The sequence below is a fragment of the Pseudomonas sp. 2835 genome, from assembly GCF_050435905.1.
Taxonomy (GTDB): Bacteria; Pseudomonadota; Gammaproteobacteria; order Pseudomonadales; family Pseudomonadaceae; genus Aquipseudomonas.
The window spans coordinates 1-57,671 of record NZ_JBNDLE010000005.1 but is presented as its reverse complement, the minus strand read 5'-3'; the positions used below and the strand labels follow the sequence as shown (position 1 = coordinate 57,671).

48 protein-coding genes (1 of these 48 running past the window's edge) are annotated in these 57,671 nt (G+C 64.4%); 20 read left to right on the top strand and 28 right to left on the bottom strand.

The annotated features are described in order from the left end of the window. On the bottom strand, window positions 1-3,522 hold the 5' portion of the coding sequence (locus ABIE20_RS08545; protein WP_429504356.1) for an RHS repeat-associated core domain-containing protein. It extends 801 nt beyond the left edge of the window; the window shows 3,522 of its 4,323 coding nt (coding positions 1-3,522); its start codon is at window positions 3,520-3,522; the stop codon falls past the left edge of the window. Between the two features lie 105 nt (window positions 3,523-3,627). Continuing rightward, complete coding sequence (gene xerD / locus ABIE20_RS08540) at window positions 3,628-4,524, bottom strand: site-specific tyrosine recombinase XerD (protein ID WP_429504354.1); 897 nt, start codon at window positions 4,522-4,524, stop codon at window positions 3,628-3,630. A 76-nt stretch (window positions 4,525-4,600) separates the two neighbouring features. Here xerD and ABIE20_RS08535 point away from each other — a divergent pair, with 76 nt between their 5' ends. Continuing rightward, window positions 4,601-6,397: a cation:proton antiporter gene (locus tag ABIE20_RS08535; protein ID WP_429504352.1), complete on the top strand. Its 1,797-nt coding sequence runs from the start codon at window positions 4,601-4,603 to the stop codon at window positions 6,395-6,397. 4 nt (window positions 6,398-6,401) lie between these two features. Here the strand turns inward: ABIE20_RS08535 and ABIE20_RS08530 are convergent, their stop codons facing one another. From ABIE20_RS08530 to ffh, 6 genes are all read right to left on the bottom strand, one after another. Next, window positions 6,402-6,809, bottom strand: a complete 408-nt coding sequence (locus tag ABIE20_RS08530) for an acyl-CoA thioesterase (protein WP_010220243.1) — start codon at window positions 6,807-6,809, stop codon at window positions 6,402-6,404. Window positions 6,810-6,904: 95 nt separating this feature from the next. Next, window positions 6,905-7,255 carry a 50S ribosomal protein L19 gene (gene rplS, locus ABIE20_RS08525; RefSeq protein ID WP_130263381.1) on the bottom strand — a complete coding sequence of 117 codons (351 nt, stop codon included), beginning with the start codon at window positions 7,253-7,255 and terminating at the stop codon, window positions 6,905-6,907. A gap of 43 nt (window positions 7,256-7,298) precedes the next feature. Then, the gene (trmD, locus tag ABIE20_RS08520; RefSeq protein WP_045196554.1) at window positions 7,299-8,051 is read right to left on the bottom strand and encodes a tRNA (guanosine(37)-N1)-methyltransferase TrmD; all 753 of its coding nucleotides are present in this window, start codon (window positions 8,049-8,051) and stop codon (window positions 7,299-7,301) included. 3 nt (window positions 8,052-8,054) lie between these two features. After that, on the bottom strand, window positions 8,055-8,591 hold the full coding sequence (gene rimM, locus ABIE20_RS08515) for a ribosome maturation factor RimM (RefSeq protein ID WP_429504349.1): 537 nt from the start codon (window positions 8,589-8,591) through the stop codon (window positions 8,055-8,057). Between the two features lie 5 nt (window positions 8,592-8,596). Beyond that, window positions 8,597-8,848, bottom strand: coding sequence for a 30S ribosomal protein S16 (rpsP, locus tag ABIE20_RS08510; RefSeq protein WP_028942918.1), 252 nt, complete (start codon window positions 8,846-8,848; stop codon window positions 8,597-8,599). A 238-nt stretch (window positions 8,849-9,086) separates the two neighbouring features. Then, entirely contained in the window at window positions 9,087-10,463 is a 1,377-nt protein-coding gene (gene ffh, locus ABIE20_RS08505) for a signal recognition particle protein (RefSeq protein WP_038996825.1), read from the bottom strand. Between the two features lie 196 nt (window positions 10,464-10,659). Between ffh and ABIE20_RS08500 the strand changes: the two genes are divergently transcribed. From ABIE20_RS08500 to ABIE20_RS08490, 3 genes are all read left to right on the top strand, one after another. After that, window positions 10,660-11,472, top strand: coding sequence for a cytochrome C assembly family protein (locus tag ABIE20_RS08500; RefSeq protein WP_045196549.1), 813 nt, complete (start codon window positions 10,660-10,662; stop codon window positions 11,470-11,472). A gap of 13 nt (window positions 11,473-11,485) precedes the next feature. Further along, window positions 11,486-12,700 carry a transporter associated domain-containing protein gene (locus ABIE20_RS08495; RefSeq protein WP_429504346.1) on the top strand — a complete coding sequence of 405 codons (1,215 nt, stop codon included), beginning with the start codon at window positions 11,486-11,488 and terminating at the stop codon, window positions 12,698-12,700. A 267-nt stretch (window positions 12,701-12,967) separates the two neighbouring features. Then, window positions 12,968-14,272, top strand: a complete 1,305-nt coding sequence (locus tag ABIE20_RS08490) for an MFS transporter (RefSeq protein WP_429504344.1) — start codon at window positions 12,968-12,970, stop codon at window positions 14,270-14,272. A 59-nt stretch (window positions 14,273-14,331) separates the two neighbouring features. Here ABIE20_RS08490 and purT read toward each other — a convergent pair whose 3' ends face one another. The 5 genes from purT to ABIE20_RS08465 form a co-directional block, all read right to left on the bottom strand. Continuing rightward, window positions 14,332-15,513 carry a formate-dependent phosphoribosylglycinamide formyltransferase gene (gene purT / locus ABIE20_RS08485; protein WP_045196543.1) on the bottom strand — a complete coding sequence of 394 codons (1,182 nt, stop codon included), beginning with the start codon at window positions 15,511-15,513 and terminating at the stop codon, window positions 14,332-14,334. Window positions 15,514-15,601: 88 nt separating this feature from the next. Then, complete coding sequence (locus ABIE20_RS08480; RefSeq protein WP_045196541.1) at window positions 15,602-16,069, bottom strand: VUT family protein; 468 nt, start codon at window positions 16,067-16,069, stop codon at window positions 15,602-15,604. Window positions 16,070-16,132: 63 nt separating this feature from the next. Then, window positions 16,133-16,336 carry a DUF1289 domain-containing protein gene (locus tag ABIE20_RS08475; RefSeq protein ID WP_429504342.1) on the bottom strand — a complete coding sequence of 68 codons (204 nt, stop codon included), beginning with the start codon at window positions 16,334-16,336 and terminating at the stop codon, window positions 16,133-16,135. Next, the gene (locus tag ABIE20_RS08470; RefSeq protein WP_429504340.1) at window positions 16,336-16,860 is read right to left on the bottom strand and encodes a gamma carbonic anhydrase family protein; all 525 of its coding nucleotides are present in this window, start codon (window positions 16,858-16,860) and stop codon (window positions 16,336-16,338) included. Before ABIE20_RS08470 ends, ABIE20_RS08475 begins: the two co-directional genes overlap by 1 nt. 43 nt (window positions 16,861-16,903) lie before the next feature. Continuing rightward, on the bottom strand, window positions 16,904-17,503 hold the full coding sequence (locus ABIE20_RS08465; RefSeq protein WP_010220257.1) for a CoA pyrophosphatase: 600 nt from the start codon (window positions 17,501-17,503) through the stop codon (window positions 16,904-16,906). A gap of 134 nt (window positions 17,504-17,637) precedes the next feature. Here ABIE20_RS08465 and ABIE20_RS08460 point away from each other — a divergent pair, with 134 nt between their 5' ends. The 4 genes from ABIE20_RS08460 to ABIE20_RS08445 all read left to right on the top strand — a co-directional run bounded on the left by ABIE20_RS08460 (window position 17,638) and on the right by ABIE20_RS08445 (window position 25,121). Further along, complete coding sequence (locus tag ABIE20_RS08460; RefSeq protein ID WP_429504337.1) at window positions 17,638-18,192, top strand: NUDIX hydrolase; 555 nt, start codon at window positions 17,638-17,640, stop codon at window positions 18,190-18,192. 21 nt (window positions 18,193-18,213) lie between these two features. Beyond that, entirely contained in the window at window positions 18,214-18,771 is a 558-nt protein-coding gene (locus ABIE20_RS08455; protein WP_429504336.1) for a L,D-transpeptidase family protein, read from the top strand. A gap of 151 nt (window positions 18,772-18,922) precedes the next feature. Continuing rightward, entirely contained in the window at window positions 18,923-20,620 is a 1,698-nt protein-coding gene (locus ABIE20_RS08450; protein ID WP_429504334.1) for a ShlB/FhaC/HecB family hemolysin secretion/activation protein, read from the top strand. Window positions 20,621-20,648: 28 nt separating this feature from the next. Then, the gene (locus ABIE20_RS08445) at window positions 20,649-25,121 is read left to right on the top strand and encodes a hemagglutinin repeat-containing protein (protein WP_429504332.1); all 4,473 of its coding nucleotides are present in this window, start codon (window positions 20,649-20,651) and stop codon (window positions 25,119-25,121) included. Between the two features lie 13 nt (window positions 25,122-25,134). Here ABIE20_RS08445 and gspN read toward each other — a convergent pair whose 3' ends face one another. From gspN to ABIE20_RS08385, 12 genes are read right to left on the bottom strand one after another with little or no spacing between them, the layout of a single operon-like run. Then, the gene (gene gspN / locus ABIE20_RS08440) at window positions 25,135-25,782 is read right to left on the bottom strand and encodes a type II secretion system protein N (RefSeq protein ID WP_429504330.1); all 648 of its coding nucleotides are present in this window, start codon (window positions 25,780-25,782) and stop codon (window positions 25,135-25,137) included. Further along, window positions 25,779-26,165 carry a type II secretion system protein GspM gene (gene gspM / locus ABIE20_RS08435; protein WP_429504328.1) on the bottom strand — a complete coding sequence of 129 codons (387 nt, stop codon included), beginning with the start codon at window positions 26,163-26,165 and terminating at the stop codon, window positions 25,779-25,781. The genes gspN and gspM overlap by 4 nt, the downstream gene beginning before the upstream one ends. Then, a complete protein-coding gene (locus ABIE20_RS08430) occupies window positions 26,162-27,271 on the bottom strand; it encodes a GspL/Epsl periplasmic domain-containing protein (RefSeq protein ID WP_429504326.1) in 1,110 nt (369 codons plus the stop codon). Before ABIE20_RS08430 ends, gspM begins: the two co-directional genes overlap by 4 nt. After that, the gene (locus tag ABIE20_RS08425) at window positions 27,271-27,858 is read right to left on the bottom strand and encodes a prepilin-type N-terminal cleavage/methylation domain-containing protein (RefSeq protein WP_429504324.1); all 588 of its coding nucleotides are present in this window, start codon (window positions 27,856-27,858) and stop codon (window positions 27,271-27,273) included. Before ABIE20_RS08425 ends, ABIE20_RS08430 begins: the two co-directional genes overlap by 1 nt. After that, the gene (locus ABIE20_RS08420) at window positions 27,855-28,223 is read right to left on the bottom strand and encodes a type II secretion system protein GspI (protein ID WP_429504322.1); all 369 of its coding nucleotides are present in this window, start codon (window positions 28,221-28,223) and stop codon (window positions 27,855-27,857) included. The genes ABIE20_RS08425 and ABIE20_RS08420 overlap by 4 nt, the downstream gene beginning before the upstream one ends. Beyond that, window positions 28,220-28,654, bottom strand: coding sequence for a prepilin-type N-terminal cleavage/methylation domain-containing protein (locus tag ABIE20_RS08415; RefSeq protein WP_429504320.1), 435 nt, complete (start codon window positions 28,652-28,654; stop codon window positions 28,220-28,222). The genes ABIE20_RS08420 and ABIE20_RS08415 overlap by 4 nt, the downstream gene beginning before the upstream one ends. 2 nt (window positions 28,655-28,656) lie before the next feature. Continuing rightward, window positions 28,657-29,091 (bottom strand): type II secretion system major pseudopilin GspG, encoded by a 435-nt coding sequence (gspG, locus tag ABIE20_RS08410; protein ID WP_195885781.1) that lies wholly within the window; start codon window positions 29,089-29,091, stop codon window positions 28,657-28,659. Window positions 29,092-29,105: 14 nt separating this feature from the next. Next, the gene (gspF, locus tag ABIE20_RS08405) at window positions 29,106-30,308 is read right to left on the bottom strand and encodes a type II secretion system inner membrane protein GspF (protein WP_429504318.1); all 1,203 of its coding nucleotides are present in this window, start codon (window positions 30,306-30,308) and stop codon (window positions 29,106-29,108) included. A gap of 3 nt (window positions 30,309-30,311) precedes the next feature. Then, window positions 30,312-31,760, bottom strand: a complete 1,449-nt coding sequence (locus ABIE20_RS08400; protein ID WP_429504819.1) for a GspE/PulE family protein — start codon at window positions 31,758-31,760, stop codon at window positions 30,312-30,314. A gap of 5 nt (window positions 31,761-31,765) precedes the next feature. Next, window positions 31,766-33,718, bottom strand: a complete 1,953-nt coding sequence (gene gspD / locus ABIE20_RS08395) for a type II secretion system secretin GspD (protein WP_429504316.1) — start codon at window positions 33,716-33,718, stop codon at window positions 31,766-31,768. A 3-nt stretch (window positions 33,719-33,721) separates the two neighbouring features. Continuing rightward, window positions 33,722-34,147, bottom strand: a complete 426-nt coding sequence (locus tag ABIE20_RS08390) for a pilus assembly protein PilZ (protein WP_429504315.1) — start codon at window positions 34,145-34,147, stop codon at window positions 33,722-33,724. Then, on the bottom strand, window positions 34,144-35,775 hold the full coding sequence (locus tag ABIE20_RS08385) for a lipoprotein UxpA (protein ID WP_429504313.1): 1,632 nt from the start codon (window positions 35,773-35,775) through the stop codon (window positions 34,144-34,146). Before ABIE20_RS08385 ends, ABIE20_RS08390 begins: the two co-directional genes overlap by 4 nt. A gap of 237 nt (window positions 35,776-36,012) precedes the next feature. Here ABIE20_RS08385 and ABIE20_RS08380 point away from each other — a divergent pair, with 237 nt between their 5' ends. Continuing rightward, a complete protein-coding gene (locus ABIE20_RS08380) occupies window positions 36,013-38,061 on the top strand; it encodes a PhoX family protein (RefSeq protein ID WP_429504311.1) in 2,049 nt (682 codons plus the stop codon). 24 nt (window positions 38,062-38,085) lie between these two features. On the opposite strand, the gene gspK is transcribed toward ABIE20_RS08380, so the two are convergent. Further along, entirely contained in the window at window positions 38,086-39,051 is a 966-nt protein-coding gene (gspK, locus tag ABIE20_RS08375; protein WP_429504310.1) for a type II secretion system minor pseudopilin GspK, read from the bottom strand. 143 nt (window positions 39,052-39,194) lie between these two features. Between gspK and tatA the strand changes: the two genes are divergently transcribed. From tatA to ABIE20_RS08325, 10 genes are all read left to right on the top strand, one after another. Next, complete coding sequence (gene tatA, locus ABIE20_RS08370) at window positions 39,195-39,419, top strand: twin-arginine translocase TatA/TatE family subunit (protein WP_429504308.1); 225 nt, start codon at window positions 39,195-39,197, stop codon at window positions 39,417-39,419. Further along, window positions 39,419-39,697, top strand: a complete 279-nt coding sequence (gene tatB / locus ABIE20_RS08365) for a Sec-independent protein translocase protein TatB (RefSeq protein ID WP_429504306.1) — start codon at window positions 39,419-39,421, stop codon at window positions 39,695-39,697. Before tatA ends, tatB begins: the two co-directional genes overlap by 1 nt. Further along, a complete protein-coding gene (gene tatC / locus ABIE20_RS08360; RefSeq protein ID WP_429504304.1) occupies window positions 39,697-40,476 on the top strand; it encodes a twin-arginine translocase subunit TatC in 780 nt (259 codons plus the stop codon). Before tatB ends, tatC begins: the two co-directional genes overlap by 1 nt. A gap of 92 nt (window positions 40,477-40,568) precedes the next feature. Continuing rightward, window positions 40,569-42,080: a Fic family protein gene (locus tag ABIE20_RS08355; protein WP_429504302.1), complete on the top strand. Its 1,512-nt coding sequence runs from the start codon at window positions 40,569-40,571 to the stop codon at window positions 42,078-42,080. An 80-nt stretch (window positions 42,081-42,160) separates the two neighbouring features. Next, on the top strand, window positions 42,161-42,892 hold the full coding sequence (locus tag ABIE20_RS08350; protein ID WP_429504300.1) for a GntR family transcriptional regulator: 732 nt from the start codon (window positions 42,161-42,163) through the stop codon (window positions 42,890-42,892). A gap of 10 nt (window positions 42,893-42,902) precedes the next feature. Then, complete coding sequence (nagA, locus tag ABIE20_RS08345; RefSeq protein WP_429504299.1) at window positions 42,903-44,000, top strand: N-acetylglucosamine-6-phosphate deacetylase; 1,098 nt, start codon at window positions 42,903-42,905, stop codon at window positions 43,998-44,000. Beyond that, window positions 43,990-45,012 carry an SIS domain-containing protein gene (locus tag ABIE20_RS08340; protein WP_429504297.1) on the top strand — a complete coding sequence of 341 codons (1,023 nt, stop codon included), beginning with the start codon at window positions 43,990-43,992 and terminating at the stop codon, window positions 45,010-45,012. The genes nagA and ABIE20_RS08340 overlap by 11 nt, the downstream gene beginning before the upstream one ends. Window positions 45,013-45,031: 19 nt before the next feature. Beyond that, a complete protein-coding gene (gene ptsP, locus ABIE20_RS08335; protein ID WP_429504296.1) occupies window positions 45,032-47,572 on the top strand; it encodes a phosphoenolpyruvate--protein phosphotransferase in 2,541 nt (846 codons plus the stop codon). 12 nt (window positions 47,573-47,584) lie between these two features. Then, the gene (gene nagE, locus ABIE20_RS08330; RefSeq protein ID WP_429504294.1) at window positions 47,585-49,252 is read left to right on the top strand and encodes an N-acetylglucosamine-specific PTS transporter subunit IIBC; all 1,668 of its coding nucleotides are present in this window, start codon (window positions 47,585-47,587) and stop codon (window positions 49,250-49,252) included. Between the two features lie 190 nt (window positions 49,253-49,442). After that, on the top strand, window positions 49,443-51,467 hold the full coding sequence (locus ABIE20_RS08325; RefSeq protein WP_429504293.1) for an HET-C-related protein: 2,025 nt from the start codon (window positions 49,443-49,445) through the stop codon (window positions 51,465-51,467). A gap of 76 nt (window positions 51,468-51,543) precedes the next feature. Here the strand turns inward: ABIE20_RS08325 and ABIE20_RS08320 are convergent, their stop codons facing one another. Both ABIE20_RS08320 and purL read right to left on the bottom strand, forming a co-directional pair. Then, window positions 51,544-51,855, bottom strand: a complete 312-nt coding sequence (locus ABIE20_RS08320) for an NGG1p interacting factor NIF3 (RefSeq protein WP_429504291.1) — start codon at window positions 51,853-51,855, stop codon at window positions 51,544-51,546. Between the two features lie 3 nt (window positions 51,856-51,858). Then, window positions 51,859-55,758 (bottom strand): phosphoribosylformylglycinamidine synthase, encoded by a 3,900-nt coding sequence (purL, locus tag ABIE20_RS08315; protein WP_429504289.1) that lies wholly within the window; start codon window positions 55,756-55,758, stop codon window positions 51,859-51,861. 246 nt (window positions 55,759-56,004) lie between these two features. Between purL and mltF the strand changes: the two genes are divergently transcribed. Next, window positions 56,005-57,465 carry a membrane-bound lytic murein transglycosylase MltF gene (gene mltF, locus ABIE20_RS08310; RefSeq protein ID WP_429504287.1) on the top strand — a complete coding sequence of 487 codons (1,461 nt, stop codon included), beginning with the start codon at window positions 56,005-56,007 and terminating at the stop codon, window positions 57,463-57,465. Window positions 57,466-57,671: the final 206 nt, after the last annotated feature.

The following is a 57,671-nucleotide window of genomic DNA, read 5'->3' as shown; positions in this document are numbered from 1 at the left end:
TTCGCTCTTTTCGACACGCCGCCCGAGCGGGTCGTAGCGCATGTTCAGCACTCGCTCGCGACCGCCGTGCTGGCTGCGCACCTGGATCAGGCGGTGCTCGGCGTCGTAGCTGAAGTGCTGGATGCCACGCCGGCTGCTGCGTTTCTCGATCAGGCGGCCGAAGCCGTCATAGCGATAGCGTTTGTCCTGGTAGGTGAGCAAGCGGTTATGGCGCACCAGGCCGATGCCGGCTTGCGGCCCATCGAGCAGGTTGGCGGCGGCGTCGTAGGCGAAGGCTTCGCTTTGGCCCTGGCCGGCGTCCTGGCTGGCCATGATCCGCCCGCTGGCATCGTAGTGCAGCAGTTGCTGGTGCTGGCCGCCGGGCTGCTGGTTGTAGCGGCTGATCAGGTTGTCTGCCGGATCGAAGTCAAAGCGTTGCTGCACCGCAGCCGGCAGTTGCGGCGGTTGGAGGTTGGGGCGGCGCAGCCGTGAACGCAGACGACCGCTGCGGTCGTACTCGCTGCGGGTACTGATTCGGCCTTGGGTGCGCAGCACTTCGCGGTGCAGGCGATCGCGCTCGAAATCGCTGATCACCTTGCCGTCGAGGTTGAGCTGGTGCAGATGACCGCTGCCGTAATACAGGCGGTTGAGCCAGCGGCCATCGGGCAGCTGAGTCTGGATCAGGTTGCCGAGTTCGTCGTAGTGATGCTGCAGCACTCCGCTGGCACTGTGTTCCTCCAGCAGTTGGCCAAGGGCGTCGTAAGCGAACGCCAGCTGTTCGGTGTTGCCCGCATTGTCGGTGAAGCTGATGGCCGTCAGTTGATCGAGAGGATCGTAGCTGTACAGGGTTTCGCCATCATCGGTGTGCTTTTTGATCAAGCGCCCGACGGCGTCCCGGTGCAATTGATGGATGATCGCTTCAGCACCGCCTCGCGGGGTGGGGAGGTACTCAACGCAACTGAGGTTATCCAGCCGGTCGTAGTGATAGCGGCTTGCGCTACCGTCCAGGTCCTGCTGTTCAGCCAGGCGATCAGCCAGGTCCCAGCTGAACCTGTAGCTCTCGCCATTTTCATTGGTCAGCGCCAGTAGCCGACCGTAGGCGTCGTAACTGAACTGCACCCGCCGACCCTGCGGGTCGATACGCTGTTGTACCTGGCCGCGCCGGGTATAGCGGTACTGGGTAGTGTGCCCGGCGGGGTCGGTATAGCTGCTGAGCTGGCCGTTGCGATCATGCTGATAGTGCTGGTTGCGCCCGTCCGGCAGTTGCGAACCGAGCAGGCGGCCCTTGGCGTCGTGCTGGTACTCGGTGCGCTCGCCCAGGGCGTCGGTGACCGCCTGCAGATGGCCGCGCCGGTCATAGCTGAAACGGGTCGGATACCCGGAGCAATCGACCTGTTCAATGAGCAGCCCCTGTTCGCTCCAGCGCAAGTGCTTGTGCGTGCCGGCCGCATCGATGATTTCCACCACCTGCCCGCGCTCGTCATAACGGTAGCGGGTGGTGCGGCCCAGTGGATCGGTTTCGCTGCTGCAGTTGCCGCGTTGATCGTAGCGGTAGCTCCAGCGCTTGCCGGCCTTGTCGGTCTGTACCCGGGGCAGCGACCAGTGTTCCAGCCACAGGGTTGACTCGCTGCGGCCCAGTGGGTCGATGCTTTCGCAGAGGTTGCCGGACTCATCGTACAGGTACTGCCATTGCCCGCCCTGCGGATCGGTGGCCGCCAGCAGCTGGCGCTCGTCGTTCCACTCGAAATGCCAGGTGTGGCCGAGGGCGTCGGTGTATCGGGTGATCTGGTACTGCGTGTTCCAGTGGCGGCTGCTAACCCGTTGCAGGCCGTCGGTGACCCGGGTGATACCCGCCTCGATGTCGTAGTCGAAGCGGTACTCGTCGCCGTCGTCGGTCCAGTGCCGGGCCACGCGCCAGTCGTCTGCAGCACGAGTCCATTCGTAGAAGCAGCGCAGGCCGCTGGGCAACTGGTGCTCGACCATGCGCCGGCCCTGGTCGTAGGCGAAGCGCCGTTGCAGCTGGCCGCTGGCGTCGCGCACTTCCGCCAGGTCGCCGTTACCGTCGTAGGCATAGCTGACCAGCAGCTCGTTCGACTCGTCGCTGTACCATCGCTCGATATGGCTGACCCGGGCTGGCCATTGGCTGCTGTAAACCAACTGCACCTGGACCACATCGAAGGTATCGCGCAGCCTGAGCAAGCGGCCGTTGGTGTCGTAGTCCAGGTAGATGCGGTTGTCGTTGCGGTCACCCAGTTGCGCCAGGCGCAGGCGCTGCGGGTCGCCCGGGGTTGGCTGGAACAGGCGATAGAGGCCGTCGACGCCTTCGATCAGCAACTCGCCATTGTGCGCGCGCCGCACGCTCAGGCCTTCGCCGGCACTGAATACCGCATCACCCCGGGGAATGTTGCCCATGTCGACGACCCGCGCCTGTTCGTCGGTGAACAGCAGGCGCTCGCCGCCTTCAGGATGCGCTTCGATGGCGACGAAGACTTCGTAATCGACGCTCCAGCCAGCACCGAACAGGCCGTCGCGGCGCTCATCCCGGTTGTTGTAGTAGCGTTGCCAGTCCAACGGGATCAGCCCCGGCAGGCTGAAATCGAGTTCTTCCTCGCCGCTGAGAATCTTCGCCCCGGTGGGTACATGCACCGGGTTGGGTGAGCCGGCAATAGCGCTGGTGATCGCGCCGGTCACCTGGCTGGTGACGGCGCTGGCAATGCCGCCAATCGCCATGCAGCCGAACTTGCTGTAGAACTTGCCGCCGCGACCGCGCAGCATCATCAAGGCGGTAATCGCCAGGCCGATGCCCGGGGTCTTGCCGCTGCGAATCTCGCGGACCACGATCGAGCCGCCGCCGATGCGCACGTTATCGGAGACCAGCCCGGCGTCGACGATCACCGCCTCGCAGGTGCTGCGATCACCGCTGCGACAGGCCGGATGGCCGTTGATAGTGACCTTGCTCGAGCCTTCGGCCAGGTACTGCGGCGGCATCGGCGGATGCTTGCTGCAGAGGATCTTGTCGTCGTCGGCAGGCTCGGTGTTCGGCGCCGGGCTGGCGACCGTAGGCCGCCACATCTGCGAGAAAAAGCCCTTGGCCATGTCGAGGAAGCTTTCTTCCTCCTCCTCGGCCGGCGGCTGAGCCGCGTCGCTGCCAGCGGGCGCCGCGGCGGCAACGATGACACCTGCAGCGCGGGCGGCCGGTTTGCCATTGGTGTGGGTGTTCTTCGAGCCGGTGAGGATGTTGGCCTGCACCGAGGGCGGGAACAGGAAGTTGCCGATGCCCTCGCATAAACTGCTTAAGCCCTTGTCGGCCCCGGTCTTGCTCATGGCCACGCCAACCACAATGCCCACCACTGCGCCGAGCACGAAGCAGCCGAGGCCGCCGGTAACCACGGTAAGCCCCAGCGCCGCGGTTACCGCCGCGGTGGCCAGCACGCCGATGGCGACGTTGGCGGCGACTTCCAGCACACCGCTGACGATGTCAGCCATCATCGAGGTGTGCATCAGCGCATCGCCCTGGCGGGCGGCCCACAGGGCGTCAGACATTACTGACCGGCAACGGCACGGCTGCAGGGCACTTGAACCTGGGCATGCTTGATTTCCATATCGAGCGTTTGAGGTGTCGGAATCTGCTGGAAGAGCGCCCGAGCGTCAACCCCGAGGGTGATGCAAAGCGTGTAGTTCCTGCAGCCGCGCGCGGGCCACATGGGTGTAGATCTGGGTGGTCGACAGGTCGCTGTGGCCGAGCAGCATCTGCACCACGCGCAGGTCGGCGCCGTGGTTGAGCAGGTGGGTGGCGAAGGCATGGCGCAGGGTGTGCGGCGACAGGCTCTTGTCGATACCGGCCACCAGCGCCTGGTGCTTGATGCGGTGCCAGAAGGTCTGGCGGGTCATCTGCTCGCCGCGCAGGCTGGGGAACAGCACATCGCTGGGGCGCCCGCCGAGCAGTTCGTTGCGGCCGTCACGCAGGTAGCGCTCGATCCACACCACCGCCTCTTCACCCATCGGCACCAAGCGTTCCTTGCTACCCTTGCCCATCACCCGCAGCACGCCCTGGCGCAAGTTGACCTGATCGAGGGTCAGGCTGACCAGTTCGGTGACGCGCAAGCCACAGGCGTACAGCACTTCGAGCATGGCGCGGTCGCGCTGGCCGATCGGCTCGCTCAGGTCAGGCGCCTGCAACAAGGCTTCGACGTCGGCTTCCGACAGGGATTTGGGCAATGGCCGCCCCAGTTGCGGCATTTCCACTTGCAGGGTCGGGTCGACGCCGATCAGTTTTTCCCGCAGCAGGTAGCGATAAAAGCCTCGCACCCCGGAGAGAAAACGCGCTGTCGAGCGTGGCTTGTAGCCCTGCTCCAGGCGCCAGGCCAGGTGATCGAGGATCAGTTCGCGCCCGGCATCGGGCAACTCGACGCCCTGCTCCGTGAGCCAGCCGTTGAACAGCGCCAGGTCGCTGCGGTAGGAATCGCGGGTGTTGTCGGCCAGGCCCTTTTCCAGCCACAGGGCATCAAGGAACTGATCGATAAGCGGATGTTCAATAGCGGGCATGACAACTCTGCGGCAAGCGACGAAAACGACGAATTGCCGCTAGTCTTCCATAACACTGCCGGCATAGGGAGCCCGAATGAACGAACAACAGATATTGCTGGCATTTGGCGGGATAGGTCTGGCAGCGCTGTGCTGCCAATGGCTGGCCTGGCGCCTGAAGCTTCCCGCGATCCTTTTCCTGCTGCTCAGCGGCATCCTCGCCGGCCCCGTGCTCGGCTGGCTCGACCCACAAGAACTGTTCGGCCCATTGCTGATGCCGCTGGTGTCATTGGCGGTAGCGCTGATCCTGTTCGAAGGCAGCCTGACCCTGCACCTGTCGCAATGGAAAGACATCGGCAGCGTAGTGCAGCGCATGGTCACGCTCGGCGCGCTGTCGACCTGGCTGGTGATCACCCTGGCCACCCACTGGTTGCTGGGCTTCGACTGGCTGCTGGCAACCTTGTTCGGCACCCTGACCCTGGTGACCGGGCCGACGGTGATCGTACCGATGCTGCGCGTGGTGCGGCCCAAAGCGACCATCGCCAACATCCTGCGCTGGGAAGGCATCGTCATCGACCCGATTGGCGCGCTGCTGGCGGTGGTGGTCTACAGCTTCATCATCGCCAGCGCCGCCGGCGACGGCCTGAGCCATAGCCTGGTGACCTTTGCCGGGGTGATTGTCTGCGGCAGCGCTTTCGGCGCGGCCGGCGGCTGGCTGCTTGGGCAGGTGATGCGTCACCAGTGGCTGCCGGAGTATTTGCATAACCTGGCGTCGCTGGCAGCGGTCCTGGGGATTTTCATTGGCGCCAACCAGGTGATGCATGAGTCGGGGCTGCTGGCGGTCACCCTCATGGGCATGTGGCTGGCCAACATGAAGGGTGTGGATGTCCGGCAAATCCTGCACTTCAAGGAGAATCTCAGCGTGCTGCTGATCTCCGGGCTGTTCATCCTCCTGGCCGCGCGCCTGGACCTCAATGCCCTGATCGGCCTGGGCCCGGCGGTGCTGGCCCTGCTGCTGATCATTCAGTTCGTGGCCCGGCCGCTGAACGTCGCGCTGTCGACCTTTGGCTCGCAATTGAACTGGCGCGAACGCGCCCTGCTGGCCTGGATCGCCCCGCGCGGCATCGTTGCCGCCGCAGTGTCGGCGATCTTCGCCATCCGCCTGGATGAAGCCGGGCATGAAGGCGCGCTGCTGCTAGTGCCGCTGACCTTCGCCGTGATCATCGGCACCGTGGTGCTGCAGAGCGCCACCTCGCGGCCCCTGGCGCGCCTGCTCAAGGTCGCCGAACCCGCCCCCAGCGGCTTTCTGATCGTCGGCGCCAACCCGCCGGCCCGCGCCGTGGCCAAGGCCCTGCAGCAGCTCGATTGCCGAGTGCTGCTGGCCGATTCCAGCTGGGAAAACATCCGCGCCGCGCGCATGGAGGGCTTGCCGACTTACTTTGGCCACCCTGCCTCGCAGCATGCCGATGCGCACCTGGACCTGGTGGGCCTGGGCCATCTGCTCGGGCTGTCGCCGGCGGGCGAGCTCAATACCCTGGCCTGCACCCGTTTTCGCCATGACTTTGGCCCGCAGCGGCTGTTTGTCCTGGCCAGCGGCCTGGAGGCCAAGCGCAGCGACAAGCACCGGGCCAGCGACGAGCATCGCGGGCAGACGCTGGGGAGCCAGCCGCTGACCTACGGGCAATTGGCCGGCTTGCTGAGCAATGGCGCCGAGCTGTACAGCACGCACCTGACCGAAGCGTTCGGCTGGGCGGATTACCAGGCGCTGCACGGCGAGCGGGCCAACCCGCTGTTTGCCCGCGATGGCAGTGGCTGGGTGCATGTGTTCGGGCCGGACAGCGTGCTCAAGCCTGGGCCTGGGTGGACGCTGGTGGCGTTGATTCAGCCGCAGTAGGAGCTCAGAATCCAGGCAACACTGGCACCGGGCGCTTGTCTTCGTCAATGGCGACAAAGCTGAACAGGCCATGGATGGCCTTCTCGCGGCTGTCGCAGCTCATGCTCTCGACGAACACTTCAACCTCGACCTTGAGGCTGGTGTTGCCCACCGTCGCCACCCGCCCAACCAGCTCGACGATGGAGCCGGCGGCAATCGGGTGCTTGAAGTCGATGCGGTCGGTCGACACCGTTACCAGCGGCAAGCGGCAGAAACGCGTGGCGGCAATGAACGAGACTTCGTCCATCCAGGCCAGCGCGGTGCCGCCGAACAGGGTGTTGTGGTGGTTGGTGGTGGACGGGAATACCGCCTTGGTCACGCGGGTCACCGACAGTTCGGTGCGGCGTTCGATTTCTTGCTCTCTGGGGCTCATGGGCTTCACATAGGACGACAAATTTCAGACAACAAAAAAGCAGCCCGAAGGCTGCTTTTTTCGCATGGTGGCCGCAGCCACCGGTCAAGCTGTCCTCAGGACAGTTTTTCCTTGATGCGAGCGGCTTTACCGGACAGGTCGCGCAGGTAGTACAGCTTGGCTTTACGCACGTCACCACGACGTTTCACGGCCAGGCTGTCGATTTGCGGGCTGTAGGTCTGAAAAGTACGCTCAACGCCAACACCGTTGGAAATCTTGCGAACGGTGAAAGCACTGTTCACACCACGGTTACGCTTGGCGATTACAACGCCTTCGAAAGCCTGCAGACGCGAACGATCGCCTTCCTTCACTTTCACCTGAACGACAACGGTGTCGCCCGGGGCAAAGGTCGGGATCTCTTTGGTCATCTGCTCTGCTTCGAGTGCAAGAATGATTTTGTTGGTCATGCTGTGCTCCTAAGGTAAATCAGCTGGATTTACCATCGATACGTTAACTATCGTCCCGCTCACGGAGGTATTCCGCCAGCAGCTTCTTCTCTTCTCCAGAAAGTGAGCGACTTTCCAGAAGATCGACGCGTCGTTCATAGGTCCGCCCAAGGGACTGCTGTAAACGCCATCGCCGGATGTGTGCATGGTTGCCACTAAGCAACACGTCGGGAACACGCTGATCCGCATACACCTCAGGTCGGGTGTAATGCGGGCAATCAAGCAGACCATCGGTGAAGGAGTCTTCCTGCGCCGAGTCCGCATGCCCTAAAGCTCCAGGCAGCAGTCGTGTAACCGCATCGATCAGGACCATCGCCGGCAGCTCGCCGCCAGACAGGACATAGTCTCCAATCGACCACTCTTCATCGACATGAGCTTCAATAAAGCGCTCGTCGATGCCTTCATATCGACCGGCTATCAGAATCAACGATTCGTGCTTCGCCAGGTCTTTGACCGCCGACTGAGTCAGCTTGCGGCCTTGTGGGCTCAGGTAAATCACCTTTGCCGCCTCTCCGGTTGCCTGCCTGGCATTCACCAGGGCGTCTTCCAGAGGCTTGATCTTCATCACCATGCCCGGACCACCGCCAAAAGGCCGATCATCTACCGTATGGTGACGATCTGTGGTGTAGTCCCGCGGGTTCCAGCAGGTCAGTTGCAACAACCCCTGTTTTACCGCGCGGCTGGTAATGCCGTACTCACTGATGGCCGAGAACATCTCGGGGAACAGCGTGATGACGTCTACGCGCAGGCTGGCCATTGCTTAGAAGTCCGCGTCCCATTCGACCCTCATTTCGCCTGCATCCAGGTCGATCTTCAACACGCATTGCCCGGTATAGGGCAACAGGCGTTCTCGATCATCCAGGCTGCCCGCGCAGGGCTTGACCACCATTACATCGTTCGCGCCGGTCTCCAACAGGTGATCAATCGTGCCGAACAGCTGTTCGTCCTGATTGATGACTTTCAGACCCACCAACTGGTACCAGTAGTACTCGTCGGCAGACAGGTTGGGCAAAAGGCTACGCGAGATACAAATCTCATAACCGCTCAGAAGACGGGCTTCATCACGATCGTCGAGGCCTTTGAGCTTGGCGACCAGGTCCTTTTGAGTGGAACGGCCACTGACCAGCTCGACCTGCTTTACCTTCCCTTCGTGCCGAAGCGTCCAGTTAGGGTAATCCAACAGGTTTTCAATCGGATCGGTAAAGGAAAAGACCTTCACCTCGCCGCGAACGCCGTGAACCGAAAAAATCTTGCCAACGACGATCAGGTCATCAGCTTTTTCTGGCGTCGCGCTCATACTATTCAGGCAGCAGCCTTAGCAGCATCTTTCAGCAGTTTTGCAACGCGCTCGGATGGCTGTGCGCCAACGCTCAGCCAGTGAGCAACGCGGTCTTGTTTAACGGACAGGCGAACTTCCTGGCCACGAGCGATAGGGTTGAAGAAACCAACCTGCTCGATGTGCGAACCGGTAACCGGGTTACGCGAGTCGGTCACGGTCAGGGTGTAGAATGGGCGCTTTTTAGAGCCACCACGGGCAAGACGGATGGTTAGCATTGAACATCGTTCCTGTAGTCGGTGCTGCAAATCATAATGCACAGCGGGCACACGGGTGCCCGAAAGGCCGCATATTCTCAAGGAATACACGGACTTTTGCAAATGCCTTTTTACACCAGGTAAAAAGGCCAGCCTGCAGATCTGCGGTTTGTGCAGCCTCTATATAAAGGCCGCGTTGTTCCCGCCGAGGCGGGGTTCCGATCGTCGGCCCGTTTCCAGGCCGCCGATGCGAATGAGGTTACAGCTTGGGCATGCCGCCGCCGGGCATCATGCCACCCAGGCCGCGCATCATCTTGGCCATGCCGCCTTTGGCAGAAAACTTCTTCATCATCTTCTGCATTTGCTTGTGCTGCTTGATCAGACGGCCGATGTCCTGCACCTGGGTGCCGGAACCGAGGGCAATACGGCGTTTGCGCGAACCGCTGATCAGCTCAGGGTCGCGGCGCTCGGCCGGGGTCATCGAGTTGATGATCGCTTCCATCTGCTTGAATTGCTTCTCGGCGGCGCCCTGGGCGCTGCCCATCTGGGCCAGGTTGACGCCGCCAATGCTCGGCAGCTTGTCCATCAGGCCGCCCAGGCCACCCATGTTCTTCATTTGTTGCAGCTGGTCGCGGAAGTCTTCGAGGTCGAAGCCCTTGCCCTTTTTCAGCTTCTTGGCCAGTTTGTCGGCCTTGTCCTTGTCGAGGGTCTGTTCGGCCTGTTCGATCAGGCTGAGCACGTCGCCCATGCCGAGGATGCGCGAGGCGATACGATCGGGGTGGAACGGCTCGAGCGCGTCGCTCTTCTCGCCCATACCGATGAACTTGATCGGCTTGCCGGTAATGGCGCGCACCGACAATGCGGCACCGCCACGGGCGTCACCGTCGACCTTGGTGAGGATCACACCGGTCAACGGCAGCGCATCGCCGAACGCCTTGGCCGTATTGGCGGCGTCCTGGCCGGTCATGGCATCGACCACGAACAGCGTCTCGATCGGCTTGACCGCGGCGTGCAGGTCCTTGATCTCGGTCATCATTTCGGCGTCGATGTGCAGACGGCCGGCGGTGTCGACGATGACCACGTCGATAAACTTGAGCTTGGCTTCGCGGATTGCCGCCTCAGCGATGGCCACTGGCTTCTGGCTGATATCGGACGGGAAGAAGGTTACGCCGATGTCGCCCGCCAGGGTTTCCAGCTGCTTGATCGCCGCCGGACGGTAGACGTCGGCCGAGACCACCATCACGGTCTTCTTCTTGCGCTCTTTAAGGAAGCGCGCCAGCTTGCCGGCGGTGGTGGTCTTGCCCGCGCCCTGCAGACCGGCCATCAGCACCACCGCAGGCGGCGCGGCGTTGAGCGCCAGATCTTCGTTGGCAGCGCCCATCAGGCCTTCGAGCTCGGCCTGGACGATCTTCACGAACGCCTGGCCCGGGGTCAGGCTGCGCGACACCTCGGTGCCGACCGCACGTTCCTTGACCTTGTTGACGAAATCCTTGACCACCGGCAGGGCGACGTCAGCCTCGAGCAACGCCATGCGCACTTCACGCAGGGTGTCTTTGATGTTGTCTTCGGTCAGCTTGGCCTTGCCGGTGACATGGCGCAGCGTCTGTGACAGACGGTCGGTCAGGTTTTCAAACATGGTGATCCTTTCGGGCTCTGTAGAACCGAGGTTTATCAGCTGCCTCTGGCGTATTCGGCCGGCCTTGGGCAGGGGCAGGCCGGCGATTATAACGAAGACTTGGCCCAGCGCACACCATGCCGTCGGCTGGCAGTCTTCCTAGGCGGGCGCGATCTATGCCAAACTCAGTCCCTTTCGGGCTTGCCTAACAGGACTTATGCTCCCCTTGTCACCCAGCTTGCTACCCAATCTCATCGCCGCCTGCCTGTATGCCGCCGCGACCTTCTATCAAGGCTCGCGCCTGGCCCAGGGCACCAAGGCCGACAAACGCCTGCTCGGCCTGCTTGGCGCGCTGGCGGTCATTGCCCAGGGCACCGCGCTGTTCTGGCAACTGCTCACGCCTTTGGGCCTGAGCCTGGACTTCTTCAGCGCCGCCAGCCTGATCGCCACTGCGGTGATAGCCCTGACCCTGCTGGCCTGCCTGCGCATCCCGGTGGAGAACCTGCTGCTGTTGCTGTTCCCGCTGGGCATGGCCACGGCGTTGATCGCCCAGTTCGCGCCGTCCGGCACGGTACCGCTGATCAACGAAGAGCCGGGCATCCTCGCGCATATCCTGCTATCGATCCTGGCCTATGGCATGTTCACCATCGCCGTGGTCCAGTCGTTACTGCTGCTGCTGCAGGATCACCAGCTCAAGCACAAGCACCCGTCCGGGCTGATCAAGAACTTCCCGCCGCTGCAAACCATGGAAAGCCTGCTGTTCGGCTTCCTTTGGGCTGGCTGGGGCCTGCTGTCGCTGTCGCTGCTCTCCGGCTGGCTGTTCCTGGACAACCTGTTCGCCCAGCACCTGGTGCATAAAACCCTGCTGGCGTGCCTGGCCTGGATCGTCTTCAGCGTGCTGCTGTGGGGCCGCACCCGCCTCGGCTGGCGCGGGCACAAGGCGATCCGCTGGACCCTGGCCGGCTTCTGCCTGCTGATGCTGGCCTATTTCGGCAGCAAGCTGGTACGCGAATTCATCCTGCATATCTGACGGGCACAGGTAAATGGACGCTCTGCCGTTAGGACCGCTACTCGGCGTATTGGCACTGGCACTGCTCTGGTCGGCGCTGTTCACTGCGGTGGACGCCGCCCAGCAGCAACTCAACGGTGGCCGGCGCAACCCGCAGACCGGCGAGCACCCCGAACTTGCCGTAACCCCTCAAGCCCTGGTGCTGTGCTCGACCCTGGGCAAGCTGCTGGTGCTGGCCCTGGCCTGCCTGATGGGCCAGCGCTACAGTGGCGAACACGGCTTCTGGCTGGCTGGCCTGGGCGCCGCCGCCGTGCTTTTGATCGTTGCCGAATATCTGCCGCGACAACTGGCCAGGCGCAACCCGCAGGCCTTCATCGGCCTGGGCAACAGCTTGCTCAAGGTGCCGCTCAAGCTGTTGCAGCCCCTGGCCTGGCTGCTCGATGGCTGCGCACGGGTGCTGTTGCGCCCGTTCCGGGTGCAAAGCCACGCGGTAGCGGTGCACGACAACGACGACAGCGACAGCTACGCCGCCGACGAGCCGGATGTCGACCAGCGCCTGAACCTGCCGGAAAGCCTGCTGGCGCTGGACAAGGTCACCGTCAACGACATCCTCGTGCCACGCAACGATGTCGACGGCATCAACCTCGATGAGCCGATCGAGGCGATCATCGAACAGTTGATCATCAGCCGCCACACCCGCCTGCCGGTCTACCACAGCGACATCAACCAGGTGGAGGCGATCCTCAACACCAAGCTGATCAGCCACCTGCTGCCCAAGGCCGAACTGACCCGCGAAACGCTGCAAGCGGCCTGCTACGAACCCTACTTCGTGCCAGAAAGCACGCCGTTGCAGCTGCAATTGCTGAATTTCCACAAGCAGCAGCGGCGTCTGGGCGTGGTGGTCGACGAGTACGGCGAAGTACTCGGCATCGTCACCCTGGAAGACATCCTCGAAGAAATCGTCGGCGAGTTCGAAGACGAACATAGCCACGACAATCCGCATATCCACCCCCAGGCCGACGGGCGCTTCGTCATTGAAGGCAACGTGTCGATCCGCGAGCTCAACCGCACGCTGGGCTGGCACCTGCCCAGCGACGGGCCGAAAACCCTCAACGGCCTGGTCACCGAAGCCCTGGAAAGCATCCCGGCAAGCGCCGTGTGCCTGAAAATCGGCCGTTATCGCCTGGAAATTCTCGAAACCGAGGACAATTGTGCCAGCCGCATACTGGTCTGGACGCTCAAGCGCTAGCTATACTGGCTTCACGCTTACCCAGCCCCAGCCGTCTCGCCCGCTACCCGCACCGGCGTCACACGGCCAGTCAGCCTGACTGAACATTGCGCGCAATAGCGGTACTGGTTCACACCCCGAGCCTTACCCGCGCCCGCCCCCATCCCCAACGGGCGTATGTTTCGTCACGCGACCATAACAATTCGCTTCGGCGCACGCCCGTGCCTGCCTGTTCGTACCCGGCCGGCGGCGATGCCCATGGAGCTCTCGACTGACAGGGATAATCGCATGACCACCAGCAGCACCTACCCCGAAACCGCCCAGGCCAGCCCCGGCAACTCGCCGGCGCGAGTTGCCACCGCCAGCTTCATCGGCACCGCCATCGAGTTCTACGACTTCTACGTGTACGCCACTGCGGCGGCGCTGGTGATCGGCCCGGTGTTCTTTCCGCAGACCTCCGGCACCGCGCAGATGCTCTCGGCGTTCCTCACCTTTGGCATCGCCTTTCTGGCCCGCCCCCTGGGCTCGGCGCTGTTCGGCCACTTTGGCGACCGTATCGGCCGTAAATCGACCCTGGTAGCCTCGCTACTGCTGATGGGTGTGTGTACCACCCTGATCGGCGTGCTGCCCGGCTACGACAGCATTGGCGCCTGGGCGCCGATCCTGCTTTGCGTGCTGCGCTTTGGCCAGGGCCTGGGCTTGGGCGGCGAATGGGGCGGCGCAGCGCTGCTGGCTACCGAGAATGCGCCGAAGGGCAAGCGCGCCTGGTTCGGCATGTTCCCACAGTTAGGCCCTTCGATCGGTTTTCTGGCGGCCAACGGCCTGTTCCTGACCCTGGCCATGCTGCTGACCGATGAGCAGTTCCGCAGTTGGGGCTGGCGCATTCCGTTCCTGCTTAGTGCCGCTCTGGTCATGGTTGGCCTGTACGTGCGCCTGAAGCTGGAAGAAACGCCGGTGTTCGCCAAGGCCGTGGCTCGTCACGAGCGGGTGAAAATGCCGGTGGTCGAGCTGTTTGCCCAATACTGGGCCCCTACCCTGCTGGGCGCTGGGGCCATGGTGGTGTGCTATGCGCTGTTCTATATCTCGACGGTGTTTTCGCTCAGCTATGGCGTTTCGACCCTGGGCTACAGCCGTGAGACCTTCCTCGGCCTGCTGTGCTTCGCGGTGCTGTTCATGGCCCTGGCCACGCCACTGTCGGCCTGGCTCAGCGATCGTTACGGGCGCAAGCCGGTGCTGATTGGCGGCGGGGTGCTGGCGATCGCTTCGGGCTTTACCATGGAGCCGCTGCTGACCTCGGGTTCGACCACGGGCGTGGCGCTGTTCCTGGCCATCGAGCTGTTTTTGATGGGCGTGACCTTTGCGCCGATGGGCGCCTTGCTGCCTGAGCTGTTCCCCACTCACGTGCGTTACACCGGGGCGTCGGCAGCCTACAACCTGGGCGGGATCGTCGGCGCCTCGGCGGCACCGTTCTTTGCCCAGAAGCTGGTGGCCATGGGCGGTTTGAGCTGGGTCGGCGGCTATGTGTCGGCGGCGGCTGTGCTGAGCCTGATTGCGGTGTTGTGCCTGAAAGAGACGCGCCACTCGGAGCTGTAAAATCATCGCGGGGCAAGCCCGCTCCTACCGGTGTAGGAGCGGGCTTGCCCCGCGATTGCTTAGAACTCTACCTTGACCGCCTGCGAAGCACGGGTGGCCTTGGCCCGGGCGGCTTCGATCGACTCGTCGCGAGCCAGGCACACGCCCATACGCCGCTGGCCGTTGACCTCAGGCTTGCCGAACAGGCGAATGGCGGTATCCGGCTCGCTCAGGGCAGCGCCGAGGTTGGCGAAGGCGGTCTGCTGCGACTGGCCTTCCACCAGGATCACCGCCGACGCCGACGGGCCGAACTGACGGATCAGCGGGATCGGCAAGCCCAGGATCGCCCGCGCATGCAGGGCGAACTGCGACAGGTCCTGGGAAATCAGGGTCACCAGACCCGTGTCGTGCGGGCGCGGCGAAACTTCGCTGAACCACACCTGGTCGCCTTTGACGAACAGCTCGACACCGAACAGGCCACGGCCGCCCAGCGCCTCGGTCACCGCCTTGGCGACCCGCTCGGATTCAGCCAGGGCCACCGGGCTCATCGCCTGCGGCTGCCAGGACTCCTGGTAATCGCCCTTCTCCTGACGGTGGCCGACCGGCGCGCAGAAAGTGGTGCCGCCGACATGACGAACGGTCAACAAGGTGATTTCGTAGTCGAAATCGATGAAGCCTTCGATGATCACCCGGCCCTTGCCGGCACGCCCGCCTTCCTGGGCATAGTCCCAGGCCTTTTGCACGTCGTCAGCGCTGCGCAGCAGGCTCTGGCCCTTGCCCGACGAACTCATCACCGGCTTGACCACGCACGGAAAGCCGAGGTCGTCGACGGCCTTGGCGTATTCCTCGAAGGTGTCGGCGAAATGGTACGGCGAGGTCGGCAGGTCGAGCTCTTCGGCGGCCAGGCGACGGATGCCTTCGCGGTTCATGGTCAATTGCGCGGCGCGGGCGGTCGGCACCACGGTGAAACCTTCGTTTTCCAGCTCGACCAGGGTTGCGGTGGCGATGGCTTCGATTTCCGGGACGATGTAGTGCGGTTTCTCGGCCTCGATCACTGCCCGCAGGGCGGCGCCGTCGAGCATGTTGATCACGTGGCTGCGATGGGCCACCTGCATGGCCGGGGCGTTGGCGTAACGGTCCACGGCAATCACTTCAACGCCCAGGCGTTGCAGCTCGATCACCACTTCCTTGCCCAGCTCGCCGCAGCCACAGAGCAGTACGCGGGTCGCGGTCGGCGACAATGGGGTTCCGATACGGGTCATTTCAGGTCCTCAGAGGGAAGAACATCCTGGGCCGCCCCGTACTCGGTGCAACCCGGTGAAAAGGAGCGCCATTTTACATGAACCGCCCTCAGCCGGTGACCACCCGCTTGCGCGCGCGCCAGGCCATGGCCAGCCACACCACGGTAACCCCGGCGAATTTCGAGGCCATGGCGGTACCGACCACGGCCGGGGTCAGGGCGCCGATCATGCCGAAGAAGATAAAGGTATCGATCGGGATGCTCAGCGCCGAACTCAGCCACAGGCGATCGTGCAACGGCCGTTTGGTGATGGTGAACACCAGCCAGTCGATCAGCTCGGACACCGCAAAGGCGGTGGCACTGGCCAGGGCGATGGCCGGTTCCGAGGTAATATAAGAAAGCACCAGAGCCGCCAGCATGGCCACCAGCGCGCCGTGGCCGAAGCGGGTCTGGACCATGTCGCGCAGGATGAACACCAGCCCACCCCAGGCGGACCAGATGACGTCCAGGTGCGGGGCACTGGAGAAGGCGTAGTTGATCAGCACTACGCTGCTGATATAGGCAATCAGAAAGAACATGGGATCGACCGCTGGGCAAGCGCTACAGGGTACTGCAGCGCTTGCCGGCGGCCAAGAGGCGGATCATGCACCGACGCTGAAGATCAGCCCGGCCGCGACTGCGCGCTCGTGGCACAGCTTGAGCACCTGGCGGCGCTCGCTGTTGTCCATCCGCCCCCAGCGAGTGATTTCAGCGGCGGTGCGCTGGCAGCCGGTGCAGATATCGGCGTCGTCCAGCGCGCAGATCTGCACGCAGGGCGAGGCGACCGGGCGTTCAGGCGTGCTCATCATTCCTCCTGCGGGGCCAGGTCGCGTGCATAACGCTCGGCGTTGTGCACGTAGTGGGCAGCACTGGCTTCAAGCATCTTTTTTTGCGCCTCGGTCAGTTCGCGCACCACCTTGCCCGGCGAGCCCATCACCAGCGAGCCGTCAGGGATCTCTTTGCCTTCGGGGATCAGCGCATTGGCGCCGATGATGCAGTACTTGCCGATCCGCGCACCGTTGAGGATCACCGCGTTGATGCCGACCAGGCTGTGGTCGCCGACCGTGCAGCCGTGCAGCATGGCGTTGTGGCCGACGGTCACGCCCTTGCCCAGGGTCAGCGGCGAGCCCATGTCGGTGTGCATCACCGTGCCGTCCTGGACGTTGCTGTTCTCGCCGATGTCGATCAGCTCGTTATCGCCGCGCAACACCGCGCCGAACCAGACGTTGGCGCCGGCCTGCAGGCGCACCTTGCCGATCAGCGTGGCAGTCGGCGCAACCCAGCTGCGCGGATGGGTTTCGACCCGCAGGTCGCCCAGACGGTATTTCATGCGTGGATCCTCACGGTGCGGCGTGGCTGGCGGGTGGTCCCGCTCAAATGGGGGTAAAGCGTTCAGGCGGCTGATGCAGGCTGATGTTGGCATCGTAAAGCAAGTTGACCAGCTCGACGATCATGATCGCCGACAGCCCCCAGATCTTGTACTCGCCATAGCGGTAGCTGGGCACGTACCAGCTGCGGCCCTGGTAATCGATTCGGTGGGTATGGTCGCGCGGGTCCTGGCGGAAGAACTCCAGCGGCACGGTAAACACCGCGGCGATCTCGGCGTCATTGGCCTGGTACTCGACGAAGTCCGGGATCAGGCCGACGAAAGGCGTCACTTTCAGCCCATGCAGGGAAATCAGCGGGCTCAGCGGGCCGATGATTTCCACCAGGCCCGGCGGCAGACCGATTTCTTCTTCGGCTTCACGCAGGGCGGTGAAGATCAGGTCGGGGTCTTCCGGGTCGCGGCGACCACCGGGGAAGGCCACCTCGCCGCCGTGGGTCGACAAACCCTTGGCGCGCAGGGTCAACACCAGTTCCGGCTCTTCGCTGCGGGTGATGGGCAATAACACAGCGGCCTCGGGAAAACGTCGGTCCGTCTCCAGGGTACTCGGCGTATGACTGCTCACGCGGCGAAGTAGCTCGTCCAGCATTGCTCTCTCTCGATTCCAAAGCCTGTCGTGCATGATGCACCAAAGCCGCGGGCCGCCCAAGTCCCGGCGACGATCCGGCTTGCGGCCCCGGTGACAGTGGCGCCAAGATAGGCGCACCTAACAGGAATAAAAGCATGAAATTCTGCAGCGCGTGCGGCAATCAGGTGATTCAGCGCATTCCCGAGGGCGATACCCGCCTGCGCTATGTCTGCGATCACTGCCAGACCATTCATTACCAGAACCCCAATATTGTCGCCGGGGTGCTGCCGACCTGGGGCAGCCAGGTGTTGCTGTGCCGCCGCGCCATCGAACCGCGCCGGGGTTACTGGACCTTGCCGGCCGGGTTCATGGAGAACGGCGAGACGGTGGAACAGGCCGCGCGCCGGGAAACCGTCGAGGAAGCCTGCGCCCGTGTCGGCGCAGCCAGCCTGTACCAGCTGTTTGACCTGCCGCACATCAACCAGGTGCACGTGTTCTTTCGCGCAGAACTGGCCGACCTGGACTTTGCCGTCGGCGTCGAGAGCCTGGAAGTGCGGCTTTTCGACGAAAGTGAAATCCCGTGGGACGAGCTGGCTTTCCGCACCGTCAGTCGTACCCTAGAATGCTATTATCGTGACCGCACCGAGCAGCGCTTCCCGATCGGCAATGAATGCCTGTCTCCCATGCTCGTCTCGTCACCCAACACCTAGTTTCTTCAGGGATATCGTTTCATGCGCTGGTTGCTTGCCCTTTTCTGCCTCAGTGTGGCTTCGATGTCCCAGGCGGGTTTCACCGAAACCATCATCACCCGGCCGGTCAACCAGACCGCGCCTTCGCCACTGCAACCGCAAGCACCCAAGCCTGCGATGATCGACAAGATCCTGGTAATCAAGTCCGAACGCCGCCTGCAGCTGATCAGCGGTGGCACGCCGCTGAAAACCTACCGCATCTCCCTGGGTAAGCAACCCAAGGGCGCCAAGCTGCGCGAAGGCGACAAGCGCACCCCCGAAGGTTTCTACTGGATCGACTGGCGCAAGCAGAGCGACCGCTACAACCTGGCCATGCACGTGTCCTACCCGAACATCACCGATGCCGCCCGCGCCCGTCGTGAGGGCGTCCCACCGGGGGGGATGATCATGATCCACGGCACACCGCTCAGCGAGGAATACCCCGAAGAGGTGTTCCACACCCTGGACTGGACCGAAGGCTGCATCGCCATGACCAACCGCGACATGCGCGAGGTGTGGAACATGGTCCCGGACGGCACCATGATCGAGATCCGTCCCTGATCGCCCCTTAAGGTGCTTCCGACAAGCACGTCGGAAGCTTCCCTCGCAACTCAGGCTTCGGCCCTATACGTCTACCGGCTCGGTAGCGCATCCATTCGAATAGTAGCGTCCATAAAATCCACGCATCTGGATACCACCTGGACGCTACTGCATGCCCTGTTCACTCAGCATTGTCGCTGCACGCCTTGTCATCCGGCCTTCGGCCCTCTTTGTTGTGCTGTTGATGGTGCGCCCCGCCAGCGCTCATGAACATCTGGGTGTGCAGCCGCTGCGCGATCAGCGCCTGCACCTTGAACAACTCGAACAACGGCAACGGCTGCGCAAGCTGCAACGTGCCGAGGAGCTACCCGAGCCCGCCAGCGATGTGCCGACAGCCGCCGATGCCACGCCCTGCTGGCCGCTGAGCGGCGTGCGCCTGGCCGGCAACCGGGCACTGACGTCTGCAGCGCTGGGCGCCAGTGTGCAACCGCTGCTGACGCCGTGCATGAACGTAGCGCAAATCAACCTGATCCTCAAAACCATCACCCAGCAATACGTGCAAGCGGGCTATCCGACCAGCCGCCCCTACCTCGTCACCCGACCGCAAGCGGACGCGCCCCTGGACATCGAGATCGTCGAGGGCTTTGTAGAGTCGATCGAGCTGGCCGACCCCGACTTGCCGCTGTCATTGAACAGCGCATTCCCGACCCTGCTCGGCCAGCCCCTGCGCCTGAGCGAACTGGAACAGGGCATGGATCAGTTGAACCGGCTGCGAGCCTTCGACCTGGGCGCCGACCTGCTGCCGGGAGAGCTTGAAGGTGGTACCCGGATCCTGATCACGCCACGGCAGATCAACCCGCGCTGGCGCCTGGTTAGCAGCTTCGACAATCGCGGCAGCGAGCTGACCGGGCGAGAACGTGCCGGCGCCAGCCTGACCCTGGACAGCCCCTTGCAGCTCAATGACTACACCCAGCTGTCGATCACCTCGACGCTGGGTTCCGGCGCCAGCTACAGCCGCGGCTACGGCCTGTACTACAGCATCCCCTACGGCCCCTGGACCTACGCGCTCAACCTCAACCAGTTGCAGTACCAGGCGCAATTGCCAGGCAGGCGCGAACGCAGCAGTGGCCAGAGCGGGTTTTACGGCCTGAGCCTTGAACGCAATTTGTGGCGCAATCAGCATGGGCTGCTCAGCGCCAGCCTGCGCCTGGACCAGAAGCGCCTGGACAACCGCCTGGCCGGGCAACGCCTGCAGGTGCAAAGCCCGACCCTCACCAGCCTGGAAGCAGGTCTGAACCTGTTGTGGCTCGACGCCAACCTGTGGAGTGCCTACCTGGGCATTGCCCAGGGCCTGGACTGGTTTGGCGCCGATACTGCGCCGCTGGCCAGCAACGCGCCGCAGCCTCAGTTTCGCAAGTACCGCGCAAGCGCCCTGCACCTGCGCCAGGGCCGTGACCCGGCCTGGCCCTGGCGTTGGCAGAGCGAACTGAACCTGCAGTACAGCGCCGATGCCCTGCCGGCAGTCGAGCAATTGCTGCTCAGCGACAACAGTGCCGTGCGCGGCTTTCGCCAACAGGTGGCGGCGGGTGCTAGCGGCGCCGCGTGGCGCAACACCCTGAGCCAGCCGTTGACCCTGGACCTGCCCGCCGGGCTGCTGATCCGCCCGCAACTGGGCGTAGACCTGGGCTGGAGCAAATTCGACCACGGCCGCACCGTACAACGACTGGCCGGCGCCCATGCCGGCCTTGAGCTGAGCCTGCCCAACAGCCTGCTCAAGCTTGACTACCAACGCGCCCTGTATGCCAGCGACACCCGCCGGCGGGACCTGGAGCCCGGTTACTGGCTGCTGGAGTGGGTACTGAACATCTGAAGTCCACAACAAAAAAGAGAAGACCGTGATGCCCAAGACGCCCTCCACCGCTGTACAAAAGCGCAAGCTCAATCGCCTGCGCTGGATGATCGCACTTAGCCTGATGAGCCCGGGCATTGGCCTGGCCGCCAACGGCCTGCAAGCGGCAAGCGGCAGTGCCGGTACAGCACTGATTACCGATCGCCACGGTGTGCCGGTGATCGATATCGTCGCGCCCAACACCAGTGGCCTGTCGCACAACCAGTTTCTCGATTACAACGTCAACAAATCCGGGCTGGTGTTGAACAACGCCCTGCAATCCGGGCAATCGCAACTGGCCGGCGCCCTGGCCGCCAACCCGCAGTTCCAGGGTCAGGCCGCCTCGACCATTCTCAATGAAGTGATCAGCCGCAACGCCTCGCGAATTGAAGGCCCCCAGGAAATCTTCGGGCGGCCTGCCGACTACATCCTGGCCAATCCCAATGGCATCACCCTCAACGGTGGCAGCTTCATCAACACCACCCGCGCGGGCTTTCTGGTCGGTACGGTCGAGCTTGAAGACCAGCGTCTCAAGTACCTCGATACCCGCACCGCCACTGGCACCCTGGAGGTCCTCGGCACCGGCCAGAGCAACCACTACGGAGCCCTCGAACTGATCGCCCCACGCATCGACAGCCGCGGCGCGCTCGGGGCTCGCGACGACCTGAGCCTGGTGGTCGGGCGCAACCGCATCGACGCCACTGATGGCCAGGTCATCGAGCACCTTGCGGCGCCGGCCGGCAGCATCGATGCCAGCCTGTTCGGCGCCATGCAGGCCGGGCGCATCCGCATTCTCAGCACCGCAGCGGGCGCCGGCGTGCGCATGGCCAGCAGCCAGCTGCAGGCCCGCGACGGGATCGACATAAACGCTGCTGGCACCCTGGAGATCAGCGCCGTACGCGCCGAGGCGCAACAGGTAAATATCAAGGCCGGCAAGAACCTCACCCTCGATGCCCAGGCCCGGGAGAGCATCAGCCGCGAACAGCAGAACCGCAAAGAAAAGTGGGGGCTCATCACCACCGAAACCTACGAGCGCGAAAGCACCCGCACCGAGCGTCAACAGGTCGGCAGCCAGATCAAGGCCAGCCAGGACATCAACCTGCAGGCGGGCGGCGACCTGCGCATGGTCGCCGCTAGCGTCGAGGCCGGTGGCGACCTGGCGGTCAAGGCGGGCCAGAACCTGACCATCAGCGCCGGCGTCGACAGCCTGCAGGTCGATGAAAAGATCCGCCACCGCAAGCACCTGTGGCGCGGAGACAAGGACAGCAGCAGTTACCAGCAAAGCGCCAAGGCCAGTGTTCTGTCCGGCCAGCAGCTTTCCCTGGCGTCCAAAGGCAACACGCAGATACTGGGCAGCACGCTCAATAGCGCCGGTGACATGAGCCTCAAAGCCGGCACCCTGGAGGTGACCAGCATCGCGCTGAACAACGACGAAAGCACTCGCAACTACAATGGCGACCTGGTCTCCGGCAGCTTCTTCGGCAAGAACGGCCAGACCGAAGCCAAGGGCCAACAGGGTAGTGCCAGTAACCTTCAGGCTGAAGGTGCATTGACCGTGGTGGCTGACCAGGTGCAAATCAAAGGCTCAAAGGTTCAGGCCAGAGGCGATGCGCTGTTGCTCAGCGAAAAAGCCCGGTTGTCGGTAGAAGCCACACACAACCAGGCCAGCGTCGACCAACGTGACAGCGACAGCAAACTGTTCGGCCTGATCGCCGAAAACAGCCAGCGCCAGGAACACCGCCAGCAGGTGCTCAGCAGCGACCTGGCCTCTGCAAGCAACCTGCGCCTGGCCAGCGCCGATGACCTGCAGGTGATCGGTTCAAGGCTTCAGGCCGGCAAACAACTGCACCTGCAGGCACAGAACGGCATCAGTGTCAGCAGCGCCGAACAACTGCAGACCGTCAGCGAACAAAAGCAGCAACAGGGCTTCACTGCCAGCGCCAGCCAGACCCAGGACGCCATCGACGGCAAACCCGACTCGCGCCAGTACACAGCTTCGGTGGGTTACGCCGTGGTCAACACCGACACGCATGCATCCAACCTCAAGCAGGTTGCCAGCGAGCTCAAGGGCGCAGGCGTTGCACTCGAAAGTGCTGAAGACATCGACATCACGGGCTCCAGCATTGAGGCGCTCGCCGGTGACCTTGAGTTGGATGGTCGCACTGTTACCGTGAGAGCAGCCCGCGAACGACAGTCGCAGCAGACCACCACCAGCGAAAGTGGCGGCGGCCTGCGGGTCAGTGGCGGCATCGATGCTGTTGGCAGCGCCTTCGAAGGCTACTACAAGCGCCAGGAGGTCGATGAACGCGCAAGCCAGGCGCAACGCAGCAACCTGAGCGCCACTGGCGACCTGCGGGTGACAGCCGACAAGCTGGTCAACGAAGCTGCCCGCCTGACAGCTGGCCGGTCGCTGGAACTACAGGCCGGCAGCGTGAACAATCGCGCCGTCGACGATACCCGCGAATCGACCCAGACCCAGACCCACTGGCAAGCCAGCCTCGGCGCCAGCCTGGTGTACAAGGACCTGACCCGCCCGGTGGAGAATCTGGTCACCGGTAACGAAGCCAGTCGCTTCCAGCAAGCATCAATCGAAGACGCCCTGGCCCCGCCTACGCTGGGCGCTGATCTTGAGTTCAAACACCTCAATCGCGAGCAAACCACGCGCAGCAGCACCGCGCAGGTCACCGAACTCACGGGCCAGCGTATCAACCTCAAGGCCGGCAGCCTCGACGATACTGGCACCCAGTACCGGGCCAGCCAGGGGCCTTTGTCGATCCAGGCGCAAAACCATCGCTTCGTCGCCGCCCAGGACAGCACCAGCACACGTGTCGAGCGCCTGGATGTGGACGCTGCGGTGCGTGGTGAAACCAGCACCGGCAGCGATATCAACCTGCGTCTGTCCGGCAAGGGTGGCTCGCTGCTGACCGACAACAGCACGCAAACCGCACGCCCTGGCAGCCTCTACGGACAAACCGGCATCCAGGTGCAACTGGGCAGTGACGGCCTGTACGAAGGCACGCGCTTGAATGCCGGCGACGGCTCGCTCGCAATAGCCGCCAAAGGTGACCTGAGCCTTGCCCAGGCCAACGATCAACAGCGCCAACAGTTGAACAAACTCGAAGGCAATGGCTGGTTCAAAGCAGGCAACGCGCCTGCGAGCAGTGCCCTGGAATTTCGCGGCTACCTTGACCAGACCAAGCTGGACAGTCTCGATACCCAGGCCCGCGCGGTAGAGATAGACGCCAAGGGCAAAGTGCAGTTGCAGGCCGGTGGTGCCCTCGAGCTGGTCGGTGGGCGCATCGGCAGCAGCGCGGCCAAGGTCGCCGATATCGAACTGCAAAGCGCAGGTGCGCTGAACGTCAGCGCTGCCACTGATACCCACAAGGCGCAAGGCAACAGTATCGGCGGCGGCCTGGAATTGCTCGGTAAAAGCACCAGCAATGGCAAGGGCGGTGGCCTGGGTGGCCATTTCAGCGCTGGGCGGGTCGATGAAGCCAGTTTCACGGCCAGCGGGGCCAACTGGTTTGCCAGGGAGCAACTGCTGTTGAGCAGCACCGCCAGTCAGGACGATGCGCTGACGCTGCAAGGCGTCAAGGCCTCGGCCAAGCAGATTGCCATTACCGCCAGCGAGGGCGGCGTACTGATTGAGGCCGCTGCCAGCAGCGAACGGCGCAACAACCTCGACATCACCGCCGGTGCCGGCCTCAACGCCGCGCCGGGGGCGACCTCGCAACAGGCCAAACGCGGGCTGTATGGCCGCGGGCAGGTGAACATCGATCGGGCTGACAATCTCACTTTCGCCAACAGCCAATGGCGCGCCGACCAGATCAGCCTGGCCAGCCTGAGCGACACGCGCCTTGAGGGCGTTCGCCTGGATGCCGGACGCATCGACGGGCAAGTTGGCGGCGACCTGCACGTCGCCAGCCGCCAGGACCGCGTCGACATGCTGAAAGTGGGCGTGGATGCGCGGCTGAGCCAGGAAAAGAGCCCGCAGGGCTATATCAACGCCGCCAATGCGGTGGCCGGCCCACTGGCCGGCAAGGTCGAGAAGCAGGTCGGCAGCGCGGTGCAAAAAGTCGATCCGAAGACTTCACCAACCCTAACCCTCAAAGTCGAACATACCCAGCGCAACAATGTCGCCAGTCAAAGCGCGCTCAATGCCCGCGAAGGCATCGACCTGGCGGTGGGCGGTGAGGTGCTGCTCTCCGGCGCCAGCCTGCAGGCGAACAGAGGCACGGTGCAACTGGGCGCAGCAGCCGTCACCCAGCAAACCCTGCAGGGTCGTGATTATTACCGCGAAGTCGGGGTCAATGCCTCCAACGCACCGGTAGACCTGGTCAGCGGCCTGATCAATGTGTACGGCTCCGGCGGCAATGCCAACGGCGGTGAACAGCCGGTTGACCTTGGCCTGCTGCGCACCAGCGGACATAACCGCAGTAGCGTTCTGGCCTCGAGCATCAAGGAAGGTGGCAAGCAGCGCTGAGGCCGCCTGCCCGTCACCACTTGAGGTTGCGGCTCATGCGGGGTGTATCCGTCTTGAGCCAACCGGCAGCCAGCAACAGCGGGTACAGGGCCGTACCCGTTGTTACCTCGCCTTGCAGCTTCCCGCGCCGGGCCAGCAGGTCGGCATCCAGCTCACCCTCGTGCTGCCCCTGCAGCTGCAACCGGGCCAGCAGATGCATACCTGCCGAGCAATCAATACGCACCAGGCCAGCCCCCAGCGGCACCGACCAGGGCGCGTCCAGGGCCAGACCGTTGACGCCGATCTCACCCTGGCTGCCTTGGCACTGTCGACCGCTGCCCTGCACGTCGATCCGCCCGCTCCACTCGCCCGTCAACCGATAGGCCGAAGGCGCCGTCAGCGTGCGCTTCATCGGCTCGACAGCCGCGCGCCAGTTCCACGGCCAGCCAGCGACCTGTACCTGCCAGCTTTGCCCCTGGAACCCAAGCTCGACCTGGGCCTGCAGACGCCAGGGTTGCCAATGCCAAACGACCGGCCCCACCGGCCCCAACCGTTGCGCCTGGCCTTGCCAGAGGCTGCCGGAGACACCTTCGGCGGCAACGGGCGCGAGCAGCCAGTTGGCTGGCAAAGCGGCCAACAGGCTCAACACGAACACCAGGCCGAACCAGGCCGCGCGCTTCACTGATGCAACTCCAGCTCGAAGCTCATACCTGACTCGCCCTGCTCCAGCAACCAGCGCAGCGGGCGCACGCCTTCGCGTTGCACGGCCAGTAGCCAGCGCTGCACGCCTTGGTCATCGGCGGCACGGCCCTTGATCTGCCAGCTGTGGTTTTCTGCCAGCACTTCATCGAGGACGATGCTGTGTGCCTGGGCCGATTGCTGCAGTTGCTCGACACTGAACCGCGTCTGCACCTGCAAGCTGGCCGCCGAACGGGCCAGGGCCTGCCACTGCTGCGCGGCCTGCCAGCGGGCCGTACCTTCACGCAGCATCAGGGTCAGCAGCAACAGTGCCACGATTGCCCAGGCTGCCGGCACCAGCCAGCGGCGCTGCATCCATTCACTCATGAGGCCGCTCCCAGGTCGAACACCAGTTGCAGTTGATCTTCGTCACCCGCCACTGCAACCGGCACACCGACCCGCTGGGCGATGGCCTCCCAGGTCGCGGCCTCGGGCGGTTGATCGCCGCGCAGCTGCAATGTCCAACGCAGCCCATCGAAACTGCTGGCGCTGATGTGCCAGGCGGGCTGCGCTTGCAGCCATTGCTGCATTGCCGTCTGCAACTGTTCGATCTGGCGCAGGCGCAACTGGCGATCTTCTTCGGCCTGGCGCTGACGCTTGAGTAGCTGCGCCGCCTGCCGAGGTGAAGCGGCCGGCCCGGTCAGCGCCACCACTTGCGCTTTGTAGACCTCGCTCTGGCGCCATTGCTGGGTTAACCAAAGGCCGCTCCACAGCAAGCCCAGCAGCACGCACGCGGCAATCAGGCGCCATTGCCCGGGGGCGCTAGGCAGGCACAGCCGCATCTGCCGCGCCGGGCGCAGATCAAACAGGCTGGGCAAAAGCTCCAGCGCGGCCAATCGGGCTGGCCAGGCGCCGCCAAACGTTTCGGATTGCAGGCTGGGCCAGGGAGCCGGCAGGTTCGATCCAAGCAGCGTCGGCCAGGCCAGCCAATGCGGACGTGAGAGCTCGGTTACGCCCTTGAGCAACAGCAGATCAGGGCTGCGCTGCCAGCACAGGGCGGTGCCCGCTGGTGTGTCCGCCAGCAACTGAAACTCGGCCCAGCAGCGCTCGACGCTCAAGCCCCAGTCGGCGCACTGGCTCAACCACTGGCTGAGCAGCGCCTGATCGACGCTGACCAGCTCCAACTGATTGCCCTGGCGCGAAATGCAGCCGCAACGGATCGACTCGGCGGGCTGCAGCAAACGCTCCTCAAGCAACAGCGGCCACTCGTCACGCTTGAGCCCCGGCGGCGCCGCAAGCTGGCTATGACTGCAGTGGTTTCCCGGCAGAATCAGCGCCACACGCGCACCACCTGGGCTGGGCGGCGCACCCTCCCCGGCTTCGCGCCTGCCGTCGGCCAGATGCAGCCAGTTCCACGCTGCTTGCCCATGGCCCGGTCGCAGCAGCAACCAGGTGCTGCTGCGCGGCGCTTGCCAGCGTTCAAGCCAGTTCATCAGGGTGCCTCCGGCAGGGCGAAGGTACAGACATAAGGTGCTCCATCACGTTTGAACTCAAGCCGCACGCCGCGATCCGGGGCGGACCGCTCGGCAGAAGGAAAGGCCAGCCAGCGGCCCGATTGAAAAAACGCAAAACTCGGCGCCGTGACCTGATCGAGCTGATCACGTTCACGCCATTGCGGCTTACCCACCGCATACAGGTCGGCCGAGGTTTCCAGCAGCAGGCGTTGCTCGCGCGGGTCGTAACTCAGGCGCTGGCGCTGCAAGCGCGAACCGCCTTCAACCTGCGGCCAGGCGCCACGGGCCACCCATTGCAGTTGCAAGGCGGCGGGTTGCCAGTCGAGCCAGTTGATCGCCAGGGGCAGGCGCTGCTCGTAGAGTTGGCGCAACACCGTGGAGTCGAAACGCCGCTCCAGGGCCAGGCAAAAATCCAGCACCGGCGAGCCCTGGGCAGGTTGCTGCAAGCGCTCGCGCACACCGGACCAGGCATTCACCAGCGCTGCCAGCAAGACTCCCAGCACCGCGGTCAGGGCCAGGGCCACCAACAGTTCAAGCAGGGTCAGGCCCTGCTGGCGGCGCTTCATGGGCGAACCAGGAAGATACGGTACTGGCCGAGCGGATCGCGTCCGTCACGGTCGGCAAACAGGCGCAACTCCCCTCGGCGCAGGTTGCGCACGCCGGTCGAGGTCAACTGCAGTTGCCAGTGACACTGGCCATCGCCTTGCTGCAATTGCCCGGCGGCGCTGCTTTGCAGCGGCCAGAACCGCTCGACAGCAAACCGCGCCTGCAGCTCGCGCGCGCAGAACACACCGAGGCGGTGTTGCTGCACGCTCTGCTGCACCGCCAGGCGCTGGCGCAATACCTGGCTGGTCATGATTGCCAGGGCGGCGGCAATCCCCAGGGCCACAGTCACCTCAAGCAGGGTGAAACCGCGTTGTGCGCGCTTCACAGCGGCGCCCTGTGCAACTGGCCGGCGCTGCTCCATTGCCAACGCTGGGTGCCTTCGGGCCAATGCCAGTTCAAGGTGGCGCTACGGGCAACGCCGGAGGGCGTGAACACCAGGCGTGGCTCGCGGCTGGCAGGCCAGTCGGCTTGCAGCGTTGCCGGCCAGTCGGCGAAATCGACGGGTTCAACCTGCCAGCGCTGCGCGACCCGGCGGACAAATTCGGGTCGGCTGCCATTCCAGCGCAAACCACGAATCTCGCCGCCATGCAGCGCCAGCTCGGCCTGCTGGCGGCTGGCTCCGGCCAGGCGCTCAAGGGCCTGCTGCACCGGCGCCTTGCCGCTGTCGAGCCAGGCAATGCTCAAGGTGCTCATCAGCCCGGCGATCAGCAGCACCACAAGCATCTCCAGCAGGGTAAAACCACGCTCGCTGTGCATCCTTAAAGGTTCCAGTTACCCAGGTCGGCATCAATGCCTTCGCCGCCCTCGACGCCGTCGGCGCCCAACGAGTAGATATCGATGCGCCCGTGCTGGCCGGGGGCGCGGTACTGATAGGCAGTGCCCCAGGGGTCCTGCGGCAGGCGACGGATGTAACCGTCGGCACGCCAGGCGCGCGGCAACGGCTCTGCCGTCGGCTTGCTGACCAGCGCCGCCAGGCCTTGCTCGGCCGAGGGGAAGCGCAGGTTGTCGAGACGGTACATGTCCAGCGCCTGCTCCAGGGTCGACAGGTCGGCCATGACCTTCTGCTTCATGGCCTTGTCCTGGCTGCCGAGCACGCTCGGGGCGACCACGGCGATCAACAAACCGATGATGAAGATCACCACCATGATTTCCATCAGGGTAAAACCGCGCTGACGCGCGCGTGGGCTGTGCATGGTCTTGCTCCTTTTCAAAGTGTCAGGCCCTGGTTGAGCTGCATGATCGGCAACAGCACGGCGAGGACGATGAACAGCACCACCGCGCCCATTACCAGGATCATCAGCGGCTCGAACAGGGCCATGGTGCTGTCGACCTGGCGGGCGAAGCCGCGCTCCTGGTTGTCGGCGACCCGTTCGAGCATGTCCGGCAAGGTGCCGCTGGCCTCGCCACTGGCAACCATGTTCAGCAGCAACGGCGGGAAATGGCCGCTGGCATCCAGCGCCCGGTGCAGGCTGACCCCGCCCTGCACATCGGTGCTGACCCGTTGCAGGGCCAGGTGAATGCGCCGGTTGTTGACCGTGGCAGTAGCCACTTGCAAGGCTTCGAGCAGCGGCACGCCGCTGCCGCAAAGAATCGCCAGGCTGCGCGACAGGCGTGCGCTCTCCAGCACCGCCAGCAAGTTGCCGATCCGCGGCAGGCGCAGCAACAGGTCGTCGCGGCGCAAACGCCAGTGCGGGCGGCGCAACAGCCAGGCGTCGAGCACCGAGGCCGACACAGCGCCGAGCAGCAACCAGGGCCCGAGCAACACCAGCAGGTCACTGATGCCGATCAGCAGCGAAGTGATCCACGGCAGGCTCTGTCCGGAGTGAGCAAACTGTTCGGTAAGCTTGGGCACCACGAAAGTCATCAGGCCGACCACCACCGCCAGCGACACTCCCATCAACACGCAGGGGTAGATCAACGCCGTGCGCGCCTTGTGCTGCTGGCGTTGAACCTGTTCAAGGTGCTCGGCCAGGCGCTCCAGCACCTGGGCCAGGCGCCCGGAACGTTCACCGGCCTCGACCAGCGCGCAGTACAAACCGGAGAACAGGCCGCCCTGGCGCGCCAGGCTGCGGGCCAGGCTCAGGCCTTCGGCAAGCGATCCGCGCACCGCCACCAGCAGGTTGCGCAGGGCCGGTTCCACCAGTTGCCGCTCCAGGGTGGCCAGGGCATCCACCAAGGGAATGCCGGCGCCGGTCAGGGTCGCCAGTTGCCGGGTCAGCTCGCACAACTGGGCGCGGTTGACGCGCTGGCGGCGCGGCTGTTGAGTGTCCGCGTGGTGGCGTTGCAACTGCCGGGTGAACAGCCCTTGCTCACGCAACAGCTGGCGGGCATGGCGCTCGCTGTCGGCCTGGATGCTGGCCTTGCGTGCGCGGCCGCTGAGGTCGACCGCTTGGTAACGAAAGGTCGGCATGCGTTAGCCCTGCACCGCGCGCAGCACTTCGGCGAGGCTGGTATCGCCCCGGCGCAGGCACTCGCTAGCCATGCCGGCAAGGCTCTGGCGGCGGCCGGTCAGGTGTTCCTGCATGGCCACTTCACTGGCACCGTCGTAAAGCAGGGCAATCAGCCCGGCGTCCAGTTCGATGAACTCGTAGAGACCGAGCCGGCCACGATAGCCGCTGCCCTGGCACTGCTCGCAACCGACGGCATGGAATGTCTCGCTAAGTTCTGCCAGCTCCGGCCACAGCTGCCGCTCGGCCGCCTGCAACGGTTGCGGCCGCGCACAGCTGCACAGGCGCCGCACCAGGCGCTGGGCCATGACCCCGCGCAGGCACGAGGCAATCAGGAACGGTTCGATACCCATGTCACGCAGGCGCGTCACCGCCCCCACGGCGCTGTTGGTATGCAGGGTCGAGAGCACCAGGTGGCCGGTGAGGCTGGCCTGCACGGCGATCTGCGCGGTCTCGCGGTCGCGGATCTCGCCGAGCATGATCACGTCCGGGTCCTGACGCAGGATCGCCCGCAGGCCGGTGGCAAAAGTCAGGCCGGCGCGCGGGTTGATCGCGGTCTGGCCGATGCCGGCGATGGCGTATTCGACCGGGTCTTCGACGGTGAGGATGTTGCGGCTGCCATCGTTGAGGCTATTGAGGCTGGCGTACAGCGTGGTGGTCTTGCCCGAGCCGGTCGGCCCGGTGCTCAGGACGATACCATTGGGCCGCGCCAGGCAGCTGCGCAAGCCCTGCTCCACCACCGCCGGCATGCCGAGATTGGCCAGCGCCAGCAGGCTGGCCTGCTTGTCGAGCACGCGCATCACCACCCGCTCGCCGTGGATGCCGGGCAAGGTCGAGACCCGTACGTCCACCTCACGCCCGGCTGCGCGCAGGGTGATGCGCCCGTCCTGGGGCTGGCGCTTCTCGGCGATGTCCAGGCGGGCCATGACCTTGATCCGCGATACCAGCATCGCCGACAGCGCGCGCGGCGGGCGCAGCACTTCGCGTAAATGGCCGTCGACGCGCAGGCGTACTACCAGGCTCTGCTCGAAGGTCTCGATATGAATGTCCGAGGCCTGCAGGCGCAAAGCCTGGGCGAACAGGCCGTTGATCAGGCGAATCACCGGCGCTTCGTCGTCGCTTTCGAGCAGGTCTTCGATGCGCGGCATTTCGCTCATCAGGCCGTCGAGGTCGACCTGCTCGCCGATGCCCTCGATCAACGCGGCGGTGGCGCCTTCGCCGGCCTGGTACAACTGGCCCAGGCGGCTGTCGAAACTGGCGCTGTCGAGGTGGCAGACTTCATCCGGCTGGCCCTGCACGCGCAGCAGTTCCTGCAACTGGTCGCTGTCGGCATCGCTGCGCAGCCACAGGCTCCAGCCCGTCGTCATAGGCGCCACGGCAAGGCCGGCCTGGCGGGCCAGGCGATAGGGCAACAGCTCCATCACCAGACACCCTCGTCCAGGCGTTGACGGCTGGCCGGAAAGGCTTGCAGCAGCTTGCCGTCATCGCTGATGGCCGGCAGCTTCAGCGCCGTGTCCTGCTGCAGGTTGCGGTATTTCTCGGTGCTCAGGCTGGCCAGGCTCGGGCCGTCGCGCAGGATCCGCGGGCGAATGAACACCATCAGGTTCTGCTTCACGCCCTGATGCCCGGAGGAACTGAACAGCCGCCCCAGCCAGGGAATATCACCGAGCAACGGCACTTTCTGATTACTTGAGGTGACCTGGTCGCTGATCAACCCGCCAAGGATCACCAGGCCGTTGTCCTCGACCATGACCTTGGTCTTGATCTCGCGCTTGTTGGTGATCACGTCGCTGGCCGAAGCATTGTCGGCAATCGAGGAAACCTCCTGGACGATGTCCAGGCGCACGGTGTTGTCGATGTTGATCTGCGGCTTGATACGCAGCTTGACCCCGACTTCCTTGCGCTCGATGGTCTGGTAGGGGTTGGTGTTGTCCTGAGTCACGGAGCCGGTGACGAAGGGCACTTCCTGGCCGACCAGAATCGATGCTTCGGCGTTGTCCAGGGTCAGCAGGGTTGGCGTCGACAGTAAGTTGAAGCCACTTTTGCTCTTCAGCGCATTGACCAGCACGGCGAAGTTGAAGCCGCCACCAAAGTTGCCAAACCCTGCGGTCAGGCCGTTGGTGCCGGACAGCAGCTTGGCCAGCGCGGCGTTGTCCTTGCCCGCTGCGGCCCCGGCAATGGCGGCGATGCTCGGGCCGCTGCTGCCGAAGTTGACCGTGCCGGCGCCGAACTTCTCATCGGCGAACAGCCACTGCACGCCCAGCTCTTCGGCGCGTGAATCGGAGACCTCGGCAATGATCGCCTCGACCACCACCTGCGCGCGGCGTACGTCCAGTTGCTCGACGATGTTGCGATAAGCCGCCAGCTCGCTGTCGGGGCCAACCATGACCACGGCGTTGGTGCCTTCTTCGTATTCCAGGCGAATCCCCGAGCTGCTTACCGGTGTCGGCGCCTTGTCATCCTGGCCGCCCTCGCGGTTGGCAGCTGGCAGGGTGTCCTGGCTGAGGCTGCGCAGCACCTTGACCACTTCGCTGGCATTGGCGTGGCGCAGGTAGATCACCTGGGTGTTGGAGCTGCGCAGGTTATCGCCGGGGCGGTCCAGTTGCGCCAGCAAGGCGCGCACCCGCTCGCGGCTGTCGGCACTGCCGCGCACCAGCAGCGCATTGCTGCGCGGGTCGGCCACCACCTGGGCGCTGTCGGCGCCCTGCTCGCGGGCCAGCAACTGGCTGATCAACTTGCTGGTGTCGTTGGCGCTGGCATGTTGCAGCGGCATCACCTGCATCGGTTCGTCACTGACCTGATCAAGCTGCAGCAACAGGCTGTCGATGCGCTCCAGGTTGCTGCGCCAGTCGGTGATCACCAGCAGGTTGGCCGCAGGATACGGGGTGATCACCCCGACCCGTGGATCGATCAGCGGCTTGAGGATGCCCAGCAATTGTTCGCTGGCGGCGTTGCGCACATTGAACACGCGGGTGGCGACACCGTCGCTGCCTTGGGCCGATTTGCCCGCCGTCTCCACCGGCACCGGCTCAAGCCGCGCAGCCTGGTCGGGAACGATCTTGACACTGCCGTTGGGCAGGTCGACGGCGGCGAATCCCTGGGCGCGCAACTGGGCCAGAAAGATGTCGTAGATCGCTTCACTGTCGTGGCGGTCAACGGTGCGCACGGTGACCTTGCCCTTGACCCGTGGGTCGACGATGAAGGTGGTACCGGTAATTTGCGAGACGCTGTCGATGAACTCGCTCAGTTCAGTGTCGACGAAATTGACTTCGTACAACGGCGTCTCGTTGTCATCCAGCGCCACCGGCTCTTCGGCCCAGGCCAGGTTGAGGCCCAGGCTCAGCACGCTGGCCAGGCAGAGTCTTGCGATCATCATTCATCCTTGGCGCTTGAAGCCGGTCACGGCAGGCCGTGGCGGCCAGGGCAGGCGTTCGCGCCGCCCCTGGTTGTCGAAAATCAGGCCCTGGTCATCAATGCTCTCCAGCACGATGCCCGGCGCCAGGCGCTGACCACGACGCAAACTGCGCGTGGCCTGGCCGTAACGCAGCACCACTACCGTGGCACTCAGCGGCACGGCCCGCAGGCCGCCCAGGTATTCCAGCGGTAAGCGCGTCAGCGGCACCTCACCGCTGTCGGCCCGGGCCTGCCAGTGGCCGACCATCAGCCCCGGTAACGGTGTCACCTCCTGCACCTGGGCCACGGCTGGCAGCGGCGTGCGGCTGAGCTGCAAAACACACTGGGCGCCAAGCCAGGCGGCCAGGGTCAGCAGCGCGCCGCTGAACAGGCGCGAGGCGCTGATCACGCGCTCAACTCACGGGGATGCCAACCGGGATGGCCCTGGACATAACGCAACTGCGGCAATTGCAACGGCGGCAGTTGCCAGTCGGCCGGTTGCTGCGCCAGCCAGGCTTCGACCCGTTGCCACAGCGGCTCACCGCTGCTGGAGGCGTACTGCAGACCGAAGGTGCGGCACTGCCCCTGGGTTTCGCTGAAGCCCGAGACGCGCTTGCCGCTTGGGCTGTAGCTCAGCTGCCAAGGCTGGCCCAGCCAGCGCGGCAGGTCCTGGCTGTTGTCGAGCAATAGCGGGTCGCCGAACAACTGCTCGGCGGCGTTTTCCAGCACCTGCTCGACTTGCCGGGCAGGCGCTTCGACCACCGGCGCCGGGTAGCTGCCGGTCAGGCTGATGAGGTGTTCGCGGGTGATGGCCTGGCCAGCAGCCAGTGGGCTGTCGTAACGCAGGCCCGGGAGCAACACCGGGTAGCCGCTGTCGGCGACCAGGGCCTGGTGCAGCAGGCGGTCCCAACTGCCACCGCGGGTATCACGGCGCCACAGCGCCTGCGGGGCCCGGGCCAGGGGTTGATCGAGCCAGGACGCGTGACCGGCGCGTTGCTGCGCCAGCACACCACGGATCTGCGCGGCGCGGGCCTGGGCGCCAGGGGTAAGGCTGCTTTCGAAGGCCGGATGAAAATGCGCACTGAACTGCCATTGCCCGGCCGTGCGCTGGCAGCGCACCTCAAAGGCGCCACTGGCACGATTGCCAGCGAACAGCACCGGCACGCGCTTGCCACTGGCTTGCAGCACGGTTACCGGCTCGGGCCAGAAGTCCTGGCCACGGGCGCACAGCAGCAAGTCGGCATCGCTCAAGCGCTCGGCCAGCCACAGGCCGGGGCCGGTGCCGACATCGGCCAGGGCGATCACCAGGTCCGCCTGCCCGCGAGCCTGCTCGAAGGCCGGCAACAGCGACTGGTACCACTGCTTGAGCGAGGCTTTCTGGTCCTGGGCATAGGGGTCGGTGATGCCGACCACGGCGACCCGCACACCACCACGGCGAATCACTGTAAAGGGTGCAACACCCAGCGCGGTGGCCTGCTCCGCAGCCAGGCCGGCGCCCAAAACGGGCTTGCCATATTGCCGGTAAAGGCCGGTGCAACGCTGCGGCCAGAGCACTCGCTCATCGCTGCTGACCCGCACATCGCTGGCCAGCAACTGGCTGCCTTCAACGCCACTGCCACCCTGGGTCAGGTAGGCCAGGCCGCTGCCATTCCAGCCCTGGCCGTTCTCCAGAGTCAGGCAATTATCGATGCCGGCGCCTTGGCGCAGTTGCTCGAGCAAAGCCGCCAACACCGCGTAGCCGCCGGTGCGCACGCCATCGGCGAGGCTGGCGTCGAGCAGCGGGTTGAGTTCGGCACGAGCCTGGCGTGCGCTGGCGCCGGTCATCCAGGGCGCCTGGCCCAAGTGGGTGACTGGCCCCAGGCGCGTGGCCGGGACCACCGGTTTACCGGCCTGGCGGGCATCGAGGGTATCGGCGACATACAGCACATCGAGCGCCGCGTCGTTGCCGGCCGACGTCCCGCCCAGGCCCGCGCAGGCCGTGAGCAGCGGCGCCGCAGCGCCAACGCCGATCCAGTTCAACACTTCCCGTCTGTGCATGTTCAGCCTGTCCCGTCGCCTTCGCGCTTGATGGTTGTCGGGCCGGGATATTGGGGCGCCTGGATTACAGTTTGATGGCAGTTAATCGACAGCCAGGGCAAAACCTCAGGCAAATCAGGTGGTAACGATTTATTTCCTTCAACGCCTTTTAACAAAACTGCCAATCAATCATCACACTTGCTCACTAAAGTCCCGGTTTCTTTCACGCCGCATCATTGAACAAAAGGAACTGAACTGATGAGTCGAGACACCGGCGACAACCTGAACCGCAACCAAAGTGGCAACCTGCCCATGGACAGCGTTCTGGAGTCTTACCTGAGCCGCCGCAGCGTGGTACGCGGTGGCCTGGGCGCCGCGATCGCGATGATTGCCGGGACTGGCCTGACGGGCTGCTTTGACAGCAGTGACTCGGATGACGATGAACCCGTGGTCGAGCCGCCAACCCCGCCGAAACTGAAACTGGGCTTTACCTCCATCCCTGGCTCGCGCACCGACGCCTGCGTGGTCGCCGCCGGTTATACCGCCTACGTCCTGGCGCCCTGGGGCACGCCGCTGAACAGCAGCGCCAACCCGTGGAAAGCCGATGGCAGCAACACCGCCGCCGACCAGGCCAACTCGGTGGGCATGCACCATGACGGCATGCATTTCTTCCCTATCAACGGCAGCTCGGAAGACGGCCTGCTGGCGATCAACCACGAATACATCGACGCCGACGCCTTGCACCCCAACGGCCCGACCAGCGACAGCAGCGGCAAGCGTCCGGTCGAGGAAGTACGCAAGGAGATCAACGCCCATGGCGCCGGCGTGATCCGCCTGAAGAAAGTCAGCGGCCGCTGGCAGGTGGTCGACAACGACCCGCTCAACCGCCGCTTCACCACCGCCACGGTAATGAACATCGCCGGCCCCCTGCGCGGCAGCGAGCACGTCAAGACGCGCTTCTCGAAGAACGGCACCCAGGCCCGCGGCACCAACAACAACTGCGGCAACGGCTACACCCCGTGGGGCACCTACCTGACCTGCGAAGAGAACTGGCCGGGGATTTTCGTCAACACCAGCGCCACCCTGCCGGCCGACCAGAAGCGCATTGGCGTCGGCACCAAGGCCGGTAACTACAAGTGGGAAAGCGTGGCCGGTGACCCGAGCGAAGTGGATGGCGAATTCAGCCGCTTCAACGTCACCCCGAGCGGCGCCAGCGCCACCGACGACTTCCGTAACGAAGCCAGCACCTATGGCTACATCGTCGAGATCGATCCGTACACGGCCAATACCCTGGCAGTCAAACGCACCGCGCTGGGGCGCTTCCGCCACGAAGGCTGCTGCCCGGGCTTGCCGGTGGTGGGCAAGCCGCTGGTCTGGTACATGGGCGACGACTCAAACAACGAATACCTGTACAAGTTCGTTTCCACCGCACTGTGGGAAGCGGCCGATGCCAACCCGGCCGACCGCCTGGCCACCGGCAACAAGTACATGGACCAGGGCAAGCTGTACGTCGCCCGCTTCAATGCCGACGGCAGCGGCGTGTGGCTGCTGCTCGACGTCAACACCCCGACCAGCAGCGGCAAGACCCTGGGGTCGATCTACGGTGACCTGCCGGGGATCATCCTCAACACCCGTGGCGCTGCCGACGCCCTCGGCGCGACGCCGATGGACCGCCCGGAATGGACCACGGTCAACCCGCTCAATGGCGACGTGTACCTGACCCTGACCAACAACAGCGCACGCACCGCGGCCAAGGTCGACGCCGCCAACCCGCGCGGGCCGAACCGTCACGGCCACATCATCCGCTGGCACGACAGCGACGATCAGTTGAGCTTCAGCTGGGACATCTTCGTGTTTGGCGCCAACGCCGCCGGCACTGCCGACATCAACCGCTCGGGCCTGACCGAACTCAACCAGTTCGCCAGCCCCGACGGCATGAGCTTCGATAGCCGCGGCATCCTCTGGTTCCAGACCGACAACGGCGAGAAAACCCTGACCGACTACACCAACGACCAGATGCTGGCGGTGATCCCCACCGACCTGGTCGACGCTGCGGGCAAGCAGGTGCCGGTCAACGCCAAGAACCAGGTCGACCTGCGCCGCTTCTTCGTCGGCCCCAACGGCTGCGAAGTCACCGGCATTGCCTTCACGCCCGACAACAAGTCGATCTTCGTCAACATCCAGCACCCGGACAACTGGCCGTCTACCGACGTCGCCACTGCCGTTACCCCGGCCGGCACCAAGGTGCGCCCACGGGCCTCGACCGTGGTGATCCAGCGTGCCGATGGCGGTGAAATCGGCGTTTAACCCAAGCGTGGCGCGCCGCAGCCCTTACCAGGGTTGCGGCGAGCGGCTGATCACCTGCACCTGCTGGGCCGGCACCAGCGCGTGCCACTGCACGATCCCGCGTGCCCGCAGCTGAAACTCGCTGCGCATCTTCTGCCCGTCCTGTTCGAACTCCAGTTGCAAGGCAAAATCACCGCTGTTGAGCAGCAATCCCTCGCTCAGCCGGGCGAACATCGCGTCGTCCATCGCCCCCAACGCCTGTCGTAACACGCCCGCATCGTGATAACCGCCAGCAGGCCGGCCGGTGATGATCCGGGTCAGCAGCGAACGTGACACCTCCCCTTCGTACAGCGCTTCAAGCAACGGTAGCTGCTCCAGGCTCAAGGCATTGGCATTCAGTCGCCAGCCGCTCGTCTGCGGCAACGCGCACAACTGTGGATAGCGTTGCTGGCGCTGGGCATCGGGCTCGAGCAGCAGGTTCAGCTCACTCATGTCGACCATCATCTGGTTGGCCGCCAGGCGCGCAGGTGACTGGCGCAGGTACTGGTCGCTCTCGGCGCCGCTGAGTCGGGCCTGGTCGTCGCTGTCGATCCAATCGGCCAGGGCATCGGTCAAGCGTTGCGCGGCCATGTCATCGCCCAGCAGGTAGCGCAATTGCCGCGCGGCACGTTCGCTCTCCTCGCCAATCAACGCATTGACGTTGAAACAGCTGTGCAGGTCGCGGATGCGCAAGGCCGCCGAGCCGCCGGCAAAGGCATAAGACAACGGCTGCCCGCGCAGCGCCTGCCAGAACAGCGGGCTCGCGCGCCAGGCCGGGTCTTTCAGGGCCTGCTCGGCAAAGGCCAGGCCGGCGGTTTCCATGGCCCTGGCCTGCACCCGTTGCTGCACCAGGCGCACGCTGTCGATCTGCTGGCGGCCGTCCTGCACCAGCCAGGTCAGGCCGCCTGCGAGCATTGCCAGCACCACCAGCACCATCAACAGCGCCGCCCCTTGTTGCCGCTTCGCACCCATGAATTGCACATCCCTAGCCAATGAGCCGTCAGTCAACACAACGGATGTTGCAGGCACATGGCAAATACATCTGCACGTCACTGTTGCGTCACAAAGCACAGGCAGGATAAGGCCTTCTTTTTCATGAGCTTGGAGCGTTTTTCATGGGTGGTATCGGGATCTGGCAGTTGCTCATCGTGTTGGTGATCGTGTTCATGCTGTTCGGCACCAAGCGCCTCAAGGGCCTGGGTGCGGATGTCGGCGATGCGATCCAGGGTTTTCGCAAATCCATGGGCAACGGCCCGGCCGCGGACGAAGCCGTAAGCCCGGTCAAACCCCAGACGCCGCTGCAGGCCGACAGCGTGCAGCAAGCGGAACACCAGCGCTGATGTTCGAAGTCGGCTTTACCGAACTGCTGCTGGTGGCCATCGTCGCCCTGCTGGTGCTTGGCCCCGAGCGTCTGCCGGCGGCGGCGCGCACCCTGGGCCGCGGCCTGGGCCAGGCCAAGCGCGCCATGGCCTCGATCAAGGCTCAGGTCGACCGCGAACTGGACACCCAGGCCCTGAGCCAGGAACTCGATGCCCTGCCCTTGCAGCGCCTTGAACAGGACCTGCGCCGTGGCGTCAGCCTGCAGCCGGACCACAGCCCAACCAGCGGAAACCCCTGATGAACACAGCAAGCCAAGACCCCGGCATGCCGCTCACCGCCCACCTGCGCGAACTGCGCAGGCGCCTGGTGCGCTGCCTGCTGGCCATCGCCGTGGTATTCCTCGGCCTGTTCCCGTTTGCCCAGACCCTCTACACCCAGGTCTCGGAGCCGCTGCGCCGCTACCTGCCCGAAGGCGCGAGCATGATCGCCACCAGCGTCACCTCGCCGTTCCTCGCGCCGTTCAAGCTGACCCTGATGGCGGCACTGTTCGTCGCCATGCCGGTGCTGCTGCACCAGGCCTGGAGCTTCATCGCCCCGGCCATGTACCGCCAGGAACGGCGCATCGCCCTGCCGCTGCTGGTATCGAGCATCGTGCTGTTCTACTCGGGCATGGCCTTCGCCTTCTTCGTGGTCTTCCCGATGATGTTCGGCTTCTTTGCCAGCGTCACCCCGGATGGCGTGGCGATGATGACCGACATCGGCCTGTACCTGGACTTCATCCTCGCCCTGTTCCTGGCCTTCGGCCTGGCATTCGAAATACCGGTGGCGACCTTCATCATCGTCTGGGCCGGGGTCACCGACGTCGCCACCCTGCGCAAAAGCCGCCCTTACGTGATCGTCGGCTGCTTCGTGGTCGGCATGCTCCTGACCCCGCCGGATGTGTTCTCGCAAACCCTGCTGGCGGTGCCGATGTGGATCTTGTTTGAAGTCGGATTACTGGCCTGTGCGGCGGTCGAGCGCAAAGAACAGCGCACAATGCCAGTCAGCCTTCAGGCCTCAAATGAGCCTGGCAACTAAAGAAAAAATCGGCATACTCGAGAAATCTGAAGATTTTCATGGGCCAGTGAAGAAAATCCTGGCCTTTGAAACCGAAAAACAGGATTTCCGGCATGCAAGCGGTTGGCTACGCCCATCTTCATCAGCAGCTTCAACTGACGGTAGTACCGCTGCAGCTACCGGCTGTCGTTCAGCCGGTTACGCGTATCCAGCAAATCGGTACCACCTTGGCCGTACCCGCCGCCATTGCGCCTGCGGCCAACGACTTGCTGGGTCATGCGCTGTTTGCCCTGAAGCACGAAGGGATCAACCTTGCGATATTGGCCCAGGCGTTGCCGAAGATCCCCGCCGAAGCATTCGAAGATGCCCTGCGCTCAACACCCAACGGGATATACATCCGTAAGGCCTGCTATTTACGCGAGGCGTTCTCTGGCGAGTTGCTGAAGCAGCAAGCTCCGGTCCGTGGCCCTTTCGTGGACCTTTTCGATCCTGAACACTACATCACCAAGCCTGGGGAGCGAAGCTCCAGGTGGCGGGTCGAGTTCAATGGCCTCGGCTCACTGGCTTACTGCGCCACAGTCGAACGAACGCCGCACATCAAAGCCCTGCTCGACTATGACATTCCAGCACGCGCCAGGGCGTTCATGCAGTCGCTGCCGCCCATCATGATGGACCGCGCCATCAACTGGGCGTACTTGCACGAAACCAAGGACTCTTTCGCCATCGAACGGGAAGCGCCCAGTGAAGACAAATCGCGCAAGTTCATACAGTTGCTGCGCCAGGCCCACGAACGCCAGCCGCTAACCGAGGACTATCTGGTCGCCTTGCAGAACGCCACGATCAGCAACCCGTATGACATGGCTGGCGCCTTCAGACATGAACAGAACCATCTTGCCGGTGCCCTGCAAGGCGCTGCGGGTGTGACCTACGTTCCTCCCCCAGCGGAGCTCTGCCGGGAGCTGATGGAATCATTGATGCACTTTGCCAATGAAGATGCAGCCCGCACCGATCCACTGGTGGCAGCCGGGATCATCTCCTTCGGCTTTGTCCTGCTCCATCCCTTCATGGATGGTAACGGTCGGCTTTCTCGCTTCCTGATCCATCAGACATTGTGCCGGGCCGGCGCGCTGGACAACGGCCTGTTGCTTCCCGTGTCGGTTGCCATGAAACGGAACGAGCAAGGATACCTGCAAGCACTGCAGAGCTTCTCCCGACCCGTGAGGGATTTTTGGGATGTCCAGTGGATTGACTTCGGGCAGTTGAACTTCCAGTTCCGTGGTGATGCGGCCGTCTACCGTTACTGGGATGCGACGCCTTGCGTGGCCTTCACCCTGGAAATGGCCAAGCATGCGCTTGAAGTGGAACTGCGCGAAGAAACGACCTTCCTGGCCTGTTTCGATAGCGTTTACAAAGTCGTCGACGAGCAATTTGACGTGCGCGGCAGCGAGCTTTCGAATCTGGTCATGATGTGCCTGACCAATGGCGGCGTCGTGTCCAGGCACAGGCGTAAGCAGTTTCAATACACGGTTCCCGCCCACGTATTCGATTTTATCGAACAGGCGGCACGACAAGCCCTGGCTGGCCAGCAGTCTGAGGTTGAGTCGATTGATGACGACGCAAAATGAAACAGGCTGACAAGTGGTATTGACGTGGTATGCAAGTGGTATTAAATTTTTAATACCACTCGCCACCTGAAGCCACCGCCATGCCTCCGTTGACCGCCCTGCGCCCCGACGACACCCTGGCCACCCCCCTGTACCTTCAGCTGGCGCGCAACCTGGAACAGGCCATTCATGCCGGGCAATGGAAAGCCGAACAGGCATTGCCGTCGGAAAGAAGCCTCAGCGAAGCCCTGGACATCTCCCGGGTGACTGCACGCAAGGCCCTGGAAGTGCTGCTCGAACAAGGCCTGATCCGCCGTATCCAGGGCTCCGGTACCTTCATTACCCCGCGCCTGGAGCAACCACTCTCGCGCCTGTCGAGCTTCAGCGAAATGCTCCGTATGAAGGGCTTCACGCCCAGTTCGCAGTGGCTGGAGCGCAGCGTTGACGCGCCGTCTGCCGATGAGCTGGTGCGCCTGGGCCTCTCGCCCAATGAACAGGTGGTACACCTCAAGCGCCTGCGCAAGGCCGATGACATCGTCATGGCCGTCGAGTACAGCACCCTGCCGGCACGCTTGCTGGGCAACCCCGAGGCTATCGGTGATTCGCTGTACCAGTACCTCGACCAGATCGGCAAACCGGTGGTGCGCGCCCTGCAACATATTCGCGCGATCAACGCCAGCGCCGAACTGGCGGCACGGGTCGGCATCGAGCCCGGCACCGCCATATTGCTGATGACCCGGGTCGGCTACCTCGACGACAACACCCCCATCGAACTGACCGACACCTACTGTCGCGACGACTACTACGACTTTGTCGCCGAGCTGCGACGCTAGCGGAGCCCCCATGAGCGAACACAACATACTCACCCCGACGGGCTGGGTACGCGGACGCCTGTTGCTGCGTGACGGCCGCGTTGCCGCCATCGATGGCCAGCCATGCGACCCGCAGGGCAACGATCTGCCCTACCTGCTGCCGGGTTTCATCGACCTGCACGTACACGGCGGCGGTGGCAGTGACATCATGGAGGGCGCCGGGGCGTTCGCCGCCATTGCCCGAACCCACGTGCGCTTCGGCACCACGTCGTTGCTGGCCACCACCATGACTGCGCCGAAGGAAGAACTGACCCAGGTGCTCGGCGCGCTCGGTGAGTATGCCCGCCAACCGCGCAACGGCGGCGCGCGGGTGCTCGGTGTGCATCTGGAAGGCCCGTACATCAACCCCGGCAAGCTGGGCGCACAGCCGAACTTCGCTCACCTGGGGCTGCTCGAAGAGGTCGACGCCTATATGGCGCTGGCACCGATCAAGGTGATTACCATCGCCCCGGAAGTCGCCGGCCACCTGCCGTTGATCCGCACCTTGAGCGAACGCGGCGTGCGCCTGCAGATCGGCCATACCCTGGGCAGCTACGAAGAAGGCGTGGCGGCCCTGGAAGCCGGCGCCACCAGTTTTACCCACCTGTACAACGCCATGAGCCCGCTGCACCACCGCGAGCCGGGCATCGTCGGCGCGGCCCTGGCCCATGCGCGCTTTGCCGAACTGATTCCCGACCTGCTGCATGTGCACCCCGGCGCCATCCGCGTGGCCCTGCGCTCGATCCCTTGCCTGTATTGCGTGACCGACTCCACCGCCGCTGCGGGCATGCCCGATGGCGAGTACAAGCTGGGCAGCCACACCGTGACCAAATGCCTGGGCGGCGTACGCCTGCCCGACGGCACCCTGGCCGGCAGCACCCTGACCATGGACCAGGCCCTGCGCAACCTGGTGAAGATCGGCTTGCCCTTGGCCGAAGCCTCCCAGCGCTTGTCGCAATTCCCCGCCGACTACCTCGGCCTGCAAGAGCGCGGGCGCCTGCAGCCCGGCAGCTGGGCCGACGCCGTGACCCTGGATCGCAATCTCAACCTGATCGGCGTAATGGTCGAAGGAGAACACCTTGAGCTCTAAGATGCTTGCCGAAGCACTGGCCTCGGCCACCGTTGTGCAGACCCAGTTGCAGCGTTGCGACGCACGTATCGCCAGCGTTGCCGAACAGCTGCGCAGCCTCGCGCCGCAGGTTGCCCTGACGGTCGCTCGCGGCAGCTCGGACCACGCCGCCAGCTACTTTGCCTACCTGACCATGCAGCAGCTTGGCCTGCCGGTGGCCTCGCTGCCGATGTCGGTGGTGACCCTGCAGAACTCGCCCCTGCAGGTGCGCGGCCAGATGGCCCTGGGCTTTTCTCAGTCGGGCCAGAGCCCGGACCTGGTCAACAGCCTGCAGACCCTGCGCGAACGCGGCGCCACCACCCTGGCGCTGGTCAATGCCGAAGACTCGCCTCTGGAGCGTGCCTGCCAGTACCACCTGCCGCTGTGCGCCGGCCCCGAGCTGAGCGTTGCCGCGACCAAGAGCTTTATCGCCACCCTCAGCGCCAGCGCCCGCCTGGTCGCCCACTGGCAGCAAGACCCGGCGCTGCTCGACGCCGGCCTCGCCCTGCCCGGGCAACTGCGTGAAGCCGCAGAACAGGACTGGAGCCTGGCCATTGAGCAATTGCGCGACTGCCAGCGGTTGATGGTCATCGGCCGTGGCGCAGGCTTTGCCATCGCCCAGGAAGCGGCGCTCAAGTTCAAGGAAACCTCGGCGATCCAGGCCGAAGCGTTCAGTAGCGCCGAGGTCCGTCACGGCCCGATGGCACTGATCGATGCCCATTACCCGTTGCTGGTATTGGCGCCTCGTGGCGTGGAGCAGGCGGGCCTGCTGCAACTGGCCGAAGACATGCGCCAGCGCGGCGCCAAGGTGCTGCTGGCGGCACCGGCGGACGTCCCCCAGCGCAACCTGACCTTAAGCTGCGCCGCCCACCCGGGCCTCGATCCGTTGCTGGCGATCCAGAGCTTTTATGTCATGGCTGCAGGCCTGGCCGAGGCGCGTGGCATGGATCCGGATCAGCCCCGTCACTTGAGCAAAGTGACCCGAACTCACTGAGGCACCGAGGACCTTGCGCATGCCCAACAACAAAAACATCACCCTCCATGCCCCCCTCGAAGGCCCGCTATTGCCGCTCGACCAGGTGCCCGACCCGGTGTTCGCTGGTGGCACCCTGGGCAACGGCATCGCCATCGACCCGCTCAACGACTGCCTGCAGGCGCCTTGCGCCGGCACCGTCATCCACCTGGCGAAAACCCTGCATGCGCTGACCCTGCGTGCCGACAACGGCGCCGAGATCCTCATGCACATCGGCCTGGATACCGTGCAGTTGCAGGGCCGCGGCTTCGACGCGCTGGTGGCCAATGGCGAACGGGTCGAACGCGGCCAGCCGCTGATCCGCTTTGACCTGGACCTGGTTGCGCAACACTGCACCAGCCTTATCACGGTGATGATCCTCAGCAACAGCAGCGACTACCGCTTGCTGCCGCGCACCACTCGCTCGGTGGCATTGGGCGCACCGCTGCTGGATGTCATCCCCACTGCCAGCGCCACTGAAGGCAAAGCAGCCAGCAACGGCGAAACCGTGCGCGGTAGCGCCAGGGTCGCTCATCACGGCGGCTTGCACGCGCGCCCTGCGGCCTTGCTGCGCCAGACGGCCCAGGGCTTTGGCAGCCACGCCGAACTGCACTTCAACGGCCAGGTCGCCGCGCTCAACAGCCTGGTGGCGATCATGGGCCTGGGTGTCGGCGAGCAGGATGAAGTCGAGATTGTCTGCAGCGGCGCCGACAGTGCGCAGGCGCTGCAGGCACTATTGGTAGCAGTCACCACCGCGAGCGTCGGCGAACAGCATGCCGGCCCTGCCGTCAGTGCCCAGGCCACACCCGTCGCCAACCTGCAGCCCGGCATCCTCAATGGTGTCTGCGCATCGCCGGGCCTGGCCTACGGCCCGCTGGCGCGTCTGGACGGGATACGCCTGCCGCCAGACCCCGGTGGCCATACGCCCGCTGCGCAGCACCAGGCCCTGGACGCCGCACTGGTGAGCGTCAAGGCCGCCATTGAAGGCGACTTGCAGCACCTGCAACAAGGTGATGCGGCGGCCATTTTCGAAGCGCACCTGGCGCTGCTCGACGATCCGTCGCTGATTGACGCAGCACGTCAGCGCATCGACCAGGGCATTGCCGCCAGCCACGCCTGGAGCCAGGCCATCGACGCCCAGTGCGCGATTCTCAAGGCCCTCGACAAACCGCTACTGGCCGAGCGCGCCAATGACCTGCAGGATTTGCAGCAACGGGTGCTACGCGCCCTGCTCGGCGAAACCCGCGAACTCGAACTGCCGCCGTCGGCCATTGTCGCCGCCCATGAACTGACGCCCTCGGATCTGCTGCTGCTCGACAAGCACGCGGTGGCCGGGCTGTGCATGGTCGCCGGGGGCGCCACTTCGCACGTAGCCATCCTCGCCCGCGCCCGTGGCCTGCCGTGCCTGGTCGCCCTGGGCCCGGAACTGCTTAACCTGCAAGCCGGCCAGGTGCTGGTAGTGGACGGCGAGCAGGCCCGGCTGGAAACCGCGCCAGACGCCGAACGCCTGGCCGAAGTCGCGCAGCTTCGCCAGCAACAACAGCAACGCCGCCAACAGCAACAAGCCGCCGCCCAGGACAGCGCCAAGACCCGTGACGGGCGCTTGATCGAGGTCGCCGCCAATGTTGCCTCGGCAGCCGAAGCCGCCCAGGCCTTGACCCTGGGCGCCGACGGCGTCGGCCTGTTGCGCACCGAGTTCCTTTTCGTCGACCGCCACACCGCCCCGGATGAGCAGGAGCAGCGTGGCGCTTATCAGGCAGTGCTGGATGCCATGGGCGATCGCCCGGTGATCATCCGCACCATCGATGTCGGCGGCGATAAGCAACTGGACTACCTGCCCCTGCCCCACGAGGCCAACCCGGTGCTCGGCCTGCGCGGCATCCGCCTTGGCCAAGTGCGCCCCGAGCTGCTCGACCTGCAATTGCGTGCCCTGCTGCAGGTCAGCCCGCAGCGCCGCTGCCGGATCATGCTGCCGATGGTCAGCGAGGTCGATGAGCTGCTGGAAATCCGCCAGCGCCTGGACCGCCTGGCCAGCGAGCTGGGCATCAACCAGCGCGCAGAACTTGGGGTGATGATCGAGGTTCCGGCCGCCGCCCTGCTCGCCGAGCGCCTGGCCGAGCATGCCGACTTCTTCTCGATCGGCACCAATGACCTGTCCCAGTACACCCTGGCCATGGACCGTGACCACGCGGGCCTCGCCGCGCGCGTCGACGCCCTGCACCCGGCGCTGCTGCGCCTGATCGACCTGACCTGCCAGGGTGCCGCTCGCCATGGCCGCTGGGTCGGCGTGTGCGGCGCCCTGGCCTCCGAGCCGCTGGCCACCGCGGTGCTGGTTGGCCTGGGGGTCAGCGAGCTGTCGGTCAGCGCTCCGCAAGTCGGCGAGATCAAGGAGCGCGTGCGCCAGCTCGACAGCAGTGAATGCCGCACCTTCAGCCAGCAACTGCTGGGCCTGTCCAGCGCCCGCGCCGTGCGCCAGGCCTGTCGCGATTTCGCCGCACGCCCGCTACACCACCGCCACTCCCCACTCAGCACAGAACAATAACCGGAGCGCACCATGTACCAGCACTTCATCCAGGGCCTGCAACGGCTCGGCCGCGCCCTCATGCTGCCCATCGCCATCCTGCCGATTGCCGGCCTGCTGTTGCGCCTGGGCGATACCGACCTGTTGGATATCGCCCTGATCCACGATGCCGGCAACGCAATCTTCGCCAACCTGGCGCTGATCTTCGCCATCGGTATCGCCGTCGGCTTTGCCCGTGACAACAACGGTACTGCGGGCCTGGCCGGGGCCATTGGCTACCTGGTGCTGGTGTCGACGCTCAAGGTCATCGACCCGCACATCGACATGGGCATGCTCGCCGGGATTATCGTAGGACTGCTCGGTGGCGCGCTGTACAACCGCTTCAAGGACATCAAGCTGCCCGAGTACCTGGCCTTCTTCGGTGGCCGGCGCTTCGTGCCGATTGCCACCGGCTTGTCGGCGCTGGGCCTGGGCCTGCTGTTCGGCTTGATCTGGCCGCATGTGCAGGATGGTATCAATAGCCTGGGCAAGCTGATGCTCGACAGCGGCAGCATCGGCGCGTTCTTCTTCGGCGTGCTCAACCGCCTGCTGATCGTCACTGGCCTGCACCATATCCTCAACAACCTGGTGTGGTTCGTGTTCGGCAGCTTCCAGGGCGCCAACGGCTTGCTTGTAACCGGTGATCTGACCCGCTACTTCGCCGGCGATCCGCAAGCCGGGCAGTTCATGGCCGGGATGTTCCCGATGATGATCTTCGGCCTGCCTGCCGCTTGCCTGGCCATGTACCGTCATGCCCTGCCGGGGCGGCGCAAACTGATTGGCGGCATCCTCCTGTCGATGGCCCTGACCTCGGCACTCACCGGCGTTACCGAGCCGATCGAATTCGCCTTCATGTTCCTCGCGCCCCTGCTGTTCCTGATCCATGCCGTGCTCACCGGCCTGGCCATGGCCCTGTGCGATCTGCTCAACATCCGCCTGGGCTTTACCTTTTCCGGTGGCGCCATCGACATGGCCCTGGGCTGGGGCCGCTCGACCAACGGCTGGATGGTGTTCCCGGTCGGGCTTTTGTATGCGCTGGTGTACTACTTCGTTTTCGACTTCTGTATCCGCCGCTTCGACCTGAAAACCCCGGGCCGCGAAGACCAGCCCAGCGAGGAAGCGCCGGCACAAGACGCCAGTGCACCCCGCGGCAAGCGCTATATCGATGCCCTCGGCGGCGCCGCCAATCTGCTCTCGGTAGATGCCTGCACCACGCGCCTGCGCCTGCTACTCAAGGACCGCGGCCTGGCTCAGGACGGCGTGCTGAAAACCCTCGGCGCCATGGCCGTGGTGCGTCCGGGTTCGGGTGGCAGCCTGCAGGTGGTGGTCGGGCCGCTGGCCGACACCATTGCCGACGAGATTCGCAACCAGCTGCCCCATGCCCTGGCGAATGTGGTCGAACAGCCGCAGGTGAAAGCCGAGGCGAGCGAAAGCATGGCCGCTGAAGACTGGCTGAGGGCATTGGGCGGCAAGGACAACTTGCTGAAAGTGGATTGCGTGGCCCTGACCCGGGTGCGGGTCGAGCTCAAGGATGCACGCAAAGTCGCGCGCGAGCGCCTGCTGGCGCTGGGGTGCCAGGGGGTCAGCCCGTTGGCGGACGGGACCTGGCATTTGCTGCTGGGCAAGCGTGCTGCGGCCTTGAGCCAGGCGTTGCAGGGCTGAAAAGCATCGCGGGGCAAGAGAGTGCTAACCGGTGACGGCCCGCGGCGGCTGGGTATTCCCTGAGACCGGGACGGCAGGCCGTTATCGGCCCATACACAAAATCTGACAGCCCCAGCGGGAGGCGTTGCCCGCTCCAACAGGAGCGTGCGCGCTAGCATGCTGGGGGCTCCATCTTAGATGAGCCCCCGCCATGACCTCTTCATCCGCGACCCTGACAACCACCTTCGCGCTGGATCGACTGACCGAAATTGCCGAGTCGCTTTCACCGCAAGCCTTGCGCTCGATGCTCGCCCCGGTGTTCGGAGACGACCTGCCAGAGACCTGCTACCAAAGATTGCACGACGCACTGCGGGACGGCACGCTGGCCAGCCCTGCCCACCAGATCGGCCCACAGGCGTTAGGCAAAGCCAGCTACGACAATGCCACCCGCATCATCCACCTGCACCCCGAGGTGATCGAGAACGCGCTGCGACAACCGCATGCCGCCTGCGAGCTGGCCACCATCCTGCTGCACGAGTTCGGCCACCACCTGGACAACGTCCTGCGCCAGGACTTCGCACCCCGCCTGGCCGATGGCCGTGCCAGCGTCGCCGAAGACGCCCAGGGCGAAGAGGGTGCCCGCTTTGCCTACCTGTTCTGCAACGTCGCGCCCCTCAAGCCGGGCAAGCTGACAGTCGCCAGGCTGTGCGCGGGTGTTCGAGATACCCACTTGCAGGTGGACCAGCCTGCGCTACGACACTTCATCCGTCTGAGCCAGGGCGAGGATGCCCAACGCGCCGATAGCCACAACGCCCGCCACGAAGGCTTTTCTGCGGGAAGCGGTGACAAGCGGCATCCCGAGCGGTCCTGGGGTCACGGGTCGATCGAGGAGGACCTCAAGTACGCAGGCTTCAACGAACAGCAACGCAAGGCGATCTATTTTGGCAACTGGTTGCGCGACTATTCACAGTTGCTCGACCCCAAGCTGGTCCGCGCACCCGACGCGCCGAAAGACTTCCCCGCCAAGCTTTCAAGGGAGGTCCTGACACAGCTCGTCGACCTGCTGGCGCTGAAGACCTTCCCCAGCCTGCAAGGCACACCGCAGGAGCGCAGCCACTATGTGGTCACCCCGCAGATGCTGGGGGTGTATCGGCCGAGCGAACACATCGACAACCCCTACAACCCTAGCGCATCGACCTTCGACCCTCGCACCATCGACCCGGATTTCGAAGCGCCGGTCGCCCACGACGACCCGCTGCTTCAGGTCGACCCGAAAACCTCCATGAAGCGCCACATCTTCACCTCGGTCGACTACATGTGCGAGCGCCTGCGCGATGCCATGGCAGCGGGCCCCACCCCCAAAGGCCTGCGCGAGTTCGGCGCGGCCCTGCACGTGCTGGAAGATTACTTCGCTCACTCCAACTACGCCGAACTCAGCCTGCGCAAACAGGGGCACAAGGCGGTTTTGCCATGGACCGGGGCAACCGATTGCAGGCACGCTTGGCCCGTCGTCACAGGCATGTTCGCCGGCACCGACGTGATCGCCAGCCTGGCCGAGCCGATGGCGAAGGTGTTGTTCAAGACTTCCGGCAGTTTCGAGAGCATCACACCCGGGCAGCGCACGGACTCGGAGCTCGCCCTGCTGATCCTGCTACGCGACCACCCCGACCCGAAGTGGCAGAAGTATCTGCAGACGTCTCTGGAAGTGCGCGACGCCCTGGCGGACATTCCCGGGTTCAATGGGCTGAGGCGTGTCTCCTGGATCATCAGTTCGCCCATTCGCCATACGCAGGACCTGATGAAGATGGGCTACCAGACCGTCATCAACCTGATCGGCAACACCGTCGATGACCTGCAAACCCTGCGTAAAGACGACCCCAATACATCCGGTTCGACCAACCCGACCCATTCCCAGCTCGCCAAGGACCATGACGTCCACCCCTTGCATACCCTGGCCAGTCTGATGGCGCGCGTTGCGGTACGGAACGTGGGCCTTGCCATGTACAAGCACTGGGAAGGCAGGCGGCTCCTCGACCCGGTAAAGGTCGCACGCAGCTACTTCACCCACCCCAACGACAGCGACTGGCAGGACGAACTGGTCAGCGTATGGGCAAGCGAGCACAGCGCAGAAATAGAGCGGGCCGGCAAAGCCTCCGTGTTCGACACGCCGCACGGGCATGAGCACCCGGTCATCGACAGCAGCGTCTGGGAGCGCATCCGTGGGTTGTTCAGATAATCGCCTGTAATAACGACAAGCCCCGGCAGGAGGCTGCCGGGGCTTGTCGTTTTGTAGCAGCGAGGCGTCAAGGCCCTCAGAAGTCAGCCAGCGGCCAGACCTCGTACGCCGGGGTCTCGTAGGGGTGGCTCTGCTTCAATGCATTGACGACCTGCCCAACCAGCCCATCGGCCACTACCAGTTCAACCTTCCACTCCTCCACCACCTCGACCTGGCCGGCCTGCCCGATAAACGGTTGACTGCCGTGCAGCGGGCGGAACTGGCCCTGGCCGAGAGTTTGCCAGGCGCAGCAGTCGTAGTCGCCGATGCGCCCGCCACCGGCGGCGAACACAGCGGCCTTGACCACCTCCACGTGGCTTGAGGGGACGAAGAAGGCGAGCTTGTACACCCCTTAGTTCACCCACGCCCGGGCGTTGCGGAACATGCGCATCCACGCCGCGTCTTCGTTCCAGTCGTCCGGACGCCAGGAGTTCTGCACGGCACGGAAGACCCGCTCAGGGTGCGGCATCATGATGGTGACGCGACCGTCGCGGCTGGTCAGGCCGGTGATCCCGCGCGGCGAGCCGTTCGGGTTGGCCGGGTAGCTCTCGGTGACCTTGCCGTGGTTGTCGACGAAGCGCAGGGCCACGCAACCGGACAGGTCGGCTTCGAGCAGGGCTTCTTCGCTGGCGAACTCGGCATGGCCTTCACCGTGGGCGATGGCGATCGGCATGCGCGAACCGGCCATGCCCTGCAGGAAGATCGAGTTCGACTTCTGCACTTCGACCATGGCCACACGGGCTTCGAACTGCTCGGAGCGGTTACGCACGAAGTGCGGCCAGAACTCGCTGCCCGGAATCAGCTCGTGCAGATTGGACATCATCTGGCAACCGTTGCACACACCCAGGGTGAAGCTGTCGGTACGCTCGAAGAAGCCCTGGAAGGCATCACGGGCACGAGCGTTGAACAGCGCCGACTTGGCCCAGCCTTCACCGGCGCCGAGCACGTCACCGTAGGAGAAACCGCCGCAGGCCACCAGGCCCTTGAAGTCGTTGAGGTCAACGCGACCGGCAAGGATATCGCTCATGTGCACGTCGATGGCGTTGAAGCCGGCGCGGTCGAAGGCCGCGGCCATTTCGACCTGGCCGTTGACGCCCTGCTCGCGCAGCACCGCCACCTGCGGACGCACGCCCTTCTTGATGTACGGCGCAGCGATGTCCTGGTTGACGTCGAAGCCGAGCTTGACGCTCAGGCCGGGGTTGTCTTCTTCCAGCAGCACGTCGAACTCTTGATCGGCGCAGTCGGCGTTGTCGCGCAGGCGCTGGATCTGGTAGCTGGTCTCGGCCCACTGGCGTTGCAGCAGGCGACGGTCGCCCTTGAACAGCTCTTCACCGGCCAGCTTGATCAGCACTTCGCCGTTGTTGATCGGCTGACCGATCACTGCGACGCAGTCTTCGCCAAGGCCGGCTGCGCTGAACTGGGCCAGCACGTCCGGGGTGGCGTCCTGACGCACCTGGATCACCGCGCCCAGCTCTTCGTTGAAGAGGATGGCGGCGATTTTCTCGCGCTTGCTGGTCAGGGTGTCCAGTTCCAGGTCCAGGCCGCAGTGGCCGGCGAAGGCCATTTCCAGCGCGGTGGTCAGCAGGCCGCCGTCGGAACGGTCGTGGTAGGCCAGCAGGTGGCCGTCAGCGTTCAGGCCCTGGATCACGGCGAAGAAGGCCTTGAGGTCTTCGGCGTCGTCGACGTCCGGGGCAACGGCGGCCAGCTTGCCGTGGGTCTGGGCCAGGATCGAGGCGCCCATGCGGTTCTTGCCGCGGCCAAGGTCGATCAGGATCAGGTCGGTCTCGCCCTTGTCCATGCGCAGTTGCGGAGTCAGGGTCTTGCGTACGTCGAGTACCGGGGCAAAGCCGCTGACGATCAGCGACATCGGCGAGGTGACGCTCTTCTCAGAGCCCTCTTCGCTCCACTTGGTCTTCATCGACATCGAGTCCTTGCCCACCGGAATGGTCAGGCCTAGCTCGGGGCACAGTTCCATGCCGACAGCCTTGACGGTGTCGTACAGACGGGCATCTTCACCCGGGTGACCGGCAGCGGACATCCAGTTGGCCGACAGCTTGATATCGGACAGCTTGCCGATGTGCGCGGCGGCCAGGTTGGTCAGGGTCTCGCCGATTGCCATGCGCCCGGACGCCGGGGCATCGAGCAGGGCCAGCGGAGTGCGCTCGCCCATGGCCATGGCTTCACCGGTGTAGACGTCGAAGCTGGTGGCGGTGACGGCGCAGTCCGCCACCGGTACCTGCCACGGGCCGACCATCTGGTCGCGGGCAACCAGGCCGGTGATGGTGCGGTCGCCGATGGTGATCAGGAAGCTCTTGCTGGCCACCGCCGGGTGACGCAGGACGCGCTCGACCGAGTCGTTCAGTTCCAGGGTGCTTGGGTCGAAGTCATCGCCCAGCTCCGCTTCGCGGGTCACCGAACGGTGCATGCGCGGCGGCTTGCCCAGCAGCACGTCGAGCGGCATGTCGACCGGGGTATTGCCGAAGTGGCTGTCGGTCACGGTCAGGTGCGGCTCGGCAGTGGCCTCGCCGACCACCGCGAACGGGCAACGCTCGCGCTCGCAGATGGCCTGGAAGCGCTCGAAGTCGCCGGCGCTGACCGCCAGCACGTAACGCTCCTGGGATTCGTTGCTCCAGATCTCGTGCGGGGCCATGCCCGGCTCGTCGTTGGGCACGTTGCGCAGTTCGAAGCGGCCACCGCGGCCACCGTCGTTGACCAGTTCCGGGAAGGCGTTGGAAATACCGCCAGCGCCGACGTCGTGGATGAAGGCGATCGGGTTCTTGTCACCCAGCTGCCAGCAACGGTCGATGACCTCCTGGCAACGGCGTTCCATTTCCGGGTTCTCGCGCTGCACCGAGGCGAAGTCCAGGTCAGCGGAGCTGGCGCCGGTATCCACCGACGAAGCCGCGCCGCCACCCAGGCCGATGAGCATGGCCGGGCCACCGAGCACGATCAGCTTGGCACCGACGGTGATCTCGCCCTTCTGTACGTGGTCTTCACGGATGTTGCCCAGGCCACCCGCCAACATGATCGGCTTGTGGTAACCGCGCACTTCGTCACCGTGCGGGGTGTTGATCGACTGCTCGAAGGTACGGAAGTAGCCGGTCAGCGCCGGGCGGCCGAATTCGTTGTTGAACGCGGCGCCGCCCAGCGGGCCTTCGACCATGATGTCGAGGGCGGTGACGATGCGGTCTGGCTTGCCATAGTCCTGCTCCCACGGTTGTTCGAAGCCCGGGATGCGCAGGTTGGAGACGGTGAAACCGGTCAGGCCGGCCTTGGGCTTGGCACCACGGCCGGTAGCGCCTTCGTCACGGATCTCGCCACCGGAACCGGTGGAGGCACCGGAGAACGGCGAGATGGCGGTCGGGTGGTTGTGGGTTTCGACCTTCATCAGGATGTGCACCGGCTCCTGCACCGCGCCGTACTGGCGGGTCTCAGGGTTCGGGAAGAAGCGCCCGGCCACGGAACCGACGATCACCGAGGCGTTGTCCTTGTAAGCCGACAGCACGCCTTCGTTGTGCATCTGGTAGGTGTTCTTGATCATGCCGAACAGGCTTTTTTCCTGGCTCTGGCCGTCGATATCCCAACTGGCGTTGAAGATCTTGTGGCGGCAGTGCTCGGAGTTGGCCTGGGCGAACATCATCAGTTCGATGTCGTGCGGGTTGCGCTTGAGGCCCTGGAAGCTGGTGACCAGGTAATCGATCTCGTCTTCGGCCAGGGCCAGGCCCAGCTCGACGTTGGCTTTTTCCAGGGCGGCGCGGCCACCGCCGAGGATGTCGACAGCGGTCAGCGGCTTGGGCTGGGCGTGGCTGAACAGGCCGCCGGCCTCTTCGAGCTTGCTCAGTACCAGCTGGGTCATGCGGTCGTGGAGGATATCGGCAACGATGGCAGCATCGGCGTCGCTCAGCTCACCGCTGACGTAGAAGGCAATGCCCCGTTCCAGGCGCTGGATGTTTTCCAGGCCGCAGTTGTGGGCGATGTCGCTGGCCTTGCTCGACCAGGGCGAGATGGTGCCGAAACGCGGAACCACCAGGAACAGGCGCCCGCTTGGCTCCTGGACCGGTACGCTCGGGCCGTACTTGAGCAGGCGCGCGAGCACTTGCTGTTGGTCGGCACTCAGATCGCCGTCAACCTCGGCGAAATGCGTGAATTCAGCATACAAACCACTAACAGCGGGGACTTTCTGGCTCAGTTGCTCGATTAACTTACCGTGGCGAAAGGCAGAAAGGGCAGGAGCGCCGCGCAGGATCAACATCGTCGGGACAGCCTCAGGAAGGGGGTGTGCTTAGAGGCCGTGCATTCTAGCCTAATTCCGGCGCTTCCGGCACCCGAAACACAGCATTGCAACACCTCCGCATGTCGGCCCGGCAAAGCGGACTCGGGGGTCAAAAAAAACCACCGGTTTTGCCCTGCATTTTGCCTTTAACGCAAAGATCGCTAGCAGACAAGCAAACCGTTGTCGAGATATGGCGCGGCCGGTCCTTTGCGTATACTGCAACCTATGTTCGCCCAAACCGCTTTGCGCCAGCGGTGCGCCAGATGGCTCATCGCAACCGGACTCTTCCTGATGCTCGGTGCCTGTGTTGAAAAACCCAGCACCCTCGAGCGTGTCAAGGAAGACGGCGTGCTGCGCGTAATTACCCGCAACAGCCCGGCCACCTACTTCCAGGACCGCAACGGCGAAACCGGCTTCGAGTACGAGCTGGTCAAGCGTTTCGCCGACGATCTGGGCGTGGAACTGAAGATCGAGACCGCCGACAATCTCGACGACCTGTTCAACCAGCTCGGCCAGCCGTCCGGCCCGGTGCTCGCAGCGGCCGGCCTGGTCAGCAGCGAACAGCGCAAATCGCAGGTACGTTTTTCCCACCCGTACCTGGAAGTCACCCCGCAGATCATCTACCGCAACGGCCGTCCACGGCCCACCGACGCCAAGGACCTGGTCGGCAAGAAGATCATGGTGCTCAAGGGCAGCACCCACGCCGAGCAGATGGCCGAGCTGAAAAAGCAGTATCCCGCACTCGAATACGAAGAATCTGACGCAGTTGAGGTGGTCGACCTGCTTCGCATGGTCGACGAGGGGCAGATTGACCTGACCCTGGTCGACTCCAACGAACTGGCGATGAACCAGGTTTACTTCCCCAAGGTGCGGGTGGCCTTCGACCTCGGTGACGCCCGTGACCAGCGCTGGGCGGTTGCAGCCGGCGAAGACAACAGCCTGCTCAACGAAATCAACGAATTTCTCGACAAAGTGCAGAAGAATGGCACCTTGCAGCGTCTGAAAGATCGCTATTACGGCCACGTCGATGTACTGGGTTATGTAGGCGCCTATACCTTCGCCCAGCACCTGCAGCAGCGCCTGCCGCGTTACGAAAAGGCCTTCCAGGCCTCGGCCAAGAAGGAACAGGTCGACTGGCGCCTGCTGGCCGCAATCGGCTACCAGGAGTCGATGTGGCAGGCCGAGGTCACCTCCAAGACCGGCGTGCGCGGCCTGATGATGCTGACCCAGCGCACCGCCCAGGCCATGGGCGTGTCCAACCGACTGGACCCGGTGCAGAGCATTCGCGGCGGCGCCAAATACTTCATGTATGTCAAATCCGAACTGGACGACAACATCGAGGAGCCGGACCGTACCTGGTTCGCCCTGGCCGCCTACAACGTCGGCAGCGGCCACCTGGACGATGCGCGCAAGCTGGCCAAGCGCGAAGGCCTGAACCCGAACAAGTGGCTGGACGTGAAAAAGATGCTGCCGCGCCTGTCGCAGAAGCAGTGGTACAGCAAGACCCGCTACGGCTATGCCCGCGGTGGTGAGCCGGTGCACTTCGTCGCCAACATCCGCCGCTACTACGACATCCTCACCTGGGTGACCCAGCCGCAGCTTGAAGGCAGCCAGGTGGCCGAAAGCAATCTGCATGTACCGGGTGTGAACAAGACCAAGCCGAACGAGCAGACACCGCCGTTGTGAGACCGGGGGACGCTGCGCGCCCCATCGCCGGCAAGGCCAGCTCCCACAATGGATTTGCATAGGCCGGACCTGTGGGAGACCCGCTACGGCTATGCCCGCGGTGGCGAGCCGGTGCACTTCGTCGCCAACATCCGCCGCTACTACGACATCCTCACCTGGGTGACCCAGCCGCAGCTTGAAGGCAGCCAGGTGGCCGAAAGCAATCT

Excerpts from the sequence above, each read along its gene's own strand:
- xerD (WP_429504354.1), bottom strand. The coding sequence starts at position 4,524 with ATGCCCGCTATTGAACATCCGCTTATCGATCAGTTCCTTGATGCCCTG.
- ABIE20_RS08535 (WP_429504352.1), top strand. The coding sequence starts at position 4,601 with ATGAACGAACAACAGATATTGCTGGCATTTGGCGGGATAGGTCTGGCA.
- ABIE20_RS08530 (WP_010220243.1), bottom strand. The coding sequence starts at position 6,809 with ATGAGCCCCAGAGAGCAAGAAATCGAACGCCGCACCGAACTGTCGGTG.
- rplS (WP_130263381.1), bottom strand. The coding sequence starts at position 7,255 with ATGACCAACAAAATCATTCTTGCACTCGAAGCAGAGCAGATGACCAAA.
- trmD (WP_045196554.1), bottom strand. The coding sequence starts at position 8,051 with ATGGCCAGCCTGCGCGTAGACGTCATCACGCTGTTCCCCGAGATGTTC.
- rimM (WP_429504349.1), bottom strand. The coding sequence starts at position 8,591 with ATGAGCGCGACGCCAGAAAAAGCTGATGACCTGATCGTCGTTGGCAAG.
- rpsP (WP_028942918.1), bottom strand. The coding sequence starts at position 8,848 with ATGCTAACCATCCGTCTTGCCCGTGGTGGCTCTAAAAAGCGCCCATTC.
- ffh (WP_038996825.1), bottom strand. The coding sequence starts at position 10,463 with ATGTTTGAAAACCTGACCGACCGTCTGTCACAGACGCTGCGCCATGTC.
- ABIE20_RS08500 (WP_045196549.1), top strand. The coding sequence starts at position 10,660 with ATGCTCCCCTTGTCACCCAGCTTGCTACCCAATCTCATCGCCGCCTGC.
- ABIE20_RS08495 (WP_429504346.1), top strand. The coding sequence starts at position 11,486 with ATGGACGCTCTGCCGTTAGGACCGCTACTCGGCGTATTGGCACTGGCA.
- ABIE20_RS08490 (WP_429504344.1), top strand. The coding sequence starts at position 12,968 with ATGACCACCAGCAGCACCTACCCCGAAACCGCCCAGGCCAGCCCCGGC.
- purT (WP_045196543.1), bottom strand. The coding sequence starts at position 15,513 with ATGACCCGTATCGGAACCCCATTGTCGCCGACCGCGACCCGCGTACTG.
- ABIE20_RS08480 (WP_045196541.1), bottom strand. The coding sequence starts at position 16,069 with ATGTTCTTTCTGATTGCCTATATCAGCAGCGTAGTGCTGATCAACTAC.
- ABIE20_RS08475 (WP_429504342.1), bottom strand. The coding sequence starts at position 16,336 with ATGAGCACGCCTGAACGCCCGGTCGCCTCGCCCTGCGTGCAGATCTGC.
- ABIE20_RS08470 (WP_429504340.1), bottom strand. The coding sequence starts at position 16,860 with ATGAAATACCGTCTGGGCGACCTGCGGGTCGAAACCCATCCGCGCAGC.
- ABIE20_RS08465 (WP_010220257.1), bottom strand. The coding sequence starts at position 17,503 with ATGCTGGACGAGCTACTTCGCCGCGTGAGCAGTCATACGCCGAGTACC.
- ABIE20_RS08460 (WP_429504337.1), top strand. The coding sequence starts at position 17,638 with ATGAAATTCTGCAGCGCGTGCGGCAATCAGGTGATTCAGCGCATTCCC.
- ABIE20_RS08455 (WP_429504336.1), top strand. The coding sequence starts at position 18,214 with ATGCGCTGGTTGCTTGCCCTTTTCTGCCTCAGTGTGGCTTCGATGTCC.
- ABIE20_RS08450 (WP_429504334.1), top strand. The coding sequence starts at position 18,923 with ATGCCCTGTTCACTCAGCATTGTCGCTGCACGCCTTGTCATCCGGCCT.
- ABIE20_RS08445 (WP_429504332.1), top strand. The coding sequence starts at position 20,649 with ATGCCCAAGACGCCCTCCACCGCTGTACAAAAGCGCAAGCTCAATCGC.
- gspM (WP_429504328.1), bottom strand. The coding sequence starts at position 26,165 with ATGAGTGAATGGATGCAGCGCCGCTGGCTGGTGCCGGCAGCCTGGGCA.
- ABIE20_RS08430 (WP_429504326.1), bottom strand. The coding sequence starts at position 27,271 with ATGAACTGGCTTGAACGCTGGCAAGCGCCGCGCAGCAGCACCTGGTTG.
- ABIE20_RS08425 (WP_429504324.1), bottom strand. The coding sequence starts at position 27,858 with ATGAAGCGCCGCCAGCAGGGCCTGACCCTGCTTGAACTGTTGGTGGCC.
- ABIE20_RS08415 (WP_429504320.1), bottom strand. The coding sequence starts at position 28,654 with ATGCACAGCGAGCGTGGTTTTACCCTGCTGGAGATGCTTGTGGTGCTG.
- gspG (WP_195885781.1), bottom strand. The coding sequence starts at position 29,091 with ATGCACAGCCCACGCGCGCGTCAGCGCGGTTTTACCCTGATGGAAATC.
- gspF (WP_429504318.1), bottom strand. The coding sequence starts at position 30,308 with ATGCCGACCTTTCGTTACCAAGCGGTCGACCTCAGCGGCCGCGCACGC.
- gspD (WP_429504316.1), bottom strand. The coding sequence starts at position 33,718 with ATGATCGCAAGACTCTGCCTGGCCAGCGTGCTGAGCCTGGGCCTCAAC.
- ABIE20_RS08385 (WP_429504313.1), bottom strand. The coding sequence starts at position 35,775 with ATGCACAGACGGGAAGTGTTGAACTGGATCGGCGTTGGCGCTGCGGCG.
- ABIE20_RS08380 (WP_429504311.1), top strand. The coding sequence starts at position 36,013 with ATGAGTCGAGACACCGGCGACAACCTGAACCGCAACCAAAGTGGCAAC.
- gspK (WP_429504310.1), bottom strand. The coding sequence starts at position 39,051 with ATGGGTGCGAAGCGGCAACAAGGGGCGGCGCTGTTGATGGTGCTGGTG.
- tatA (WP_429504308.1), top strand. The coding sequence starts at position 39,195 with ATGGGTGGTATCGGGATCTGGCAGTTGCTCATCGTGTTGGTGATCGTG.
- tatB (WP_429504306.1), top strand. The coding sequence starts at position 39,419 with ATGTTCGAAGTCGGCTTTACCGAACTGCTGCTGGTGGCCATCGTCGCC.
- tatC (WP_429504304.1), top strand. The coding sequence starts at position 39,697 with ATGAACACAGCAAGCCAAGACCCCGGCATGCCGCTCACCGCCCACCTG.
- ABIE20_RS08355 (WP_429504302.1), top strand. The coding sequence starts at position 40,569 with ATGCAAGCGGTTGGCTACGCCCATCTTCATCAGCAGCTTCAACTGACG.
- ABIE20_RS08350 (WP_429504300.1), top strand. The coding sequence starts at position 42,161 with ATGCCTCCGTTGACCGCCCTGCGCCCCGACGACACCCTGGCCACCCCC.
- nagA (WP_429504299.1), top strand. The coding sequence starts at position 42,903 with ATGAGCGAACACAACATACTCACCCCGACGGGCTGGGTACGCGGACGC.
- ptsP (WP_429504296.1), top strand. The coding sequence starts at position 45,032 with ATGCCCAACAACAAAAACATCACCCTCCATGCCCCCCTCGAAGGCCCG.
- nagE (WP_429504294.1), top strand. The coding sequence starts at position 47,585 with ATGTACCAGCACTTCATCCAGGGCCTGCAACGGCTCGGCCGCGCCCTC.
- ABIE20_RS08325 (WP_429504293.1), top strand. The coding sequence starts at position 49,443 with ATGACCTCTTCATCCGCGACCCTGACAACCACCTTCGCGCTGGATCGA.
- purL (WP_429504289.1), bottom strand. The coding sequence starts at position 55,758 with ATGTTGATCCTGCGCGGCGCTCCTGCCCTTTCTGCCTTTCGCCACGGT.
- mltF (WP_429504287.1), top strand. The coding sequence starts at position 56,005 with ATGTTCGCCCAAACCGCTTTGCGCCAGCGGTGCGCCAGATGGCTCATC.